Here is a 57,671-nt window from a genome sequence, read left to right on the forward strand (position 1 = left end):
CCAGAGAGAATTATAGAAATACAAGAGAAATTAAACAATAGACCAAGAAAAAGATTTAATTTTGAAACACCTAATTATATGTTTAATCAAAAAGTTGCATTTATAACTTGAATCCTGCTTAACAAAAATGAATTTCATAAAAAAATTAACTAAAAAAAACACTTTTACCGGATAAATAGTCCTTTTTGGCGATAATTTTATTTGAAATGTTAAAATTTTAATATATTTTTGCTTCCAAAATTAAAATTCTATGAAAAAAATTACTCTTATAACTTTTTTTTTTATCTCGTTATGTTACCAATTCTCTACCGCACAATCTATCAATAATTGGAAGGTTAAAAATAGTTCTGAATTATCAAAAACAGTTTCCAAACCTGACCGAAAAATTATTCCAAACAAATACAAAGTATTTTCCTTAGATTTTAAATCTTTGAAAACAAACTTTAAATCTGCATCCAAAAGAGGCCAAAATAATAAATTAGCGACAACTTTACTTTTAGATTTTCCGCTTGAAAATGGAACAACTGAAAGTTTCCTAATAGAAAAAACTAGTGTTTTACATCCAGACCTAGAAGCTAAATACCCAGAAATTCAATCCTTTTATGGTGTAAGCAAAAAAAATCCATTAAATAAAATTCATATCAGCATATCTCCTGAGGGTTTTACAGGAGTTATTACTGGTGAAAAAACTATTTACATCGATCCTTATTCAAAAAACGATGTAAACGATTACATTGTTTATGACAGAACCGATTATGAAAGAGGTCCAGATGATTCCTTTGTTTGTAATGCTATAATGGATGAAACAATAAATAATACAAAATTATCTTCTAATGCTAAAATATCTTCCGCTACAGATGGAAATCTAAGAACCTACAGACTTGCATTAGCCTGTACATCAGCATACTCTTTATATTACGGCAATACTATCGCACAGGTTTTGGCCGCAATGAACACCACAATTACTCGTGTAAATAGTATTTTTAGAAGAGATTTATCGGTTGTTTTTCAAATTGTGGCCAGTAATGACAGATTGATCTATATCAATGGTTTCAATAAAGACGCATCTCCAGATCCCGATCCTTATGATAACTACGATGGCTCTCAAATGCTTGGCTCAAACACAACAAATATTACTGGATTAATCACCGTTGGGACATACGATATTGGGCACGTTTTTAGTACAGGTGGTGGCGGAATTGCGGGAACTGGTCCATGTACAGCAGCATCAAAAGGACGTGGTGTAACAGGTATTGTAACCCCTCAATTCGACCCTTTCGATATTGATTATGTATGCCATGAAATAGGACACCAGTTTGGCGCTGGACATACATATTATAATGCTTGTTTTGCTGCCACGAAGGTTCCTGCAACTGATGAAGATTATGAACCGGGAAGTGCCTCTACTATAATGGGTTATGCTGGAATTTGCGCTCCAAATGTACAAGGGAATAGCGATGCTTACTTTCATGCCAGAAGTATTGAACAAATGACAACGGCAATTGCCGGACACACATGCGTAACTGGAACTTCTTCAGGAAATGCTGCTCCTATAGTGGCTGTACCAACAGCTCACACCATTCCAAAATCAACTCCATTTATTTTAACAGGAAGTGCAAATGATACAAATACAGTTGATGCCTTGACTTATACTTGGGAACAATACGACAAGGACGATGGTGGGATACAGCCTCCTACATCAACAAATACTTTAGGACCAGTTTTTAGATCGCTAATGCCTACTAGTGACCCTTCACGAACTTTTCCAAATTTGGCAGCAGTTATAAGCAACACAACTCCAACTTGGGAAGTATTACCGAATGTTGCCAGAACTTTAAATTTTAGATTAACTGTCAGAGATAATAGTCCGCTGGGTGGAAGAACTGATTTCAAAGCCGTAGCAATAACCGTTGGAACTGCAGGTCCATTTTTAGTAGCAACTCCAAACACTGGAAGCGAAATTTGGTATGTTGGTGAAACAAAGGCAGTAACCTGGAATGTAGCAAGTACAAATACAGCAACTTATTCAACAACTGTGAATATTAAACTGTCTACTGATGGCGGTTACACATATCCTATCACTTTAGCTTCAGCAGTGGCAAATAATGGAACCGCGAATATAATAGTTCCAAACAATATTGGAAAATTAAATAGAATTAAAGTGGAGGCTGCTGCCAATATTTTCTTCGATATATCCAATGCTAATTTTGAAATTAAATCCGGCAAGTTTGAAATGGTTTCAGCGGCAAGCACCCAATCTGTATGTAAACCTGCAAATGCCGTTTACACAATTAATTACACTCCTGCTCCTGCATTTTCAGAAACTACAACATTTAGTGCTGTTGGTGCTCCAGCAGGATCTACAATAACCTTCTCACCGACAACCAGAAGTATTTCAGGTACTTTTACGATGACTGTTTCAAATACAAGTGGAGTAGCGGCAGGAAATTATCCAATAACCATAAAAGGAATTTCGACAACTGCAAATGTTGACTTCCCTGTTTTATTAAATGTTTTTGACAATACAATTGGAAACGTAACGCTTGCAAGTCCTTCAAATGGGGCAACAAATCAACAAACATCTTCTTTATTACAATGGAATTCTTTAACAAGTGCTTCCTCCTATTTAGTTCAAATTTCTACCAGTCCAACTTTTTCAACCATTACAGAATCGGCAACCGTTACAGGAACATCATATCAAACGACATTATTAGCACAAGGAACGATAAATTACTGGCGAGTAAAACCAACAAATTCTTGTACAAGTGGTTCCTTTTCTGAGGTATATGTATTTCAAATCGCAAATGATTTATGTAAAACCTACACTAATGTAACTTTTGAACCAAATGCAGTTTGGGAAATTGGTACTACTAATGCGGTTAACGCAAAAATCACTGTTCCAGATAATATAATTATTAGCAAAGTGAGTTTTTATATGAAGGGCACACACGCCGCACTAAGTGATCTTAAAATGCAATTTAGTGGACCAACTGGAATTTTTGCCGAAATTTATAATAGAGATTGTAACGCTGCAAACTTTGACGTAACATTTGATGACAGTGGAATTGCGCTTCCTGTACCATGTTCTGTTACCCTTTCAGGTGTAAAACAAGCCAGCCAATCTTTATCAAAATTTAATGGTTCAAGTTCACTTGGAACTTGGACTTTATTAGCAACCGATAGGGTTGCAGCAACATCTGGAGGAACTTTTAGTTTATTTAATGTTATCATTTGCGGAAAACTGCAAATAATAAATAACATTACCGTTGCCAATAATGCCCTAACCCTTTCACAAGGGGCAACTGCTACACTTTCTCTTGCAAAATTAGCAGCAACACAGCCTACTGCTACAACGGCACAATTAATATATACTATAACCCAATTGCCAGTAAATGGTACTTTAAAATTAAATAACATAGTTGTGGCTGTTGGAGGTATTTTTACCCAAGCAGACATCAACAATAACTTGTTGAGCTACACTAACAATGGAATAAATTTAAATCCAGATAGTTTTAAATTTAGCGTTAACGGGGTAAATCTAGCTCTTTTGGGTGGACAAACTTACAACATTAATGTTTGTGGCGCTCCCATACCTAACATCACTACCCTAACAAATGTAATAGCACAATGCTCGGCTACTGCCTCTGTGCCCACAGCCACAAGCAATTGTTACGGATCAATTTCTGGAACTACACCTACCGTTTTCCCTATTACTGCGCAAGGCACAACTATCATTACTTGGACATATAATGATGGAAACGGAAATATAACAACTCAAGAACAAACGGTAGTTCTAGATGATACTACCGCACCAACAGTTCCTGTCCTAGCAAATATAACTGGTCAATGTGCGGTAACTCCAGTGAGCCCTACAACAACTGATGCGTGTAGAGGGACAATTACAGGAACCACCATAACAACTTTTCCTATCACTACATCTGGAACAACGGTAATAACTTGGACGTTTAGCGATGGAAACGGGCAATCTGTGACTGCCAATCAAAATGTCATTATTAGTTCTACTACTTGGAACGGCACTTTATGGAGTGATGGTTTACCGACCGCCTCTTCAGGCGTAATCATATCAGCTGATTATTCCGCCATTACTAATTTTTCTGCTTGTAGTTTGACTGTAAATAATAACGCTGTAGTACTTGTAAAAAGTGGCTTTAATTTAGATATTTATGGAGATGTAACGGTAAGTCCAGGTGCTTCTCTAACCTTTGAAAATAACACCAACTTAATTCAAATTAAAAACACAAATACTAACTCAGGAAGTATCAAAATTAATAGGCAAAGTTCTCCTTTAATGAGACAGGATTACATAATGTGGGCTTCTCCAGTAGCTACACAGCAATTACAATCTTTCTCTCCATTGACTTTGTCAACTCGTTTTTATACCTATAATCCATTAACTGACCTTTATGTAAGTGTAGCTAATCCTGCTGTAACTAACTTTGAATTAGGAAAGGGTTATTTAATTCGTTTACCAAATACGCATCCTACCACTGCAACTATATGGGAAGGGCAATTTCAAGGAGTTCCAAATAATGGGAATTATAATCTCCCTGTATCTATTAACAAGTACAATGCAATAGGAAACCCATATCCTTCAACTCTAAATGCTAATACCTTTATAACAGCAAATGGAATTACGGAAGCCTTATATTTTTGGAGAAAAACAAACAACACCTTGACTTCTTCTTACGCCACCTACACAACCGCGGGAGGAACGGCTAATGCGGGAGGATCAAGTAGTATTGTTCCCAATGGAATCATTCAGATAGGCCAAGGTTTTATTGCAAAAGCTACCTCTTCCTCCATTTCGTTTACTAATGCAATGCGGTTGGCCAATACCAACAATCAGTTTTTTAAAACCAAATCGGCAGAAAGAAATAGAATTTGGTTAAACCTTTCCAAAGAAACTATTCCTGTAAACCAGATGATGCTTGCATACATGACTGATGCCACCTCAGGGATTGATGCCGCAATCGATGGCAGATACATTAACGACAATCCAATTGCTTTAAATTCCTTAATTGAAAACGAGGAATTTGTTATCCAGGGAAAAGGCTTACCTTTTTCAGATACCGATATCGTTCCGCTTACCTTTAAAACTAACACAAGCGGAAGTTACTCCATCGCTTTAGACCAAGTTGATGGATTATTTGCAAACAATCAAAATATCTTTTTAAATGATCAATTAACAGGTATCGTTACCGATTTGAAAAAAAGCAGTTACTCTTTTTCATCAAACGAAGGCACATTTAACGATCGTTTTAGGTTGACTTACAAAACCAGTGAATCATTAGGTATTGAAATTCCGGTATTTGATGCTAACTCAATACTAATTTATAATCAAAAAGGAGTTTTACATATTAATTCCGGAACAACTGAAATGAAAACAATAAGACTATTTGATCTTCGTGGAAGATTACTTGTTGAACAAAATGAAGTGAATGCCAAATCAACTTCTATTAAAGATTTTGGAGGAGCGCACCAAACAGTGCTAGTACAGATAACATCGAATCAAAACAAAATAGTAACAAAAAAAATAGTTTATTAGGTAGTTTAACTTGTTTCAACAAACCACATCATTAGTCAATAAAATATAATCAATGAAAAATACCTTACTAAAATTTTACATTACCAGTTTTTGTTTACTAACTAACTTCATTATGTTTGCTGCGCCCGGTGATGATTCAGATAGTGGAAATTTAGAAGGTAATGACGCTCCGGCTGCACCAATAAATGGAAAATTAATCCTTCTGGCAATTGCCGGGATTGTTTATGCCTTTTACACTTTTAGAAAATACAGAAAACATCAAACAGTCTAATTAACAAGTCAAATTTTACCAGGTGTATTTTAAAAATTAAAAATAAAGGCTTTAATCAAAATCACATTTACCGTTTTGATTAGAGCCTTTTAACTTAAGGGTAAAAATAATTCAAGTTTTCGCAAGATTTATATTTTTTGAGTTCCATTTTTAAAATCATCGTTTAAATGATACATAAAATCTTACATTAACATAGAACAAAAACAGTATCTGAAACTCTTTTTCATGAGCTAATTAGCAAGTTCCTAAGCATTAATTATTTTAGCTAAAACAACGTCCCTAAAAGACAAATTTTTATCACTATTTTAATGAAATTACCTAATAATTTCAATATCATCGATAAAATGCATAAAAAATCAGATAAACTGCATAAAATAATGTAAACATTTATAGCTAAACATGTGATTTCGTAAGAAAAATTAATTAATTTTGCCGCACAAATACCACAAAAAAAATGGATAAACATTACTTTACCAAAATTACAACTTGCCTCAAATTTTCAACGAATCATAATGTCAATAATGACTCCATTATTTCAAGAAATCAGCAATCTAATAGCTGCCCAATAAGTTTATTTTTGGAATTATCCGGAATTCTTTTTTCAAATGGTAGTAAGGTAAAATCTATTTTTCATACAAAAGACAGGTTGCTTGCGCTTGCTTTTCTTTTTTTCAGCTTTTTAGCTGCGGCACAATCAACACAAACTTTTAACAATCCTGCAAATAATGGTCTTGCCGCGAACGTATTTACAGTTCCAGCCGGAGTGACAAGCATCGATATCGAAGCTTGGGGTGGTGGTGGTGCCGGTGGTGGCGCTGCAGGAACTAATTCTTCCGGAGGTGGTGGTGCTGGTGGTGGTTATGCAAAAAAAACTTCTTTTATTGTAGTTCCTGGTGCAACGTATAACGTAACCGTGGGAGCAGGAGGTATAGGCACCAGATATTCTATTGTGCCTGGCGCAGCATCATTATTATCTAGTGGAGCTACGACTCACTTATTAGCTGTTGGAGGTAACGGTGCTGCCCACGCTGCTAACAATAACACTTACACGATTGGTGCAACTGCAGGTACTAGCGGAAACACCGGATTTTCCGCTGCTTTTAGTTATTACGGAGGAAAAGGTGGAGATGGAGTAACACTTAATGGTTTTGCTGGTGGTGGTGGTGGTGGCTCGAGTGCGGGCAAAGATTCTAATGGAAACGGAGGAATTAACCAAACTGGAGGAGCTGCCGTTATCGGCGGAGGTAAAGGGGCAGATGGAACAGATGTAAGTGGAAATGGCGCAAATGGACTAACCCCCGGAGGCGGGGGAGCAGGAGCAAATGCACTAACAACGACAGACCGTACCGGAGGCAGCGGAGCAAATGGACGGGTAATCATAACATGGCCTTGCCCTATTTTTAGCTTAACTTCTACCACTATAGCGAGTCCTTCATGTTCCACTTTTCCAGCTACCGTCAATGTTAATGGTACTGCAGTAGGATTACCTGTTGGGACCTATACTGTAACTTATAACCTAAGCGGAGCTAACACAGGGACTGGAAGCAAAGCAACTATAGTTGTAAGCACCGCCGGAACTGGCTCTTTTTCTACTAATTCTTTAACAAATGTAGGATCAACTACCATAACCATTACAAACCTTGCAAAGCTTACTTGTAACAATGCCATAATCCTCAACAATACAGCGAATACGATTATTGCAGCAACGCCTTCAATAAGTTCGGCACCCGATGTTTCAAGAACGGGGAATGGAAGTGTTACTCTCGTTGCAGCATCGGCTACTGGTGGTGCAAATTTTTCTTGGTATGCCACAATGACAGGAGGAACAGCTTTGTCTACAGCGGCTAGTTACAACACGCCAACCCTCACAACGACAACAACTTATTACGTTGAGGTGTCAAAAAGTTCCTGTACTTTAAGCCCAAGATTTGAAGTTGATGCAATTATAAACAACCCTGAAATTGCAGTTTCCGGGAACGGTACTTCTATTTCTGATGATGATATAACTCCAAGCACAGCTGATTTTACTAATTTAGGAACTACAAATCTTCTAATTGAATTAACAAGAACTTACACCATAAATAATTTAGGTGCTGCTCCATTAAATTTAAGCAGCATCATTATTAGCGGAACAAATGCCTCAGAATTTGTAGTAACTAACCCCCCTACCTCTATTGCACCTCAATCTAGCGCCACTTTTACCATTACCTTTAAACCCACAGTTACAGGAATACGAAATGCAACACTAACTTTTGATACTGATGACGCAGATGAAAACCCTTTTAATTTTAGTATATTAGGTACCGCTACCCCGGGTTTAACCCCCGAAATTAATTTAAGAGCAACTAATGATATACCCGACGGAGCATCATCAGGAAAATCAGTAGACGGCACTGTTATTTATGGAACTGATTTTGGTGCTCCATTAATAAACACTGATGTTTTAAAAACATTTACTATTCAAAATACAGGAACTGGAGTATTAACACTTAGCGGAACTCCGATCGTTATGTTAAGTGGAGATACTGTATTTACCGTTACGGCTCAACCAACTTCAGGTACTATTGCCGCGGGTTCTAGTCTAACATTTCAAGTTAAATTTAACTCTGCAATCACAGGAAATTTTCTGGCAATAGTCAGTATAGCAAACAATGACAATGATGAAAGTATTTATGATTTTGTTATAACAGCAGGCGCTACTGTTGCAGGTAGAGAAATAGATATCCAAGGGAATGATGTAACCATTGTTGATGGAGATACGACCCCAAGTTCTTTAGACCAAACTAATTTTGGAATCACGGATCCAACTACAAAAATAGCAATTCCATTCCAAATCTATAATTATGGTGATGCAGCATTAGGCTTAACAACTGCTGTAAGTATAACGGGTTCAAATGCAACTTTCTTTGCCGCAAGTGCCATACCTGTAAGTTCCTTGCCTGCTGGTATTACCGGAGTAACTAGTTTCGTTATTACATTTAATCCCACTGCTGCAGTAGGAATAAAAACAGCAATAATCACCGTAACAAACACAGATAACGCAGGGGTCCCTAGCGAAACCTCTTATGATTTTGCCGTGTCGGCAGAAATTAAAAACTCAGTTGCTTTGACAGTTGCTCCAGGAGGAGTTACAACTAATCTTAAATATTGGATAAAAGCGGATAGTAATATTGGGAGTGTTGCTGATAATGTCGCCATGTCAACTTGGCAAGAAAACACTACTGGAAGTACTAAAAATGCTATCGCCAAGCTGGGAAAAGAACCTAAATTTTTGCACAACACCACTAACAATGTCAATTTTAATCCCGTTATTTATTTCAATGGAGCGAATGCTATGGCCGGTGGGCAAGGATTTAATAATCTCGATATGTTTATGGTCATTAAGCCAAAAAATACTGTAAACTATCTCTCAAGTCCTATGGATACATATTGTGGAGATGATATCACCGTTAATAAAGGAAGTCAAGATGTAACTGGTTTCGAAATGGGAAATACATCCTCTCGATATGGTGTCGGTCAAGAAGTGCTAGCCTACAACCAAGCCGCCAATACAAGTTACGGTACGGGAGAAATTAGTAACACAAAATCTTATAAAGGAGTAAATATATTTAATCCGAGGTTTAATGGTACAAGAATGAGTATCCTTAATAATGCAAATCTATTGACAACAACTGAAATCAACACAAGTACCTATAAAAATATTTTAAATTCAAGATATTGGTTGGGCGCCAGTGAGGCTTTTGGTCCCAGTTATAATGGTGATTTTCTTGAAGTAATCAATTACAGTGCTGCAAATACAGCAACAGACAAAGGAAGAATAGAATCTTACCTAGCTATTAAATACGGTATCACACTAGGCATAAACGGAACAAGTGTTGACTATTATAATTCTGGCTCAACAAATACTGCAACAGCAATCTATCCCGCAGGAATTACAGGAGCGTTTTACAATTTTAACATCGCAGGAATTGGCCGCGATGATGTATCGCAATTGTATCAAAAACAATCCAAAACAGAAAACACAGCGGATGATATCACAATAGGATTAGGAAGTATCTACGATAAAAACTCAGATAATCCAAATACTTTTGTTGGAGATAAAAATTATTTAGTTTGGGGAAATAACAATGGTACATTACTAAAAAAACCGGCTGTTGTAGTAAATATTAGTTCTGGAATCGCTGGTTTGACCTCCAATGTAGAATTTATTTCAGTAGGAAGAACTTGGAGAGTAATAGAAACAGGTGGCAATGTTCCTTCCTGCAAAGTTTCCCTGCCTTCTACGTTACTAACCTCAACAATAACTCCGCCAGGAAATTTCTTGATGTTTATATCTAATACTCCTCAATTTAATCCAACGTCAGAGTACCGAATCATGCGCGTTAACGGTTCAAAATTAGAAACAGACTATGACTTTGACGGAACAAAATACATCACTTTTGGGTATGCTCCAGAACGCACTTTTGAAAGAGCTATAGATTTTGATGGTGTAAACGACTATTTAGATTCCGGAAAAGTACTAGATATAAATAGTTCATTTACGGTTTCAGCATGGATAAAAAGCAGTGCTATTAACCATACGATCCTTTCCAAAAGAAACAATCCTTTTACAGCAGGATATGATTTAAGCATCAATGCTTCCGGAAAGGTGGAGATGAGTTGGTACAATGGAATCAAGCAATCCATTATATCTTCCGTAGTAATGCCGGTGGAAAGATGGCATAATGTATGTGTGGTTTATGACAATGCGACGTTAACCGCTAAATTATATATTGATGGCATTGAAGATGCCAGTAAAACACTAATTAATATTCCACTTAATCCATCACAATCCTTCTTGATCGCAGCTGCTGATGGTGTAACTCCTACATCGTTTTTTGATGGTTCTATAGACGAAGTACGTGTTTGGGACGTTGCTCTTTCGGAAAAACAGTTGCGTTACATAATGAACCAGGAAATTATTAGCAATGGCCTAAACACAAATGGAAGTGTTGTTCTAAACACTATTCCGAACAATGACATCAGCAGCATTCCATGGGCAAATTTAAAAGCCTATTACCCAATGTCTACTTATACCTTTACAAATGCAAAAGATATTTCTAACAACAATTTTACAGCAGCATTACGTAACCTAACAACAGTAAATTTACAAACCGCCCCTTTACCCTACACCTCAAAAGCTGATGGAGCATGGCAAACTACTTCAACTTGGAATAATAGTGTGGTACAAGACCTGCCATATAGTTTATCTATCGTCGATGATTCGCAAACTATTGACTGGAACATCGTAAAAACAACCCATAATATTATCTCCGATGGAGACAAAAAAGTATTGGGTTTATATGTAGATGTCGGAACTACAAGCACACTAAAGGCATCAAACGATTCAAAAATTGAAGTTTCCCATTACTTAAAATTAGACGGAACAATAGATTTAATCGGAAAATCACAATTGGTACAATCCGAAGGTAGCTTTTTAGATCCAACTAGTGCCGGTTCTATTGAAAGAGATCAACAAGGACAAGCTAATAAATACAATTACAACTATTGGAGTTCTCCTGTGGGTACCATTAATGCCACTACAAATAATAATAACTTTACTGTAGCTGGCGTTTTACGAGACGGAACAACTGCAACTCCACAAAGTATAAATTGGGTTTCAGGATATGATGGATCACTATCTCCTTTTAGTTTAGCACGCTATTGGATTTACAAATTTGATAACAAAGCAAATGCCTATGCCAACTGGACTCAGATAGGAGAAACAGGCTTATTAGAAGCTGGTAAAGGATTCACACTTAAAGGAGCTGGAACTTCAGGATTACAAAACCTTAACTTTGTAGGCAAACCAAATAATGGTACTATTGCCAATACCGTGTCCGCAAATCAACTGTTACTCGTAGGCAACCCATACCCTTCAGCACTAGATGCTACTGCTTTCATAACAGATAATAGTGGTTCAATAGACATCACAACACCAACTGCTACTGACGGTGCTTTGTATTTTTGGGAACATTACCCCGGAAATAACACACATAATCTAGGCGGATATCAAGGTGGCTATGGTGTTAGAAATGCAGCCGCTGGCGTTGCACCAAGTTCTGTAGGAGTAGATTTTATTAATACTTCTGGTGTTTCAAACAGAGCATTACCAAATCAATACATTCCTGTTGGTCAAGGTTTCTTTGTTATTGGAAATGCAACGGGAGGAACGGTCACTTTCAAAAACAGCCAACGAGCCTTTGTAAAAGAAGATAATGCGGCATCCCAAATAATATACCGTATTCCAACCCAACCTAAAAAATTAGACCATTGGACCGATAATAGTAATGACCCAGTAGCAAAAGACACGTATAAAAGAGTTCGTTTAGGATTTAACAATTACAATGAAATTTTTCACAGACAAGTAGTTGTTGCCTTTATGGATGAGAAAGCAAATGGAGAAATAAATGAAGGATATGACGCCGAGAATATAGACGATGTTGCTAACGACATGTATCTGGTTAATTCAGAAAAAGAGTTAATTATAGAAGGAGAAGGGTATTTTGATGAAACAAGTTCCTACCCTATTGGTGTACGATCTGACTCAATAGGAAAAATCTCTTTTGTTTTAGATGGCTTAGAAAATTTTGATGAAAATCAAAAGGTTTTCATTTATGATAAATCAGATGAAACCTATCATAACATAAAAGATACCTTGTACGAAGTAGAACTTCCAAAAGGAACTTTTAACGATCGTTTCTACCTTCGTTTCACCGACAAAACATTAGGAACGGATAGCTTTAATTTATCCAAGTCTGATGGCGTAATTGTGGTAGTAAATCAAAACGTTACCGTTCAGTCTTCAAACCAGCTGATAAAAAATATTGTCGTATACGATTTGTTGGGAAGAAAAATAGATAGTTATAAAAAAGTAAATGCTAAAAAATATACATTAAGCCATTTAAACAAAACAACAGCCGGTTTAATTGTGAAAATCACTTTAGATAATAACACTGTAGTTTCCAAAAAAATAATATTCTAAATAACAAGCATCCTTTAAAAACCACTCCTAACCGAGTGGTTTTTTTTTGAAAAAAATTTAAAAAAACTTCTGTTCATTTAACGATTTTATCCGTTCAAAAAAATAGAAAGGGATTCGTTCTAACTTCCCTTATAAAATTTCTAAATTTGTTTCGCTAAGATAATTCTGTTTTAAGGAACAGCTCAATAGTTTGAGTGAATCATATAAAATGAAATATTGAAAATAATTTTCACAAAAGAATATCCCATAACATGATTGACGAGAAGAATGCAAATAAATTAATTGAAGGTGAAGATTTCTATTTTACACCCGAAGGCTACAAATGCTTTACAGAAAAACACCATTTAAAAAGAGGGTATTGCTGTAAAAGCGGCTGTCGCCATTGTCCGTATGGTTTTGATAAAAATACAGGAACCAATAAAAAGTAAGCGGTGTTCAGTCGAAGTGTTGAGTTTCATTGAGTGAATAAAACACATTTACAGCAACACAAAATACATCCATAAAATGACTTTTCAAGAACAAATACAACAAGGAATTCCATCGGATTTACCTAAACCAAGGACATACGAAACAAAAATCAATCACGCACCAAAGCGTAAAGAAATCCTTTCGACAGAAGAAAAAAAACTGGCCTTGCGAAATGCTTTGCGCTATTTCGAACCTGAACATCATCCTGAACTAATAAAAGAATTTCGACAAGAACTGGAAACATACGGCCGTATATACATGTATCGCTTTCGTCCTGATTATGAAATGCGTGCGCGCCCAATTGATGAATATCCTGGAAAAAGCGAACAGGCCAAAGCGATTATGTTGATGATTCAAAATAATTTAGATTACGCAGTTGCACAACATCCACATGAATTGATAACCTATGGCGGCAATGGAGCGGTTTTTCAAAACTGGGCACAGTATTTATTGACGATGCAATACTTATCAGAAATGACCGATGAGCAAACATTGACGATGTATTCCGGGCATCCAATGGGATTATTTCCTTCGCATAAAGAAGCTCCGCGAGTTGTTGTGACAAACGGAATGGTAATCCCTAATTATTCGAAACCGGACGACTGGGAAAAAATGAATGCTTTAGGCGTTTCTCAATATGGGCAAATGACTGCCGGAAGTTACATGTATATTGGCCCGCAAGGAATTGTACACGGAACAACTATTACGGTTTTGAATGGTTTTCGTAAAATAAAACGCAGTCCAAAGGGCGGCTTATTTGTCACTTCTGGTTTGGGCGGAATGTCTGGCGCACAACCTAAAGCTGGAAATATTGCCGGTTGCATCACCGTTTGTGCCGAAGTAAATCCCAAAATAACGCACATTCGCCATACTCAAGGATGGATTAATGAAGTCATTGAAAATATTGATGCTTTGGTAAAAAGAGTCACTTTGGCGAAAGCCAATAAAGAAATTATTTCCATCGGGTACCTTGGAAATGTAGTTGATGTTTGGGAAAAATTTGACCAGGAAAATATTCATATCGATTTAGGATCAGATCAAACTTCGCTTCATAATCCTTGGGCCGGCGGCTATTATCCCGCTGACGTTTCTTTCGAAGAAGCTAATGAAATGATGGCTACCGATCCTGATTTATTCAAAATAAAGGTACAGGAAACATTACGCAGACACAGTGCTGCTATCAATAAACACACTGCCAAAGGAACGTATTTCTTTGATTATGGAAATGCTTTCTTATTGGAAGCTTCCCGCGCCGGTGCTGATGTCATGGCAGAGAATCATATCGATTTCAGATATCCAAGTTATGTACAGGATATCATGGGACCCATGTGTTTTGATTACGGTTTTGGTCCTTTCCGATGGGTTTGCGCCTCGGGAAAACCAGAAGATTTAGCCAAAACAGATGTCATTGCTTGCCAGGTTTTGGAAGAAATGGCAACAACGGCTCCCGAAGAAATTCAGCAACAAATGCAGGATAATATTCATTGGATAAAAGGCGCGCAGGAAAACAAATTAGTTGTAGGTTCGCAAGCCCGAATCCTTTATGCTGATGCTGAAGGACGTGTAAATATTGCGGAAGCATTTAATCAGGCCATTGCTAAAGGTGAAATAGGAACCATAATTTTAGGTCGAGATCACCACGATGTTTCTGGCACCGATTCTCCATACAGAGAAACTTCAAATATCAATGACGGTTCAAAATTTACAGCTGACATGGCGATACAGAATGTCATTGGCGACAGCTTTCGTGGCGCCACTTGGGTCTCCATTCACAATGGCGGAGGCGTGGGCTGGGGAGAGGTAATTAACGGCGGATTTGGTATGGTTCTTGATGGCTCAAAAGAAGCGTCAAGACGTTTAGCATCAATGCTTTTCTGGGATGTTAACAACGGAATTTCCCGAAGAAGCTGGGCGCGAAATGAAGGTGCATTATTTGCAATTAAAAGAGCGATGGAGACACAACCTTTGTTGAAAGTGACCATCCCTAATAGAGTAGCCGACAATTTGTTGGATTTTTAAAAATTTGAACGTATCTTTAATAAACATTTAGTAATCAAATATTTAAACCATGAAAGCAATTAAACTCCTTCTCGTACTTCTACTTTTCGTAATTGCATCATGCACTTCCGTAAAAGTATATTCCGATTATGATAATAATGTGGATTTTAGCCAATACAAAACGTATGCTTTTCATAAAAAAGGCATCGATCGAGTTGAAATTTCAGAACTGGACAAGAAAAGAATACTCAATGCCATAGACACCGAATTAAGCAGAAAAGGAATGACCAAAAGTGAAAATCCAGATTTGCTGATTAATATACTTACAAAAGAGAGAGAAAGAATTGACGTAAACCAATACAACGCCGGTTGGGGCTATGGTTGGGGTTGGGGATGGAATCCTTATTTATGGGGAGGTCGCAGCACTTATGTTACCTCATCAACGGAAGGAACATTGTATATTGATTTAATTGATGCAAAGAAAAAAGAATTGGTTTGGCAAGGCGAAGGGATCGGCTATTTGACTGAAAACCGCAACGAAAAAGAAAAACAAATCAATGAATTTGTGGCTAAAATTTTAGAGCAATTCCCGCCGAAAGCGAAATAGTTTCCCATCAGATTCAAACATAAAAGCTTACCTTTGCGTAGGCTTTTTTTATACCCAATCATGACACTACAAACCGACATTACTACGCTCGAAGATATTAAATTACTGGTTGATACTTTTTATTCCAAAGTTCAAAAAGACGAGTTTATTGGAACCATATTCAACGAAAAAATAGGCAACCGCTGGCCAGAACATTTAGAAAAAATGTATCGTTTTTGGCAAACTATTTTACTCGAAGTTCATTCTTATTCCGGAAGCCCATTTCCGCCACACAAACAATTGCCAGTTGCTAAAGAACATTTTGATCGTTGGATGGAAATTTTCACGGAAACCACTGACAGCTTATTTTCTGGTCCATTAGCTGAAGAAGCTAAACTTCGCGCAAAAAATATGGCTGAAATGTTTAATTACAAAATTGACTACTTCCGCAATCTTGAGAAAAATCAAACAAACAATTCTTAGTGTTAGAGTGGCTTTTTAATCCAAAATATGTTCCTTTTTGCAAACAGCAACACATTCTTTTATGCGCAATTTATTATTACTTGTCGTTTTACCTGCTCTTCTTTTTTCTTGTTCCAATTTAAAGCAAACGGCTGAAAACAAAACAAATCCGAGTTTAAAATTAATAAGCTCCGTTGAAATTCCTTTTGACAAAACTTTTCAAAATACTAAAGTAGGCGGTTTATCAGGAATCGATTATGATGCAAAAAATGATTTGTATTATTTGATCAGTGATGATCGATCAATGTTCAATGATTCAAGATTTTATACTGCAAAAATTCGTTTGCTCGAAAATAAAGTAAAAGGTATCGATTTCCAAAGTGTCACCACTTTAAAAAATGAAACCGAAAAAGTGTATGGCAATTGGAACACCACGCCAACTACTTCAGCAGACCCGGAAGACATCCGATTCAATCCAAAAACGAACAATTTGGTATGGAGTAGCGAAGGCGCTCGAGTGATTACAGCAGACAAGGAAGTTTTACAAAATCCTTTCGTTAATTTCATGGATTTAAAAGGTGCTTTTCTGGGAAATATAACATTGCCGGAAAATTTAACAATGCAGAAACTTGAAAAAGGCCCGAGAAATAACGGCACTTTAGAAGGAATAACTTTTGACAAAAAGTATAAAAATATCTATACCAACATTGAAGAACCTTTATTTGAAGACGGCAACCAAGCCAGCACCAGCAAAGGCGGTTTGATCAGATTGTATCAATTTAATACCAAAACAAAAAAGAACACCGCTCAATTTGGCTATCAACTCGAACCTATTGCTCGTGAACCTAATCCGAAAGGAGCTTTTGCCGTGAATGGCGTTTCGGCAATTCAGTATTACGGCAAAAATCAGTTATTGGTTGTGGAACGTTCTTATTCTACCGGTACACAAGCCTGCACGGTGAAAGTATTTTTGTGCGATTTAAAAAAAGCAACTGATGTAAAAAACTACAGCTCTTTGCAAAATCAAAAAATTGATTTGGCTTCTAAAAAATTAGTTCTAAACATGGATGATTTGGGGATCTTTATTGATAATATCGAAGGACTTACTTTTGGTCCAAAATTGTCAAATGGTACTCCATCCATTATTTTCGTTTCGGATAATAATTTTTCAGACAAACAAAAAACGCAGGTGTTGGTGTTTGAAGTGTTGGAGTAAAATAGTGTTTTTTTTAAACATTGAAATCCGTAACAGTTATATTACGGATTTTTTTTTGGTTTCATATTGATAAAATATTTTGAAAATCTTAGCTATAAAAGAATGTTTACGGTTTCCCGTAAAATTACTGAACTAAAAGTAGTTACTTTTAAAACGGACTTTAAACCAAATTTTTTTATCAGATTTTTACGTAAATAAATTGTAATTTTAGGAGATTAAAAAATGTATATTACGCTTCATTTTTATACCTAATATTTGGTAAGATTTAGAAATGATGTTTTACATGAAACTAGTTGTATCTAAACTAATTTACCTTGAATAAGAAAACTATACAAAATACTTAAGTTTTACTTTATTTGGAATAATTATTAAAAAAACTAAATGACAAGAGAAGAAAAATATCTTGGTAGAATCATATTAAAAACCAAATTTTATGAGGCTGATAAGCAATCATATGAAGATTTGTTTACTAAAATAATGCAAAATCAAGATTCTAATTTTAAACAAGTTAAGCCACAGGGAAGATTAGGTGATGGTAAGTGTGATGGTTTTAACGAAAAAACTGGAGATTATTTTCAAGTATATGCACCTGAAGATTTAAATGGAAATGAAACTGTAATGTTATCAAAAATGAACTCCTCTATTGTTGGTTTACTTGAATTTTGGAAAGAAAGAAATTTTGAAGTAAAAAAATTTAATTATGTAGTAAAAGATGATTATAAAAATGTGTATCCTCTTATTTATACAAATGCAAAAAAAATAGCTGTAAAATATAAAGTTGAATGTGAAATAATACTTTGTAAAGATATTGAAGATATTTTTATGAGTTTGGAGGAAGATAAAATGATTTACGTTTTAGGAGGAATGATTCCTATCGCTGATAATATTTCAAACTTTGAATATGACACCATGAATGATGTAGTAAACCATTTAAAGGAACGAAAGGCAAGGAATATTTTAGAAAAAATACCGTCAAATCCAAATTTTGACAACAAAATTATTTTTAATTCATTGAGCGAAGTCATTAGTGAATTTTTAAATATTGGTCAAAGACAGAATTTTGCAATAAATGATTTTTTTCAATTAAACAGCAAATTTATCAAAGAAGATTTAAGAGAGATATTCAGTACATTATATGAGGAAGGAAAAGAATTTATACCCAAAAGCGAAACTAAAAATGATGAAATTTTCCAATATATTGTTGAAAAATCAAGCCCAAATGAAAAACAAAGTACTTACGATGCTATCTTTGTACTTATCGCTTATTATTTTGAATATTGTGATATATTTGAAACACCTAATTAATAATTAATTTATGATTTTACCTTCAAAACATATTAGATTTTCAGAATCATTACTTGGTTTAGGTGGAATATTATTAAGTTTCATTGATAAACCTAAAACTGTAGATGACATTTGGTTTAAATATTCAGAAATAAATAATTCAAAAAAAGGATTTCCTGCATATCATAATTTCGACAATGTTATTTTAGCATTGAACTATCTTTATCTTGTTGGAGCAATATTAATCGACAATAACGGAAAAATTTACAATGCGGTTAATTGAATTAAGAGCAAATAAAAAATCATTTCATACCGTGTCGTTTAATCCAAATGGCATAACGGTTATTGCTGCTATAAAAGAAACTCAAGACCAAAGAAAAACATATAATAGCGTTGGAAAGTCTTTAACAATTGCATTAATACATTTTTGCTTGGGTTCAAACACTAATAGAGAATTTGAAAAATTAGAAGACTGGATATTTACACTTGATTTTAAAATTAAAAACCAAGGGTTTACTGCAACTCGTTCAACAAACAATCAAAAAGAAATCGAACTAAATGATACAAAATATTCTTTAAAAGAATTTAATAAAATTTTAGAAGAAAAACTTTTCAGAATAAAAGAAAATACTAAACATGTAACCTTTAGAAGTTTACTTCCGCGTTTTATAAGATATGGAGAAGATGGCTATATATCAAACGATAGATACATAAAAAAAGAAAATCCATTAGCTACACTCTTAAACAATGCCTTTTTGTTGGGTTTGGACACAAATTTAATAATCAAAAAAGCTGATTTAAGAGCGAAAGAGTTAAATATAGGTAAATTAAAAGCTCAATTAAACAATCCTGAATTTAAAGCAATTTTTGGAACAGAAAATAAAAAAGATTTAGAAATTAAGATTGTTGAACTTGAAACACTAATTAAACGGTATAGAAAAAGTATTGATGAATTTATCATTGCTGAAGATTATAATTCAATAAGAAAAGAAGCTGATCAAATTTCTTATGAACTTAAAAATCATAAAAATAAAGCAACAAAATTAAAAATAGCAATTTCTAATATTGAAAAGAGCTTAGAAATTCAACCTGACATATCAAAAGAGCAAATAATCAAATTGTATGAAAATGCAAAATTTGAACTTGGTGAAATGGTAATAAAAAAACTAGCTGAATTAGAACAATTCAATAATCAAATTTTAGATAATAGGAAAAGAAAATTAATTCAAGAAAAAAGAGATTTTGAAACACAATTAGTTGACCTAAATAAAATAATAACTGAACTTGGTCAACAAGAAGATAAAAAATTACAATATTTGAATTCAACTGGTGCTTTAGATGATTACACTAAATTAAATCAGGTATTAAATGATAATGAAAAAACATTGCATTCTTTACTACAATATAAAAAACTTGAGATGGATTATAAATTGTTTGTAGAGGAAAACAAAAAAGATTTTACGAATGAAAATATAATTACAAATAAATATATAGAACAAGTTGAAGATTTAATAAAAGAAAACATTATCCTTTTTAAATATTTTGTTGAAAAATTTTATTCTGAAAAAAACTCTGGAATAACCATTATAAATAATGAAGGAAAAAATGCTACAAGATTTGATATAAAAGCTAAAATTCAAGATGACGCTGGAAATGCTGTAAAAGAGGTAAAAATTTTCTGTTATGATTGGACTATATTAAAAGGCAAGCACAATCATAATATGGAATTTTTATTTCACGATAGTAAAATAACTGGCGATATGGATACGCGACAAGTTAAAACTATGTTTGAAGTAGCTGATAATGAATGCAAGCTAAATGATTTTCAATATATTATTTCATTAAATCAAAATGTTATCGAAAGTTTAAAAACTGAAATGACAGTTGAAGAGCATAAAGAATTAGTTACTGATAGAATTAAACTAACCTTAAGTGATAAATCTCCAGAAGAGAAACTACTTGGAATACAAATAGATTTAAATTACGAAAGATAATTTACTCCCAACTCACGCCCTTTTGCAACAAGTGTCTATTTTAATTAATAGGAAAATCCTAACGTTTAGTATGCGGTTTAAATGAACTATTTTTCTTTTTCGGATGATTACTTCGTTACTTACAATTAAATTAGTATTCAAAAATTGGAATTAAAAATTGAGATGAGATTCCTCCGCTGAAGGAATGACAAACTGAGTTGAGTTTCTTTGTCGAATATTTTAGTGAGATTGCTTCGTCACTAGCAATGACAGGATGCAACTGAAATCCACTTAAATCAAACCTAATTTCAAATTAAACCCGAACTCTCCTAGCCCCGAGTGAAATGAAAAGCTTTTTGCGAAAGCCGTTTTGGTTTTTCTAGTTTATAAAAAGCGACCAAAGGAAGCTCTTTTATGAACTTTAGAAAAACAAACGGGTTTACAAAAACTTGCAATGAAAAGCGGGAAATAGCTACTGAAATTTGTACTTTTGCAGTTGAACTACAAGGTTTTCGATATGAACTCAACTATAGAAAGCAATCCGCTATTAGACCGATTGCCAAAGCACTTAAAACAATTCATTAAACCTCAGGATTATAGCGATTATACGCCCATAAATCAAGCCGTTTGGCGTTATGTGATGCGCAAAAATGTAGCTTATTTATCAAAAGTGGCGCATAGCTCCTACCTAGAAGGATTAAAAAAAACGGGAATCGAGATTGACAACATTCCGAGTATGTATGGCATGAACCGTATTTTGACTGAAATAGGTTGGGCAGCGGTTGCGGTGGACGGATTTATTCCACCAAATGCTTTTATGGAATTTCAGGCGTATAATGTGCTCGTAATTGCTTCTGACATTCGTCAGCTCGAACATATAGAATACACACCCGCACCGGATATTATTCACGAAGGTGCTGGTCATGCGCCCATTATTGCCAATCCGGAATATGCGGAATACCTGCGTCGTTTTGGAGAAATAGGCTGTAAAGCGATTTCTTCTCACAAAGATTACCAAATGTATGAAGCCATCCGACTGCTTTCTATCTTGAAAGAGGCCGAAGACACCCCGCAAGCCGATATTGATTCTGCCGAAAAAGCGGTAGAAGATTTGCAGAATAACATGGGTGAATTATCGGAAATGGCGCAAATAAGAAATCTGCATTGGTGGACCGTGGAATATGGTTTGATTGGAACTATCGACAATCCAAAAATTTATGGGGCTGGACTACTTTCGTCCATTGGCGAAAGTGCCTGGTGCATGACGGATAATGTGAAGAAAATTCCTTACGACCTGTCTGCAGCGAACCAGAGTTTTGATATTACAAAACTACAACCGCAACTTTATGTCACTCCAGATTTTGCTTATTTAAGCTTGGTTTTAGAAGAGTTTGCCAATAAAATGGCGTTGCGTACCGGAGGACTATCAGGAATTAATAAATTGATTCATTCTAATGCTTTAGGAACGATTGAACTGAGTACCGGAATTCAGATTTCGGGCGTTTTTACCAATGTTATTGAAGAAGAAGGAAAACCTGTTTATATCCAAACTACAGGAAAAACAGCATTATCATACCGTGAAAAAGAATTAGTAGGTCATGGAACGGCTAAACACGCCAAGGGTTTTGGAAGTCCAATTGGAAAACTCAAAGGAATAAATCTTGCGATTGAAGACATGAGTCCAAGAGATTTAAGCGCTTATTCTATCACTGAAAGTGAAACCGTAACACTTGAATTTGAGGGAGATATTACCGTAAAAGGAGAAATTATCACCGGATCAAGAAACCTGCATGGAGAAATAATTTTAATCAGTTTAAAAAATTGTACCGTGACCCACGGAGAAACTACTTTGTTTCAGCCGGAATGGGGAATTTACGATATGGCTGTTGGTAAAAAAGTGATTTCTGCTTTTTCAGGTCCTGCTGATGTAATAAGTTTTGATATGATTTCGCATGTTCCAAGCAGTAAAACCATTAAAGCAAAACATACCGCAGAGCGTGATGATTTGGAGGTTTTATACCAAACAATTCGAAATATTAGAGAAACCAAGGATAAGCAAACCTCTTTGGCACCAGTTTTTGAAAAATTACGAGATAATCATCCAAACGATTGGTTATTAACTATTGAAATCATGGAACTATTAAAAGATAGAAATGAACCGCAATTGTTACAAGAAGTAATGGTTTATCTTGAAAATTTACAACAAAGAAGACCTGAAGTAGCGCATTTGATTGCAGGTGGTCTGGATTTGATTTTTGATAAAGAGAAAGCTTAAGTTTTTATCGTACATTATTTTTGTCACATCGAGCGCAGTCGAGATTTTTTAATAGGCTTAAACAGCTATAAAAATGGTTTCGACTGCGCATAACCTGACAGAAAAAGTATTTACAATTTTATCTGCTGTCCAAAATCTTTTTCGCTTTCGATAACTTTTCCTTCGTATTGTAATTTCCAGCCCATTGTATTGGTCAGAATTAATATTTTCGACAATTCACTTATCAATCGATTTTGAGCATTTGACTTCAAGGTCGATTTTTCGATTTTCTTAGCCAGATTCGCTTTAACCGATTTATTGATTTTATTGTAATCATCGCCCGTAAATGGATTTAATTTACTTTGTTCGACGTTGTAAAACTGAATATCAGGGCTGATTTTTATTTCTTCTTTTGGAATGCTAATAATAGTGATTGTTTTATTTTTTTCATCAATATCGTATTTCATTTTGTGTAAATCATACGCAACGGTTACATCAGCATTAACAATCACTAATGCTTTTTTCTCGAAAGAAAGCATATCCAACAAATATTTCTGTTGATTCTTATAGGTAATCACTTCCGAGAAATGACCCTCGGTAACTACCAATTTACCAACGTTTAGAATTTGTTGTTGAATGAGATTAGTATTGTAACTGATGTCTTCATCATCGTTTTTCTTAAAATCGCAGTATTTGAATAATAAAAATATTCCACCGATAACTGCTATTGCAATAAGTATTCTTCTTAACATAATTAAAATTTCATAAATAAATATTCTGATTCCAATTTAGTGATTTTTTCTCTGACTTTAGACTCAAATTTTAAATGACTTTCAGAATTCGGATTAAAAGGCCTGTGCGAAAGACTTTTTTGAATACCTTCTACTTCATCCATCACATTATAAGCAGTTTCAGAAATCGTAGTTTCCTTAAAGCGTTTCCAAATATAATCGATCGCCACTTGATTGGGATGCAACATATCTTCGGCATAAAAACGGTAATCACGAAGTTCATCCATCATGATTTCGTAGCTGGGAAAATAAGTCCCCTCCTCCCTCACGGGGGAAACTTGCAAAACAGTGTATAAAGCAGAAATTAAATTTGATTTACTTACTTGATTTTCGACAAAACCGTCTTTGATGTGACGGACCGGCGAAACGGTGAAAATAATGTTGCAATTTGGATTTACAGCATGAATTAATTTGATTGTGTTTCTGATACTTTTTTCGATTTTCTCAGCAGAAAGTAATTCTTTTTTGAACTGCTTTTGTGGCACTTTATGGCAATTCGCCACAATAAAATCGATTTCGATGTTTCGATATATCCAAGATGTTCCATACGTGATGATGAAATGTGTTGATTCTATTATTTGTTGATATGTTGATTTAATTATTGCGTTTAATGATTTTAATAATTCCTCTTTACTTAAATTACTCAAATCCGAATGCGCATCAAAACAATGCCAACGATCATTGTAAAAAAAAACATCGTTTTCTGTAAATTGTTTTCCAGAAACAGCAAAATCGATCAGTTTTTCAATTGCCAATGGATGAAATAAAATACCAAATGGATTACAGCTATTTTGAAATTTAAAATAGTCCAGTTTCTCGGCCATATTTACCGCAAAACAAGATCCCAAAGACATAATTTTAGAATTATACTCTATTGGACAATTACTTTTGGAAATGGGGATTTGGGTTCTGAATTGCATTACTTTCTATTTGCTACAAATTTCAATAATTTTAGCGAATTAAATGGGATTTAGTTCTTTTTTCATTGGCATAAAAAACCCCTTTCGAGTTTTAAACTTTGAAAGGGTTGCCATAAAATAAATGTTTCCATTAGTAGAAATATTGTGTTTTTAAATAACCAGAGTTCCCATTAGCAAAAATTGCAGTTTCTGAAACCCGTTCTTTTGGATAATTTTCCAAATCGTAAGTATAAAAGCTTTTATACATAATAGCTGATGACGATATTTGGTCATCTTTTGAAACAGTTGTAATCACTGTGCTAATTAAAGTATTATTTAGCGAAATTTTTTCGTTTTGATTTAATAATTCTCTGAACCCCGTAACATTAATCATGGGATTTTTCTCAACATCATAATCATAGCTTACGCTGTAATTCGAGATAACTCCGGCGTTAACATTGTCTAATATTCGATTGTCTTTGATCAAATTTTCATTTCCAAAATACAATATTCCGTGAAATTCTTTTACCTGCTGATTCGTTGAAATAATCGTAAATCTTTCATAAGATACCGTTTTATCGGAATTACGAATGTACTTGATTCTGTAATTACCTAAAGATTGAACTAGGGACAACTTACCTTTTAGATAACTGTATTCAATAGTTTCCAGAAGCTGATTTTTTTTATTTAGCGTTTGCATTTTTGTAATCAAACCATCGGTATAAGTAAAATCAGTACGTTTCTCAGCCCCTTCAATACTCACGATTTCATTGCCATTGTAACTGAATAAAGTTGTTTCTGAAGTCCCTTCTTCTGAAGTTTCAACAACTTTCTTCAATAATTTTACATTATCTTCCAAATCATTGGAACACGAAAATTGTGTCAATACAAAAACCAATAAGACCCAAAGTAGAACTATTTTATTTTTCATAATAAACTTATCGCTTCTACCATTTAATTTTTGGCACAAAAGATTTCAAGTTTACACAAATATAATTTCCGCTACAATGTTCATCGTTATAATCCCTACATTTCGGTTAAACTACTACTTTTGAAACTAATTCTAATGCCTCATAAGCATACTAAAACAAGGAATTGTAGTTAAAAAAATACCCTTTTAGAAAATAATTCTAAAAGGGTATTTATAATTAAAAAAAAATTTGTTCTATTTTACAAACTCAATCGCTTTCTCCAAAGCTTGCTGAATTCCAGCTACATTCTTCCCTCCTGCTGTCGCAAAGAACGGCTGACCTCCTCCTCCTCCTTGGATAAATTTACCCAATTCACGAACCACTTGTCCTGCATTTAGGTTTTTCTCCGCAACTAATTCTTTAGAAATATAACAAGTTAACATTGGTTTTTCCTCGTCGGCTGTAGCCAAAACGAGAAACAGGTTATTCCCTAAATTCCCTAGTTCATACGCTAAATCTTTGGCTCCTTCTGGATTCAAATCGACTTGCTTTGCCAAGAATTGAACACCGTTTATTTCCTGAATTTCAGCAATCAAACTCGCTTTCAAATTTTTAACTTTATCTTTTACCAAAGACTCAATTTGCTTAGCCAATTTGGCATTTTCTTCTTGCATCGAATGAACGGCTTTCAAAATATCCTGAGGATTTTTCAAGGCTGCTTTTACTTCATTCAATGTATTTTCATGCGATGCAAAATGGGCTTTTACCGCCGCACTTGTAATCGCTTCGATACGACGAATTCCCGCCGCAACTGCTCCTTCAGAAACGATTTTGAAATGCCAGATTTCAGCCGTATTTTTTACGTGAATTCCACCGCATAATTCCATGCTTTCGCCAAATTTAATCGCACGAACCTCATCTCCATATTTTTCTCCAAACAACGCCATTGCACCTTCTTGAACTGCTTGCGCAAAAGGAATGTTTCTTCTTTCGATAAGTGGTAACTGCTCTTGAATTCTTGCGTTTACAAAATCTTCCACTTGTTGCAATTCGGTTTCTGTCATTTTAGCAAAATGAGAAAAGTCAAAACGCAAGTAGTTTGGATTTACTAAAGAACCTTTTTGTTCAACATGCGTTCCCAAAATACTTCTCAATGCTTGATGCATCAAGTGTGTCGCCGAGTGATTTCTAGAAGACAAGCTTCTCAAGTCCTGATTCACTTTGGCCACAAAACCAGCGTTTACATTCTCTGGCAATTGTTTTGTAAAATGCAAAATCAGGTTATTTTCTTTTTTCGTGTCGATGATTTCGATCGTTTCATTGGCAGAAATCAAGGTTCCTTTATCTCCCACTTGTCCTCCACCTTCTGGATAAAATGGTGTGTTATCTAAAACGATTTGGTATAAAACCCCATCTTTTTTACTGTCCACTTTACGAATACGAGTGATTTTTACATCACTTTCAGATTGATCGTACCCAACAAATGTTTCTACATTTCCAGGTATTAAAACCGACCAATCTTCGGTTGAAACTTCTGATGCTGCGCGAGAACGTGTTTTTTGTTCTTGCATCGAAGCGTTAAAACCAACTTCGTCCAGTTCAAATCCTTTTTCTCTCAGAATTAATGCAGTCAAGTCAATAGGAAATCCAAAGGTATCATACAATTCAAATGCTTTTGATCCTGCTACCGTTTTTCCTTTTTCATATTCAATAACTTTATCCAGCAATTGCAAACCTTGATCTAATGTTCTTAAGAAAGAAGCTTCTTCTTCACGAATTACATTTGTAACCAATTGTTGTTGCGATTTGATTTCCGGAAAAAATTCACCCATTTGATTCGCCAAAACTGCTACCAATTGGTTGATAAACGGTTCTTTTGTATTCAAGAACGTAAATCCGTACCGAATAGCACGACGCAAAATTCGACGAATTACATAACCTGCACCTGTATTGGATGGCAATTGCCCGTCGGCAATAGCAAAAGCTACGGCACGAACGTGATCGACCACTACACGAATAGCGATATTAGTTTTGTTTTGCTCTTCACTCTCTTCGACTCCACTAAGAGTGACATCATTTGGCGTATATTTTAATCCTGTAATTTGTTCCACTTTTTCAATAAGTGGCGTAAAAACATCAGTGTCATAATTAGATGTTTTTCCTTGTAATGCCATACACAAACGCTCAAATCCCATTCCGGTATCAACGTGTTTTGCAGGTAACTTTTCCAGAGTACCATTTGCTTTACGGTTAAATTCCATAAACACATTGTTCCAGATTTCCACTACTTGCGGATGGTCATTGTTTACTAAACTCTTTCCTGATACTAAAGCTTTCTCTTCAGCAGAACGAATGTCAACATGAATTTCTGAACACGGTCCGCAAGGTCCTTGATCTCCCATTTCCCAAAAATTGTCTTTTTTGTTTCCAAGAATGATTCGGTCTTCATCAATTAATTCCTTCCAAATATCCCAAGCTTCCTGATCAAATGGTACATTTTCTTCTTTATTCCCTTCAAAAACGGAAACGTATAAATTTTCTTTAGGGATTTTATAAACTTCTGTCAAAAGTTCCCAAGCCCAGTTGATGGCTTCTTTTTTGAAATAATCACCAAAAGACCAGTTTCCCAACATTTCAAACATGGTATGATGATACGTATCAAAACCTACATCTTCCAGGTCATTATGTTTTCCTGAAACACGAAGGCATTTTTGCGTATCGGCAATTCTATTGCTTTTTGGAGTTCCGTTGCCCAAAAAATATTCTTTGAACTGCGCCATTCCTGAATTGTTGAACATCAAAGTTGGATCATCCTTTAAAACTATCGGTGCTGATGGAACGATTAAGTGTCCTTTACCTGCGAAAAAATCCAGAAATTGTTTACGTACGTCTTGTGATTTCATTTTTTTAATTTAAATATTTAAGGATTCAAAAATTTAAAGATTATTTAGAATTGAAATTTTCAATCTTAAAATCATTAAATCTTTTAATTTCTTTTGCCCCAGATAGCAGTGAAAAGCTTCGAGATTTATACCTCTATTTTTTCTTGAGGTGGCAGAGCGACCGTAGGAAGCTCCTGCTGGCTCATTAGAAAAAAAGAGGTATCAACGAGAACTTGCAACGAATAGCTGGAACAGGCACATTATTTTATTTATTCCTAAAAAAAAGGTGTAACAAATGAAACATTTCTTAAATTTGTTCGTCTAACCTTTTACAGTGTGCAAAAATAGGGTATTTTAAAATATGTCGAAAGTAAAATATTATTACGATTCCGAAAATCTAGCTTACAGAAAAATAAAGACACAAAAAAGAAGAAAATTTGGTGTTATTATCCTGTTTTTATTGGCATCGGCGTTATTTGGTTTTTTGAGTTTTGTAATTTTATTGAATACTCCTTATTTTGAAACGCCAAAAGATCGTTTGCAGGCGCGTGAAATTGAAAATTTGAGATTGAATTATGCCATTTTAAATAAAAAAATGGATCAGCTAAATGACGTTGTTGATAATATTGAAGATCGGGATAATAATTTGTATCGTGTGTATTTCAACAAATCCGCTATTCCGGATTCTGTTCGGAAAGCGGGATTCTCAGGAAAAAACAGGTATCAATTATTAGAGGGTTACGACAATTCACAGTTGGTTATCAATACCACGAAAAGGATTGATGTCCTGAGCAAAGAATTGTCGATTCAGTCCAAATCACTGGATGCGATTTTAAAATTGGCAGAAGCCAAAAGTGATTTTTTGTCAGCTATTCCTGCCATTCAGCCAGTACGAAATGAAAATTTAAAACAAATGGCCTCTGGTTTTGGATACCGAACGGATCCTTTTACAAAAGCACGAAAAATGCATGAAGGCATGGATTTTACAGCTAAAACTGGATCTCCCATTTATGCCACGGGCGACGGAGTTGTAGCAAAAGCAGACAATACAGCCTCAGGATATGGAAATCATATTGTTATTCGGCATGGATTTGGATACGAAACTTTGTACGCACATTTGAGCAAATACAAAGCGAGAGCGGGACAACGCATAAAACGAGGCGATGTTATAGGATATGTGGGAAGCACGGGAAGATCCGAAGGGCCGCACTTGCATTATGAAGTTCATAAGGATAAAAAAGTAGTAAATCCGCTTAATTTTTATTACGGAAATATTTCGGCAGTAGAGTATGTCGTCATCGCACAATTGGCGAACCAAGAGAATCAATCATTAGACTAATGCAAAAATAGTGTTCAGTATTCGGTTGGCAGTGTTCAGTGAGAAGATAAAAAACAGTATTCAGTGACTAATTCAACTGGACAAAAAAAATAAAAAAACATGCACATTGAACTTTCTAAAGACAAAAGATATCACAGCATTGGCGAAGTAGCCAAAGCATTTGACGTGAATGCATCGCTGATTCGTTTTTGGGACAATGAATTTGATATTTTGAAACCAAAAAAGAATGCTAAAGGCAATCGAATGTTTACTCCGGAAGACATCACTAATTTACAATTGATTTATCATTTAGTGAAAGAAAGAGGTTTTACGCTGGAAGGTGCCAAAACCCATTTGAAAGAAGGACAAAAGAAGACATTGGATAAGTTTGAAATTATTCGGAAACTAGAAACCATTCGTACACAATTAACAAATATTAAAAACGAACTTTAGAAATATCAATTGTTTTTCTAAAAAACAAATTAAAAATAAAAACTAAATATTAAACATTAAATTAAATAAACATGAGAAGATTTTTGCCTTGGATTATCGGAGCAGTTGTAATTTTTGTAATTTACAGCTGGGTGAAAGGAATTAACAATACTGCGGTAACGTTAAACCAAAATGTTGAACAATCTTGGGGTGATGTCCAAACTGCGTATCAAAGAAGAAATGACCTTATTGGAAACTTGGTAAATACTGTAAAAGGTGCTGCCGATTTTGAAAAAAGCACATTGACGGCAGTTATCGAAGCTCGTTCTAAAGCAACATCAGTAAATGTTGATCCTGCCAATATTACTCCGGAACAATTAGCAGAATTTAACAAAGCACAAAGTGGCGTTTCATCAGCATTATCAAGATTATTAGTAACTGTTGAAGCATATCCTGAATTGAAAGCGAACCAAAACTTTTTGAAATTACAGGATGAATTGGCGAGTACAGAAAATCAAATTCTAACCGCGAGAACGCGTTTTAATGAAGCGGTAAAACCATATAATTCTCATATTAAAACATTTCCAAACAGCTTATTTGCGGGATTGTTTGGATTTAAAGAGAAAGCATACTTTACTGCAGTTGAAGGTGCAGATAAACCCGTTGAAGTAAAATTCTAATCTAAAAAGCAATGTCAAAAGTAGAGGATTTTTTAACCAAAGAAGATGAACAAAAAATTGTTGAAGCTATTCGTATGGCTGAAAAAAATACTTCTGGCGAGATTAGAGTTCATATAGAAAAAACAACTTCCATGGATGCGTATGATCGTGCCATGGAAGTTTTTCATGAACTAAAAATGGATGAAACCGAACTTCAAAATGGTGTTTTGATTTACTTAGCTGTTGAAGACAGACATTTTGTAATTTGTGGTGACAAAGGAATTAATGATGTTGTTCAAGATGATTTTTGGAACTGTACCCGAGATATTATGGTAGCAGAGTTCAAAAAAGGAGATTTCAAACAAGGTCTTATTGACGGAATTACCAGAGCCGGAGAGCAATTGCAGAAATATTTCCCTTTTCTGGAAGGCGACACAAATGAATTATCAAACGAAATATCTAGAGGATAATGTTATTACAAAAAAAGAATACTATAATTTTCCTAAAGCTGTTTCTTTGTTTGTTATTCACACAAATTGGCTTTGCGCAGCTTACCATTCCTGAAAAACCAACTTTACAGACTTCTGTTTATGATTATGCGAATGTTTTAAGCGCAAAAGAAAAAGCGCAACTGGAAGAAAAACTGATAAAATATTCTGATTCTACCACCACTCAAATTGTGATTGTTACTATAGAAACGCTCAAAGGCGAAGATATTGGTATTCTTACACCAAAATGGGGACAAACTTGGGGTATTGGAGGAACAGCAAAAAATGACAACGGCGTTTTAATTTTATTGGCCAAAGCCGAAAGAAAAATATGGATCTCCGCAGGATATGGTCTTGAAGATCGATTAACAGCAGGTATCGGTGGAGAAATTACCCGAAATATTATTATCCCTGAATTTAAATCCGGAAGTTATTACAATGGGCTTGATAAAGGAACCGATGCATTGATCGATGTTTTTAAAGGAAAGTATAAAGGAGAGCGTGTAAAGACGACAAAAGATAAAGGATTTCCGATTTTACCAATTATTATTATTGTCATCATTGTACTAGTGCTGATTGCTCGAAACAAAGGTGGTGGTGGAAATTCCGGCAACAGAGGTGGCGGAATAGGACCTAGTTTATTGGATGTCATTATTCTGAGTAGTCTCGGTAGAAATAGTGGTGGCGGAGGTTCATCGGGTGGTGGGTTTGGCGGTGGAGGTTTCGGAGGTGGATTTGGAGGCGGAGGTTTCTCTGGTGGTGGATCTGGTGGAGACTGGTAGTTTCCAGTTCCTTTTTGATAAAACAAATACTAAAAATCAAAAAATTAAAGGATTTTTTAGATTGCAAATAATTTTTATTTTTAAATATTTGTACTATTTAAAATTCATTAAAAATTAAATCAATTATATAAAATGCTTTCACACAAAGCCAAATACGCGCTAAAAGCACTTTTATATTTAGCGCAACAGGAAGAAACCCATGTTTCTAAAACTTTCGAAATTGCTGAGTCAGCCTCAATCCCTAAAAAGTTTTTGGAACAAATTCTGTTGGATCTTAAACGTGGTCATTTTGTTGGAAGTAAACAAGGAAAATGTGGTGGTTATTATCTTTTAAAATCTAAAAACGATATTACTTTAGCCGATATTCACAGACTTTTTGATGGTGCAATTGCTTTACTCCCTTGTGCCTCATTAAATTTTTATGAACGTTGTTCAGATTGTGTCGATGAATCTAAATGCCTGTTAAGACACGGATTAATTACTATTAGAGAAGAAACGCTAAAGGCGATGGAAGGCATTACTATAGCTTCTTTAGTACGATAATAAAAAAAATATTTATAAACCCTACTAGTTTTATAGAATTAATTATATATTTGCCTCAAATTTAATTCATCATTAACAATCCAAATTTAAGCGTATGAAAACGTATCAAAGTCAGCTTGCTTTTTTGAATAAGCAATCCCGAAAAAATCTACTAATTGTAATTGAAGAAAAGAGTTCTCAAATGATGTGTATGTGTTAGTAAAAAAATTTAATTTTAATTCTACTAATTACATATAATTTATATAAATGAAAAATTCTGTAAAAAATATACTTACAATACTATCCTTTTTAACTTTCTCAATATCATTTGCACAAAACATTGAAGGTGTCATTACTACAAACCAAAACATTCCATTAGAAGCTGCAAATGTTATCATAAAAGGAACTAACTCCAACACTACTTCAGATTCTAACGGGAAATTTATAATAGACACCAAAGAAAAACTTCCTGTAACTCTTTTGGTTCAATATGTAGGATACAAAACTGCAGAAGTAGAAATTATTTCTTTACCAATACCTTCATTACAAATAACGCTTGATGAAGAAAATGCTTTGGTCGAGGTTGTAGTTTCCTCAAGGCGCCGAATAGAAAAAGTACAAGATGTACCAATCGCAATATCAGTAATTACAGGAAAACAGGCAGAACAATCTGGAGCTTTTAATGTTAATCGTATAAAAGAACTTGTTCCATCCGTTCAATTATATTCGTCAAACCCCAGAAATACCGGTATTAACATCCGAAGCTTAGGTTCTCCTTTTGGACTTACTAATGATGGAATCGATCCAGGTGTCGGTTTCTATGTTGATGGCGTTTATTATGCACGTCCAGCGGCGACCACTCTAGATTTTATCGATGTAGAACAAATTGAAGTATTGCGGGGCCCGCAAGGATCATTGTTTGGTAAAAATACAACTTCGGGAGCTTTTAACATCACTACTCGTAAACCAAGCTTTACTTCAGGTGCAACATTTGAAATCAGCTACGGAAACTACGCATTTCTCCAAGCCAAAGCATCGATAACGGGTGCATTAGGTAAAAAAATTGCAGGTCGTATCTCTTTTTCTGGTACGCAACGTGATGGCCTGATTGATAACATTGCAACAGGAAAACCTACCAACACCCTCAACAATCAAGGAATTAGAGGACAATTACTTTTTACGCCTTCTGAAAGAACTAATATCATTTTAGCTGCAGATTTTACGGCTCAACGTCCCGACGGATATGCACAGGTAGTTGCAGGTATCGCACCGACACAAAGAGCAGCTTACCGTCAATTTGATGCTATTATTGCTGATTTGAATTATAAACTGCCAAGTTTAAATGCGTTTGATCGTAAAATTGATCACGATACGCCATGGCGTTCAGGGCAAGATATGGGCGGTATATCTCTTAACATAGATACAAAAATTGGAAACGGAACACTTACGGCAACGACAGCTTGGCGTTTTTGGAATTGGGATCCATCAAACGATAGAGATTTTACAGGATTACAAGTATTAACAAAATCGCAAAACCCAACCGTACAGACACAAATAACGCAAGAAGTACGTTACGCAGGTCATCTTACCTCTAAATTAAGTGGGGTTGTTGGTGTCTTTTTTATTGACCAAACATCACAAACAGATGGTACTGAAGAATCCGGTAATGCGCAATGGAGATTTGCCCAAAGTACCACCAGTAATTTATGGAAAACACCAAATCTATTTGAAGGTTACGGCATCAAAACGGACGCACGCATTAGAGCTTCCAGTGCGGCAGTATTTGGTCAGTTGGACTGGGCTATTACAGAACGTTTACACATATTACCCGGTTTACGTTATAATTTTGATAAAAAAGATGCGGATTACAGCCGTACAACCTACGGAGGACTTCAAACGAATGAGCCAGCCTTGATTGCTTTGAAAAAATTAGTTTATACGGATCAGTCATTTTCATCTAACACAGATAATACTGACCTTTCCGGAAACGTAACCGTTTCTTTTAAAGCCACTGACAAGATTAACGCATATGCGACTTATGCAAAAAGCTACAAACCCGTTGGAGTAAACGTAGCGGGATTACCTACTCTTGCTGGACAGCCAATTCTTGAACTTGCCGTAATTAAACCGGAAGAAGTAAATCATTATGAAATTGGAATAAAAACATCACCGTTTAAAAACGCAATATTCAATTTAACCTTTTTTAATACCGATATCAAAGATTTTCAAACTAATGTACAGGCAGCAGAATTAGGTGTAAATCGTGGATATCTTGCCAATGCAGATAAAGTAAAGGTAAAAGGAGTAGAATTAGATGCCAGTTTTGTAATCAGTAAACATTTTACCATTAATGGTGCAGCGACCTATACAGATAGTAAATATGTTAAATTTACAAATGCACCTCTTCCGTTGGAAGAAACAGGAGCCTCAGTATCCTTCAAAGATGTTTCCGGAACTGCTTTGCCAGGTGCTTCAAAATGGGCAGGATCTTTAGGAGGTGAATTTTCAAGCAAAGCAAGATTTTTTGGGAATACAGGAAAAATATTCCTTGGAATTGATTCTTACGCACGTTCTGAATTCTCTTCAAGTCCATCTGCTTCAAAATATTTAGTAGTTCAGGGTTATGCCCTATTCAATGCTCGTTTGGGTTTTCGTGCAACAGATGGTTTTTCTGTACAATTCTGGGTACGTAACCTTTTAAACAAAGATTATTACGAACAACTATTACCTGCCGGCGGAAATTCAGGACAATATGTAGGAGTATTGGGCGATCAGAGAACTTATGGAATTACACTTCGCTATTCATTGTAAACACAATAACTTCGAGAAACATTTAATTTAAAACAGCATTGTTAAAACTTAGGTTTTAAAGTGCTGTTTTTACTTTTTCTAAAACATAATTAATAATTTCAACTTATTAAAATACTTAAAAAAAAAAGTAACAAAACTATAGGATTTGTAGACTTTATGTAAATTTGCAAAAATTCAAATAAAACTTCGTGAAAACCATTAGAACCATTATCTTTTTATTTGTATCGGTACTCTGTCAAGCACAAACGGGGAAAAATATAGATCATCAAAGTATCGTTTGGTCGCGCTATTACAATCAATTGCTCTTAAATAATAAATGGTCTTTGCATTCTGAATTTGACAACCGGCTTTTTATAAAACCAATACAAAGGAATTTATATGTAGTTCGCGTTCAAGGACGTTATAAAATCAATGATTATTTAGAGACCGGTGTTGGCTTTGCTTATTTCTCTGTTGACACACAAGTCCAAGAAACAAACAATGATTTTAACATACCTGAATACCGAGGACAACAAGATATTACGTTGAAAATAAACGTGAAGCAAGTAACATTGATCCAACGATTTCAAACAGAAGAGCGATTTATTCACAATTCCAATAAGGAAGAGTTGTTGCCAGGCAGCGCATTTTCGTGGAGATTTAGATACCGACTTCAAGGTGATTATACTTTTTGGAGAAAAGAAAAACAATTATTAAAAGCAGTAGTATCAGATGAAATAATGTTCAATTTTGGAAAAAAAATCATCAAAAATACGTTTGATCAAAATAGAATTTATGCCGCAATACATTATGGCATGAATACCAATTTAACATTTGAACTAGGCTATTTAAATAGCTTTCAAAGACGAGTTGGCGGAGTCGACTATTTCAACAGAGACATCATTCGATTTAGTATTTTCCACAAAATAAAAATCCAAAAAAAGGGTTAAATTGGATTGAGAATCCGTAATCGATTGTAAGAATAAAAGAATGAAAGAAATAATCAGCATTATTTTAAACATTGATTGTCAATATATTAACGTAATATTTGCAATTCATGGCGTAACTTTAGTAAAAAGATATGACCATGAAAAATTTTGCAATTAAACTCGTTTGGTTCACAACCATTTATGTTTTTGTATTTGCCGGTTTATGTCAAACTAACGTTGCTTTACCGGTAATAATGACCCTATATTGCATTGGTATTCCATTAATACTATTAATGGTATATACCGTCCTTACTGATGATTATAAAACTACAAAAACATTCAAAGATTGGTACGGTGATCATCCTATGGAGACTTTGGAAGAAGAAAAAGAAGAAAGCTAATCATTCGAATCCATTTTAACGCAAAAAATCCCGATTGCTCGGGATTTTTTATTAGCCACTATTTAAATTTATCTCACTTTGCTTTTTAAAACAAAATAATGCAACCATTTTGGGAAAAATCGTTTCAGATAAATTCCCATAATTTCTTTACCACCAATATAAATTTCAAATTTTTTAGACTCAACGGCTTTCACAAATTTCTTGGCAAAAACGCTTGTTGACATTCCATTTTGAGTTGCCGCATCGTCTATATTCTGTTTGGATCCGTCTGCCGTCATTGCGTTTTTGGCCACATTCGTTTGAACAAATCCAGGACAAACAAGCGTCACATTGATAAAGTCTTTTTGATGTTCCATTCTTAACACATCAAAAAAACCATGTAAGGCATGTTTTGCACCACAATATCCGGAACGATAGGGCGACCCGAATTTCCCCATCAAACTAGTTACAGTAACAAAATGTCCTGTCTTGTTTTTGATAAAATGAGGTAATAAAGCTTTTGTCAGCGCAACCGTACCGAGATAATCAACTTCGATTAATTTTTTATCGACCTCAAAATCGGTCTCTACAATTAGGGAACGCTGGCTAACCCCACCATTATTGATAAGTACATCCACTTTTCCAAAGGCAGCAACTGCTTTTTCTACATGATTTTTAGCATTATCAAAATCAACTAAATCAAAAGGTAAAATGATTACTTCAGCGTTTATACATTTAGATTTTACAGTTTCTAAAGCTTCTCCATTTCGTGCCGAAAGAATCAGTTTGCAATTTCTAGTAGCTAATTCATACGCTAAAGCCTCTCCTATTCCGCTGGAAGCGCCAGTAATCCAAACAACTTTATCGTTTATTGCGTTCATATTTTTTTCTTAAAAATAAAAAGTTTATCAAGTTTTTACAAACTCAATAAACTTTCTAATATAATTATGGAAATAAAGACTATTTCTCTCTGATATAAATATCGATTGGCACTCCTGAAAAGTCCCAGTTTTCTCTAATTTTATTTTCCAAATAACGCTTGTAAGGTTCTTTTACGTATTGTGGCATATTAGCAAAAAACACAAATTGTGGTGTTGGAGTTGGCAACTGCATGCAATATTTAATTTTCACATATTTACCCTTTGTTGCTGGCGGCGGATAAGCTTCAATCACTTTCAACATGAATTCATTGAATTTTGACGTAGCGATACGTTGTTGTCTGTTTTCGAAAACTTTTACAGTAGCTTCTAATGCTTTCAACAAACGTTGTTTCGTTGTAGCAGAAACAAAAAGAATAGGCACATCCGTAAACGGCATTAATTCTTCTCTAATTTTAGCTTCATAATCACGAGTTGACATCGTTTCTTTTTCTACTAAATCCCATTTATTCACCAAGATTACAACACCTTTACGGTTTTTCTCAGCCAACCAAAAAATACTTTGATCCTGGCCTTCAAATCCACGAGTGGCATCAATAATCAAGATACAAATATCAGCGTGTTCAATTGCACGAACCGAACGCATTACCGAGTAAAACTCTAAATCTTCTTTTACTTTCGCTTTACGACGAATTCCTGCGGTATCCACTAAGTTGAATTCGAAACCAAAACGGTCAAATTTAGTATCGATAGAATCACGGGTAGTTCCCGCAATATCAGTAACAATATATCGGTCTTTGCCAATTAACGCATTGATAAAGCTTGATTTTCCAGCATTGGGACGACCTACAACTGCAAAACGAGGCAATACCACTTCTTCCTGTGTTGGCTCTGGTTTTATAGGAAAAGCATCAATCAATGCATCCAATAAATCTCCTGTTCCGCTTCCAGAAATACTGGCAAACGTGTAATATTCGCCTAAACCAAGATTGTAAAATTCAATTGCATCTTTCTCACGCATCGCATTATCCACCTTATTTACAGCAAGTAAAACCGGTTTCGTCACTTTACGCAACAATCTCGCAACGGCATCATCCATTGGGGTAATCCCTTCTTCAACATCAACCACAAAAATGATAACATCAGCCTCATCAATAGCTAATTCCACTTGTTTGCGGATCTCTCCTTCAAAAACATCATCAGAACCACGCACGTATCCGCCGGTATCAATTACAGAAAACTCTTTTCCGTTCCACTCGCTTTTACCATAATTTCTATCACGGGTAACCCCCGATACTGAATCTACAATAGCTTCTCTTCTTTGTATCAGCCTATTAAAAAGGGTTGATTTCCCCACATTAGGTCTTCCTACTATCGCAACAATATTATTCATAATATAAATTCAAATATTTTGCAAAGGTAGTGTTTATAACCATCAATATCAATTTTTTTGATATATTAGCAAACCCTTATCTTTTTAATACTTACAAGTTTACTATTATGGATACTAATAATGAGCTCAGACTTCGCTTACGGTTTTACAAAGATGTTCCGCAAAACATCGATGCCTTGCGAGTTAAATTTGCCAATTATACCCGAATCAAGTCTCAGGATTACTTCGTTAAAATTCGGGGTTATCACATTTGGTTAAACATCAAAGGCCCCAAAAAAGCGTATTGGTCTCCCCATTTGCATTTAGAAATGGAATCAAAAGACCAAAACGAGACTCATATCAGAGCATTATTTGGCCCTGATCCAACCTTATGGACACTTTTTATGTTCTTCCATTTTATTATTGCGGGAATCTTTTTGATTTTTTCGGGAATTGCTTATTCTGATTATATCCTGAAAAACCCCGTAACATTCGATTTAGTAGTAATGGGATTAATGGTTTTTGCCTGGTTTTTACTATACATTGTAGCCAAACAGATCCGTAGTAACGGCCACAACCAAATGAATGATCTGGAAAACTTATTTATGGAAATTATAGAATCTTAGTTTTTATTTGGAGCAATTCCAGCTCTCCGCTCAATCTTTTATGCTGTCCCGATGTTTCGGGACTGCACAAAAGGATGCCGCTGCTATCTGGGCTAAAAAAAAATCAATATCAGAAATTGAATTCCAATATTGATTTTTGAAAAAAACGAACCAGAAAAATTACTGGTTATAACCAAATCGCTTCAACATATTCACGTTACTTCTCCAGTTTTTATTCACTTTCACATACAACTCAATATGAATTTGTTTGCCAAAGAATTTTTCTAAATCAGCTCGGGCTTCCATACCTACTTTTTTCAAAGCAGCACCTTTGTGTCCGATGACGATTCCTTTTTGAGTATCGCGCTCGACCATAATCAAAGAACGGATTCTAATGATGTTTTCATCTTCAAAAAACTCTTCGGTTACAATTTCTACTGCGTACGGGATTTCTTTGCTGTAATTTAACAATATTTTCTCGCGGATGGTTTCATTGACAAAGAAACGTTCCGGTTTGTCTGTCAATTGATCTTTTGGATAATACGCAGGCGATTCTGGTAATAATTCAATGATTCGTCCAAAAACTTCCGGTACATTAAAATTCTGTAAAGCTGATATTGGGAAAATTTCTGCATTAGGAACTTTCGCAGTCCAGAAAGCCACCTGCTCTTCGAGTTGTTCCTGATTAGAATTATCTATTTTGTTTAATAGAAGCAGAACTGGGATTGTAGCATGAATAATTTTATTAAAAAATGCTTCGTCTTTCAATTCCTGTTCTCCAATTTCCACCATATAAATCAAGATGTCAGCATCTTCAAAAGCTGACTTTACGAAATTCATCATGGACGCCTGCATTTCGTAGGCTGGTTTTATGATTCCCGGCGTATCCGATAAGATCAATTGAAAATCTTCCCCGTTTACAATTCCTAGAATTCTATGACGTGTTGTTTGTGCTTTTGAAGTAATAATTGATAATCTTTCTCCAACAAAGGCATTCATTAATGTTGATTTCCCAACATTTGGATTTCCTATGATGTTTACAAAACCTGCTTTATGTGACATTTCTATTATAATTTATTGTGCAAAGGTAGACATATCAAGTTAATAGATGAAATAAAACATTTTTAAAAATTTTTATTGGATATACGGAAATTCGTTGTACATTTGCACCCGAAACAACGCGGGATAGAGCAGTAGGCAGCTCGTCGGGCTCATAACCCGAAGGTCACAGGTTCGAGTCCTGTTCCCGCTACTAAGGATTTTATTGAAATTACAAACGCACATCGCGGGATAGAGCAGTAGGCAGCTCGTCGGGCTCATAACCCGAAGGTCACAGGTTCGAGTCCTGTTCCCGCTACTAAAAAGCTTCAGAGAAATCTGGAGCTTTTTTTGTTTTAAAACCTTTGATAAATTTGTTGTTTAGAATTTGTAAAATCTTTTAGATTTAAGTAACGTAAGAAAACGTATTACATTTAAAAGCCAAAACAGTATCAATAACACCTCTCGGAAATATAAATATGATCTTCACCTCTTCTCAGAGTCCTTTTGGAAAAAACTAGCGTAAGAAATAGCCTCCTGATTTATATTCTCGCTTTTACAACTTCAACTATCTATGCAATTTTTCATTTTCAATTATTTTCTGGAACGCCACTTTTAGAACTTCAAAAAGAGAAAATTAAAATGGATTAGATTAAGAAACTTATTTACACTTCAATTAAGTTTCGAACAATTAATTTGAAGAAATTAACCTTTAGAAACATTAATAATGAAAATGTGTCGACAGATTTAAAATTTATTCAAACAACAAAAAAATGGTATATATTAAATTGGATAACTTTTCAAATTCAGCTAAAAATTTTAAATAGCTAACACGTTAAAAAACGTTCTTATAGCCAATGAATTAATGCAAAAAAGTATAAAATAAAGTTCTCAATTCATTTGATAAAAAAAACCTGTGAAACAAGTCTCACAGGTTTTTTACCAACTACGTTTATTAAAATTAACATAACCAAAAATCAACTAAATTCTATTTTGTTAAAAGTACGTATCTGTTGTTTTTTGAAAATTAATCCTCTGAAGCAATTGCTGAATTTCTGCCGGTTGTCACATCTAATAATACGGTAACTCCCTGCTCATTTAACATTGTCATATTCAAGGTGTCTAAAACGGCTAAATCTTTAGACACAAGACCATTAAATCTGTTGTAAGAAATATTCATCTCTCTTAGATTGTCTAATTTTTCCAATTCCATTGGAACCTGTCCAATCATATTATTATCAAACAAACTAAGGTTTTCGAGAGAAGTCATATTTTCTACATCGCGACTTAATTCTCCCACAAGTTTATTGCTATTAAGAAGTAATGTTTTTATTGTTTTGATGTCATATAGCGAATTTGGAATTTCTCCCACAATCTCGTTATTAAACAATGATAACACTTCTAACTGCTTCAAGGCTCCAATTTGCATTGGTAATTCTCCTGATAGCGCATTCATATACAACTCTAATTCTTTTAAATTACTCATTTCACAAACTGAAGATGGAATTATTCCTGATAATTTATTGAAAGAAAGATTCAACACTTTCATTTCTTTTAGTTTCCCGATAGTCGAAGGAATAATTCCTGAAATTTGATTTTTGTGTAAATCCAATTCTTGAAGACTCACCAAGTTCATAATTTCAGCGGGAATGTCACCCACTAAATTATTATCAGCTAAACGAACTGAAATTACTTTTTCATCCAGTACTTTCACTCCGTACCAAGTCGAAACAGGGGACGATAAATCCCATTTTACAGTCCACTGCTTTCCATTTGTCGATTGGTACAATTTAATTAACGCATCTTTTTCTGATTGAGATACATTGGCAAACATCGAAATGGAAAACAAAAGGATGAATAATAAAGTAGCTGTTTTTTTCATAATTAAGATATTTTATACTTTTACAGGTCTAAGCTACTTTTATTATGGTTAATCCGCAAATATAATCGACAAAATACATTGTTTTGTTTTTTATATACTGTAATAACTTACAATTTTGATTTTTTTGATGTTAATTTATAATTTGTTAAATTTGTTTTAATAACCACAAAACCAAATTTATGGAAATCAATTTCTTAGCACTATTTGTTGCGGCTTTATCGACACTCGTAATCGGATTTTTTTGGTACCACCCAAAAGTTTTTGGAACTATTTGGATGAAAGAATCAAGCCTTACTGCAGAAAATCTGAAGGAAGGAAATATGCTTTTACTATTTGGCACCTCATTACTTTACGCTTTTTTTATTAGCTTTTCACTTCAAATGCTAACAATACATCAATTTGGTGCTCTAGGAATGGTTGGAGGAGATCCCAATATTGCCAAACCATCCTTCTCCGCATTTATGACCGATTATGGAACCGTATTTAGAACCTTCAAACATGGAGCTTTACACGGATTTATGAGCGGGCTCTTTTTTGCTTTGCCAATTATTGGAACAAATGCTTTATACGAAAAAAGAAGTTTCAAATACACTTTTGTAACCGGTGGATTTTGGATACTAAGCTTTACAATTATGGGTGGAATTATATGTGCCTGGAAATAAACATTTGTTTTGATTTAAAATAAATTTCGACTATCAATAAGCTAATCGAAATTTATTTTTATTGAATTTTTTCAATTGTTTTTGTCAAATCAATGTCCATATCAGTTACACCTCCAGCATCATGTGTAGTAAGGCGAATCGTAACTTTGTTGTATACATTGAATAATTCCGGGTGGTGATTGCTCTTTTCAGCTATTAATCCTACTTGAACGAAAACCAATAACTTGCGTAAAATCTAAGAATTTAAAGTCTTTCTCTATTCAGTTCTTGATAAATTTTTATTCGTTTAGCACTTTCAAATCGGTTTGAATAGATTTCTCTGAATTAGTTTTCATAATTTATTTTTTTATTTTTATATAGTTAAGTAATTTAGAGACAATCTATAATTCTTTAACTTTATTAACTAATTTTGGAAAAATATTTCTACACAATTTGAATACAGCTTATTCCTTCAAAATTTATAACTCAACTGCTCAACTTCCTGAAATATGGGATGATTTAGCTGTTTCGACAATTTTTTTATCTAAAAAATACTTACAAGTTTTAGAAAAATCTTCCCCTGAAAATATGACTTGTCACTTCATAGGAATTTTCGACAATGAGATTTTGGTAGGTATTGCACTTTCGCAATTTTTGGATTTGAATGCACTGGAATCTTTTGGGGAGCGCGACAACGGCATTAAAACCGCTGTACGAAATATTATATTCGGAAACTTTGCTTCCAACGTGCTTGTTATTGGCAACAATATGCTAACCGGCCAAAATTCATTTGCCTTATCCAATGCTGTTCATCACAAGGAAGCAATGCAAACCTTGCATGCTGCAACATCGGAATTAAAAAAAATCTTTAAATCCAAAGGCATAAAGATTCACATTACCACGTACAAAGATTTCGACAAGGAAGAAATCAAAAATTTTGACATTCCTGAGTTCCAAAATGACTATCTATTTTCGACGCAACCCAACATGGTTTTCTCGATTAATAAAAACTGGAAATCTGAGCAAGATTACATAGAATCACTTTCAAAAAAATACAGAGATCAATATAAAAGAGCCCGAAAAAAAGCAGCATTAATTGAGAAAAGAAAATTGCATTTGGAAGATATTATTGCTCTTGAAGATACTATTTATGAGTTGTATTTTCACGTAGCCAAAAATGCACCTTTTAACACTTTCTTTTTACCAAAGAATCATTTTAGGGTTTTTAAAGAAACTTTTAAAGAAAAATTTCTTTTTTACGGCTATTTTATCGACGAAAAACTCATCGGATTTAATACTTTAATAAAAAACGGAGAAGTCATGGACACTTATTTTCTGGGTTACGACGAAAGTATTCAGCGTGAAAAAATGCTGTATCTCAACATGCTGTACGACATGATTGCATACTCCATCAATAAAAATTTCAACGAAATTATCTTTGCCAGAACCGCTTTGGAAATTAAAAGTTCTGTTGGTGCTAAACCGTTAAAAATGTTCGGATTGATGCATCATAGTTCTAAGATTGTAAATGTATATCTTCCTAAAATATTTAAATATTTAGAACCTGAAACTGTCTGGCAAGAACGCAATCCGTTTAAATAATTTCAGTTATTGGATTGGGAATTGCAACTTTCATTTGTTTGGGTAAAATTTCTATATTCAACTTTGTTTCTGTTCCACAATATTCACCGTCAATTTGAAAACTAACCGGAATATTGGTAGTAACAAATGCTTTATCAGTAGAAATAATTTCAACATCATTGTTATCTACGGGCATATTTCCGGTGATAATTTTACCTAGTACTAATAAATCCATATTTTTCAGAATAACCAATTCAAACTTTCCGTCGTCCATAATTCCATTCGGGTTTATGGAAACTCCGGTGCCGTATTTTTGAGAATTCGCTATAACTATCATTCTTGCCTCACATTCTATCGTTGGAAAATTACCGGTAATTGTTGCCACAAACGGATCGTCTAAATCAATCAAAGTAGACAATGTTTGCAAAGCATATCCCCATTTACCACGAATGCTTCCGCTCTCATAGTTCTTTATCATTTCTGCATTTACACCCAAATCACTTAAATGAATGCTTTTTTTTCCATTGATAGAAATCATATCGATTTCCATATAATCATTGTGAAAAGCGATTTCTAGGTTTTCTTCAATGGTCGATGGTAAATTCAAATCTACCGCTAAACCGTTAGCAGAACCAGCTGGCAAAATACCAATAATAACATCGTGTGTTTCCATAGCTTCAGCAACCATTTTTATGGTTCCGTCACCACCGGCCACAATAATTCGTTTTGGAATGTAGGTATCATAAAGCACCTTTATGTTTTCACTATCTGAAATTCCTGAAGTATTGTAAATTACAAGATTTAAATTTTCTTTGTCAGCAAAAACAGTAGCAGCATCAATTAGTTCTGACTTATCGACAGCGCCAGAGATAGGATTTACAACTAACATGATATTCTTTTTCAAACTTTTTCTTCTTTTATTGATTAAAAACCTATAAATTGAACTTTTATCAAAAGTAATACAATATATGAAACCAATTTTAAAATTATACCGAGGCTACGCGAATGAGCAAGAATTAATTGTCATGGGCCATGTTTTCAAACCAACATCGGTAGAAGAATATAATTTTCAAAAAAAGAATCTAAAAAATGCTACTTCTGTTATTAAAATGTTTCAAATAAAAACGCAGGCTAACGCCGATGTTTATTTAAAACACAACAATTCCAAAATTCATACCAAAACACTTGTGGATGGCTATTTTAAATTTTGCGTTCCATTAGACCAAGACAAAAATTACGGCTGGATCGATTATGAAGTGAGCATTGTTTATAAAAATGGAACCATCACTACAAAAGACAGTTACATTCGGCCACACAAAGGAAATCTCGGAATTATATCTGATATTGATGATACTTTTTTAGTATCTCACACACTGAATCCATTGAAAAAATTATATGTTTTATTATTTAAAAACGTAAATAAGAGAAAAATATATGATGATGTTGTTACCCATTATCAGGCTTTAAGTACTGCTGGAAGAGAAAAAAAGGAAGAGTTTAATGCTTTTTTCTATGTTTCCAGCAGCGAGTGGAATTTATACCGTTTCATCACAAAATTCACCGAACTTCACGAACTGCCTAAAGCGGTGTTACTTTTGAAGGACATTAAAACGAGTCTCACTGACTTTTTCTTCACCGGCAGCGGAAATCACAATCATAAATTTGATAAAATAAAACACATATTGGAGTTTTACCCCAATCTAGAATATGTGCTTCTTGGCGATGATTCACAACATGATCCATATTTATACGAAGCGATTTGCAAAATTTTTCCGGTTACCGTAAAAGCCGTATATATCCGACAGACTGGCTCAACGCAAAAAGAAAAAGTAATAAATGTGATGAAAAATTTAGAAACCTTAAACGTTTCAATTTGTTACTTCAAAAATAGCAGTGAAGCAATCGCGCACTCCAAATCTATTGGAATTATTGTATAAAAAAAGAGTTCCAAAATGGAACTCTCTTTTTTATACATTTTCTATTTCTTCCTGAACAACTTCCCAATCTAAGAGTAGTTTGTCTAACTCTGATTTTTTCTTGTTGTAAGCAGTGAAAAACTTCGCATCTTCAATGTGCTTATCGTAATTAGATGCCAGCATTTTATCATCTTGTTGAATATCCTTTTCTAATTGTTTAATTTGACTTTCTACTTTACTCAATTTGTTTTGTAAAGCTTTCCCTTTCTTTTGATCTTCGTAAGAAGCTTTGTTACTTTCTTTTGGTGCAGCTGCTTTTTCAGCATCTTTTTTCTCGACTTCACGCATATTCTCCATATTGCGCTGCTCTAAGAAATAGTTGATGTCGCCTAAATATTCTTTTATTTTTTGGTCTTTAAATTCATACACCAAATTTGACATCCCCTGCAAGAAGTCCCTGTCGTGAGAAACCAACAATAAAGTTCCCCCAAATTTTTGAAGTGCGGCTTTCAAAACATTCTTAGATTTAATATCCAGGTGATTCGTAGGTTCATCCATTAACAAAACATTAATCGGCTGCAATAATAATTTACACAACGCTAGACGGTTTCTTTCGCCTCCAGAAAGGACTTTTACCTTTTTCTCCACATCATCGCCTCTAAACAAGAAAGAACCCAGCATATCACGAACTTTCATTCGGTTTGTGTCCGCTGCGGCATCCTCCATGGTTTGCAACAATGTAATTTCACCATCCAGATATTCTGCCTGATTTTGCGCAAAATAACCCAGTTGTACATTATGACCCAATTTAATATTTCCTTGGTATTCAAATTCATCAACGATAGCTTTGATAAAAGTTGATTTTCCTTGTCCGTTTTGTCCAACGAAAGCAATCTTACTTCCACGCTCCACTAACAGATTGATATCTTTCAAAATCGTAGTATCACCATAACTTTTAGTTACATTCTCAGCTTCAATCACCACTCTACCCGGTTCTTTCGAAACTGGAAAAGAAATATTCATCACTGAGTTATCATCTTCGTCAACTTCGATACGTTCAACTTTATCTAATTTTTTTATTAACGACTGCGCCATCGAAGCTTTGGAAGCTTTGGCACGGAATTTTTCAATTAATTTCTCTGTTTCTTCAATTTTTTTGGCTTGATTTTTTTGCGTTGCCAATTGCTTTTCGCGAATTTCATGACGTAATTCTAAATATTGAGAATATGGCTTGTTGAAATCATAGGCTTTACCAAGTGAAATTTCGATAGTTCTATTCGTCACATTATCCAAAAACATTTTATCATGTGAAACAATTACCACAACTCCCGGATAATTACGAAGAAAACTTTCTAACCAAATGATACTTTCAATATCCAAGTGATTCGTTGGCTCATCCAGCAGCAAAACGTCATTGGCTTGTAATAATAATTTGGCCAATTCGATACGCATTCTCCATCCTCCGGAGAAAGTCTCCGTTTGATTATCGAAAACTTCTCTTTTGAAACCCAATCCTAGAAGGATTTTTTCCGTGTCACCCACATAATTATAACCACCCAATAATTCAAAACGATGTGTAAACTCGGATAAGTCTTCTATTATCTGGCTATATTCGTCACTTTCGTAATCCGTACGCGTTACTAAAAGATGATTGATTTCTTCAAGCTTTTTTTCAACAATTTTTATCTCCGTAAAAGCTTCGTAGGCTTCCTCCAAAACTGTTCTTCCTTGTTCAAAATCAATATCCTGACGTAAGAATCCCATTCGAATATCTTTCTCCTGAGAAATAACTCCAGAATCAGGGGCAAAATCTCTCGCCAACATTTTAAGCATAGTCGATTTTCCGGCTCCATTTTTCCCTACAAGGCCCACTCTGTCCCCAGCACCCAATCGAAAAGTGACTTCTTCAAATAAATAAGAACCACCAAACGAAACGGATAAATTGTGTATATTAAGCATGTATTGTGATTTTATTCCTTTACAAATGTGTAAATTTGTGTACCGAATTTTCGGCATCAAAAAAGGAAAAATTAAATTTTTTGCAAATGTTAAAAAAAGGATCCAAATTATATAGCATTTTAACAGGAACTTGTCCTAAATGTCAGAATGAGGGTATGTATTTAGACAAAAATCCTCTACATTTCAATAAAATATTAAAAATGCATGAAAATTGCGGTCATTGTGGTTTACGTTATCAAATCGAACCCTCTTTTTTTTATGGTGCCATGTACGTTAGTTACGGATTAAATGTGGCCATAGGTATTGCCGCTTTTATAATCTCGTTTGTACTTTTTGATACCAATCTTAAAGTGGCTTTTATCGTAATCATAGCATCCTTGATACTATCTTTCCCTTTTGTTTTACGTTTGTCCAGAAACATTTACATCAATATGTTTGTTTCGTATGACCCAAACGCAAAACTTAAGTAATCTTATTTCTTTTCTTTTGTTTTAAATCGTTTAACATCAATTAATGGGTCTAAGGGAGTTTGGTTTTCTAAATGGTCAAATAATGCTTTCGCCATTGACGGACCGAGCATTACCCCCCTAGTTCCCAAACCATTCAGTATATGTATCGAATTATGATCTTTATGCGTTCCCACTAATGGTCTTCTGTCTTTTACCGTTGGACGAACACCTGCAAAATGCTCCACGATCTCAAAATCACACGTAATAATTTCTTTTATTCTTTCTATTAATTCCGTTTTTCCTTCTTCCGTAGGCAAGTCAGTTTTGTCTTTCCAATGATAAGTAGCGCCAACTTTAAATAAATCATTACCAAGAGGCAAAATAAAGACACTAGTATTTACAATTACATCTAAATCAAGATCAGGTGCTTTTATAATGAAAAGTTCTCCTTTAGTACCATTTAAAGACAAATGATTAAAATAAGGATTTGCATGCATTCCAAAACCTTCAGCAAAAATGATATGTTTCGCTTGAATATTTTTATAGCGAATACCATCTGACTCGCTTTTGAGCTCATTATAATCAAATGCTTCTTCTAAAAACAGATTATTTTGATTTAAATATTCTCTATATTTATATAACAATAAAGCTGTGTCCACGTAACCTGTTTGCAATACTTCGCCGTAACCATTCGGAGAATCAATGCCTACATATTTTTTAGAAATCAGTTTAGTTGATAAAAATGGAGCAAGTCCAACTTTATCCGAAGCAGCAAACCAATTATTCTGTTCTTCAATTGAAAAAAATTTTCTTAAAATGGGCTTTTTAAAATCTATTTTACATTTAAGTTTCTCTTCCAATAAAGAATAGAAATCATTCATCATTATTAATTGCTCTTGCGCATTCCACACTTCACTAAAACGTTTGAGAATTACTGGATTATACAATCCACCAGCGATTTTCGATGAATTTTGCGAATTATTATCCAAAACAAAAATAGATTTGTCATTGCGCAAAGCAACCTCTGCAAATGAAATACCTGCTAAACCAGAACCAATAATTAAATAATCAATCATCTAAAAATTCATTTAAAACTAAATACAAAGAAAGCATTTTAAAACAAAAAACTCTTACCATTACGGTAAGAGTTGATTAATATATTTACGAAAAAGATTTTAATAATTCCACATATCTGATTCGAAATTTCGAATCTTGTCTTTTACTCTTTCTGATTCCAACAATTGGTTTTGCGCATTATCTTTCATGTATTCATCGATATTTCTATCTCCATAAACATTTTCTTCTTTATAGATAACACTATTGAAACGTCTTGAATTTAAGATTTGATCAAAAGAAACAGGCATCGCTGAATTTTTGTCGTTAAAAGCTTTCGCATCATGCAAAACTTCTCTTGCAGCAGGGAAAAATATCCAAAATAACTCTATATAATCTTTCTCGTCGCTGTTCATTGAATAAACATCAGGAGTTACAGGACAAATTCCTAACAAACGGTATTTAAGTTCACTCTGACGTTTATCAAAATACCAGTACCCTTTTATTTTATACTGAGAAACATCTTGAGCAGATAAATCTTGTCTTAAAATGTACTCATCAGAGATTTGATTTCCAGCGTTAATTTGCTCTCTTCCTGCATCAGTAGTATCTATTCGCGTTAATGACCCCTGTATGTCTTGCAACGATTTTTTAGTATTAAAATAACTATCTGTATACACTTCAGTGATTTCACCATTTTTCATTGCCTTGGTCAAGACATCATATAATGACCTTCTTCCAGAACCAATATTTGCAGTGTCAATTGGAAAATACAAAGCAAAATTAATTTTTTCGCTCAAATCAATAATCTCCCAAGTAGTCTTACCCATTAAGACATCTCTATCATGCACATAACCGTAAGCTAATGGTTTATCATTATCTGAGTCAAGTTGCGCAGTGGTTTTAAGTCCTATTTGGTCCGGAGTTTTTGCGTTAAGCAAATTAGATTGCGCAAATGACGCAAAACTTCCCGTAATAGAGATAATAGCGATTAAAAAATTTCTTACATTCATCATGTTATCCTAATAAGAATTGAAGTCGATTTATAAAAATCTACTTATTATTGTATTTCAAAAATTACTGGAGCAGTTCTTGGCAATAAATAGCTTCCTGCACCTACAAGTTTTGTTTTTATTTCAGAGATAGTAACCTGATCACCTCGTCCTGCTTTTGAAAGAACTGCTTTACATTGTGCATTCAATCTGTTTCCAGAAACAACCACAGTAGGTTGACCAGTAACTTTTAAATTAAATCCGACAACATTCAAACCTACTTCAAAATCAAAATCAACTAATTTGGCTCCAATTGTTGCTATTTCTAGATTTGATTTAGGCCCTTTTACCACGCCCATTTCTCCTCTAATAGTTCCAGTAGGACCAGGAATACCTTTGATTCTAAAAACTTTTTTATCATTAGCAACTTTTCCATCAGACATTTTTCCTGAAACGCTTACAACAACTTCATTACCACCACCAGGATTCATCACGTATTTACCATTACCCACCTTTGATAAACCTGAAGCCGAAGCATTAACAGCATTATCAGGAATACCTGCAAATGATATCGTCATAGGATTAGATACACCTCTATAAACTACATTCATCTTATCTGCAGAAATTGTAGCAGAATTAGGTCTTGGTACAACAACATATTTTCCTGAGAATTTCAAAGGAATAGTTTTACCGTCTTCAACAAAAGTAAATTGACCGTTGATGTTTTGCTCTCCTACACCGCCCGCAGTCAAAGCAATCTTAGCTTGACCGGTAGATGGATCTAATCTGGCACCAGTAACATTTGTAGGTTTTGTATTCTCATCATAACGACCCAAGACTACTTTACCAGTAACTTGTTCTCCTTGAAAATATGCATTTTTATCTAAAACCACAATAGCTTGGTAGTTACTGTACGAAGCAGCAGCAACAGCTGCCTTACCTAATGCAGTACTATAAACATCTGATTCTGCTTTTTTAACATCATTTTGCCATGCAGATAATTTTGCTAAAGAGGCAACAGCTGGAAAGCCTTTAAAATGATAATCTAAATAAGGAACCGCTATCCCGTCTTTATTCTTAACATCTGCTAAACTAAACTTAGTTTGCACTTCAGATAAGATAGTCGCTAATTTTTTATTATCACCTAAAGCCAACTTCATGTCTGATTTGTACTTTTCAATCGTGGCAACCACTTCGTTTCCTTTAGCAGAATAACCCGCAGGGCTAAACCATATATTGTCGATGTTATCCCCTTTATCCATTGCCTCGTAAGGTAATTTACCGGTTTCAGGATCAACTTCTGTCCCTACTAAAACTTCCGACTTTATTTTTGCAATATAATCGTAAAAGTTTTTTGTAATAACTTCTACTTTGTGAGCTGTTGTAGCCGCCATTGCAAATTCTCCACCAGCTTCGGCAGCTTTTGCATCTAAACCGGCTAACATTTGAGCGTTTGACTGCTCAGCTGAAGTGTTTGAACCTTCAAATTTTTCATTCATCAATCCAAAAGCTGACAATACTTCTTTGGACATATTTAATGCTAACATTGCGATAAAAACCAAGTACATTAGGTTAATCATCTTCTGCCTAGGGGTTAGTTTTCCTCCTGCCATATTTTCTAATAATTAGTTTATTGTTTTTTTATAGTTCGAAACTAATTATCCTTTATTATTCATTGCAGAAAGCATTCCACCATATACGTTGTTTAAAGACGATAGGTTAGAAGTCAATGACAGCATTTGATCTTTTAATTTTAAGTTATTTTCAGCAACTTCCTCATTTATTTGAGCATTTCTGGAAGCACTTTGCAATTGTATTTTATACAAACTGTTCAATGATTCCATTTGTGCTGCAGCTAAACTTAATTCTTCACTGTATTTTTTTGTAGATGCAATAGAATCTACAGTAGGTGCAATTCCTTTTGCAGCTGATTCGAAATTTTTAATACTATTTCCTAAGCTTGCCATTAACTCCCCATCAATTTTAGCATCTTTTAACATAACATCTAATTTTTGAGACAATAATCCTTGTGCTTCAGAAGTTGCCTCCACTTTTTTGGTGGCTGGTTTAGCTTGACCATTAGCTAATTCTGGATAAACCAAAGTCCAATCCAAATCATTATCAACTGGTTCGAATGCTGAAAGCGCAAAAATTAGTGCTTCAACCACAAGACCTATGGTAAGCATTAAGTTACCCGTTAAGAATCCAAATTCAATATGGGTAATTTTGAATAATGCTCCAATGATTACAACCGCCGCTCCCATACCGTATGCGAAATTCATTGCTTTTTTGCTTAATAATGCCATAATAGTGATTTTAAAAATTTAATAGATTTGGTTTCTTTTTTTAATTATTTCTTTTTCCCGATTCCGGTGGTTTGAACTCCCATGTAATCCTGCACAGTTCTAAAACCAACGTAACTTCTTGCGGAATCTGCATATTCATAGTCTCTTGTGCTTACCTGTAGGAAATAAGCAACATCTTTCCATGAACCACCGCGAAGCACTTTTCGTTTATTTGAACCATCCTGAACATTTGGATTCATTGAGGAAACGTATTCATAGGCATTAGGATCATACGAAGAATCAGTCCATTCAGATACATTTCCTGCCATATTATAAAGGTTGTAGCCATTAGGCTCATACGATTTTGCCTCCACAGTATACAAAGCTTCATCAGCGGCATAGTCTCCCCTGTTTGGCTTAAAATTAGCTAAAAAACAACCTCGGTCATTTTTGGTATATGGTCCACCCCAAGGATATGTTGCTGACTCAAGACCACCTCTGGCAGAATATTCCCATTCCGCTTCAGTTGGTAATCGGAAAGAATTAATCAAATCTTGTCCTTTCTTTTTAGATTTTACGTAGCTATTTTTATTCAATGTTCTCCAAGCACAAAATGCTTTCGCTTGAGTCCATTTTACACCTACTACAGGATAATCTCCGTAGGCCTTGTGCCAGAAATAGTCATTATGCATTGGTTCGTTGTACGAATAAGCAAAATCTTTTATCCATACAGTCGTGTCTGGATAAACGTTAACTTCTTCCGTTTTGATGAAATCTTTTCTTCTTCCTACTTTTGCTTTGGCAGCAGCCTGAATATCCATCCAAGAATAACGGAATTTCAATTTATTAACATCAATAGTTCTTAACCCATTGTAGGACTCCTCTATTGGCAAGTACATTGAGTCCATCACTTCAGCATATTCCGCATCCGGATACAACTTAGTATCTTTGATTAATTTTACTTTTTTGTTCAGTTTTCTTCCCGCGTAAGGATCATCAGCAGTTCCTACACTATAATAATTATCATACATGTATTTGTCATACGCCGTCATTTTATCCGGATCAGAATCATTAAAAGCAAAATCACCAATACTTCCGCTATTTTTACCTTTAGCAGCTGTTGGATCAGCTGTTTGTCCGCTCATGTCTGCCATAATTGCTAACCGAACTCTCATAGTAGAATCTTTTACCCACTCTACAAACTGACGGTATTCACTATTTGTAATTTCTGTTTCATCCATATAAAAGGAACGAACGGTTACTGTTTTTGTAGGAGCATCTTCCACATTAGCTAAATCAGCATCTGATTTACCCATGATAAAAGAACCACCAGGAATTAATGCCATTCCATACGGTTTTTCAGGATGCCATTTGCCTCCATTAATACCAACTAATTCTCCTTTATCGCTTGATTTACCACAGCCGATCAAAAGGGCCAAAATTGACGTATATGCAATGAACTTCTTCATATAAATTTTGTTATCTATTCATTATTTTAAAGTGTGTAAACCTATTTATTATTTATTTATAAAACAATATTTTTATTGTAAAATTAATTCAAGCTCAAAAATAATGTTAAATAAAATACAAAAAAAATATTTTATCGACAAAATACCAAAATAACCGATTAAATACATCTAAATCGAATTTTTTGTGTATTTCATAAAGATAAACCTATTATAAAACACATTAATTTTCAAACCTTTTTTAAACATTGAATTGTAAACCTACTTCAAATGTTTATACAATATTTTTACGCTGTGCTTTCCACCACCTTTCAGGTAATTCTTGATTGCATGCCATTAAATATTCGTCATAAGAACATGGTAATAACGTGTTTCTTTTTAATTTATTATTAACATTTGAAATAAATGGAATTTCTATCCACCAACGATCCGTTTTGTCACTTTTATAGAAAACAAGTTCCTCTTCCTCCAATGGAACAATGTATTTTAAATAGTTTTCTTTACTTCCGAAAGGATACTCATTGGAACGATAATGAAAACCTTCAATAAAATACCAAATTACCTGTGCAATCAGTACCGATTCTTGTTTCGAATTATTGTGATTGAATATCCCAAATGAAGAAACTTTATCACTTATTCCAGCGTATCTAGACAAAGAGCAAATCTCTTTTCCATTAAAACCATTTGGTTGAAACGAAATAAAATTTCCGGAATCAGAAGATTTAACAGAAGTCAGATCGATACTAACTATATCAGCATCTCTGAAAACTGGCTCTGAAATAGCAATGTTATTAAAAACTTCTCCCAACCTATAGCTGTCAAAAAATAATTTTTCTATCAAATCTATTTCTTCCTGCGAATTAAAATAAGTCTGATAGCCTATGTTACAATAGTTAAAAAGATTATTGGGTTCGTCCACAATTATTTTTGTCAAATAAGAAGCAGCAGAAAGTTCCTCTTCATCTTTACCAAAATCAAATTTGCTGTCGATAGAAACTAAATTTACCATTTGCTCCAAATCATCATAGGCTCTATAAAGCGCATAAGTTATATCTTGAGAACCACCGATTACAATTGGTATTATTTTTTTCTTGATTAATCCTGCGACAACTTTTTTCACTGCAAAATAAGTGTCCGCAGCTGAATTTCCAGCGAGAATATCGCCCAAATCTGCGATAGAAGCATCCCAATTACCGGGAAACAAACCATACAACTCTTTTCTGAGCGGCATTAAATCAACATCCGACACCGCTTTTTTATCTCCTCGATTTTCTAAAACGCCTATTACAGCAATTTTAATTTTGTTTAAATCAGGGAATTGTTCATTGGTATGCAAAACTATTTTACTTCCCAGTTGCTGCGAAGTCAATCCGTTTATAAACTCTAGGATTTCATCGTCTACGGGTTTCAGAAAATCAAATTCCATTCTTTACTTTTTTGCTACGGGTTTCTTAACTGCTGGTTTCTTTGCTACTGCTTTTTTTGCAGGTGCTTTTTTAGCGGCTACTTTTTTGGCCGGCGTTTTCTTGGCAATCATTTCCTGAACTTCTGCCAATGACAATTTAGTAGCATCAACATCTTTGCTTAATTCGATTTTGATTTTCCCTTTGGTAATAACCGAGCGTCCCCAACGGGCTTTTTCGACTAGAATCCCTTCGTCCTCCCAGTTGTGCAAAACTTTATCAATATTCTTTTGCAATTTATCCTCAATCAATGCTTCAATATCCGATTGAGACAGATTATCAAAATTGTATTTCTTACTCACATTTATAAATAAGCCGTCCCATTTGATAAAAGGACCAAAACGACCCGTTCCTTTTTGAACGCCTTCGCCTTTGTAAACTGCTATTGGCGCATCAGCCAGAGCTTTTTCATCGATTAATTCTTGGGCTCTTTCAAAGTCTACGTCTAATGGATTTTCGCCTTTGGGCAAAGAAACGAAAGCCGCACCATGACGAATATAAGGACCATAACGTCCATTACTTACCTCAACTTCTTCTCCTTTATATTCACCCAAATTTTTTGGCAACAAAAACAAATTCAACGTTTCCTCTAAAGTGATATTTCCAATATTTTGATCCGTCATTAAACTGGCGAATTTTTTCTCTTCATCATCTGCAGCTCCAATTTGAGCCATTGGTCCAAATTTCCCCAAACGCACCGAAACTGGCTTACCGGTTTTTGGATCTGTTCCCAGAATTCGTTCACCGCTTTCTCTTTCAGCATTCGCCTCTACATCTTTCACTGTTGGGTGAAATGTATCGTAAAACTCCTGCATCATTTTTGTCCATTCAATATTTCCTTCGGCAATTTCATCGAAATCCTGTTCCACTTTTGCAGTGAAATTATAATCTAAAATGTTTCCGAAATTCTTTACCAAGAAATCAGTAACAATCGTTCCAATATCTGTAGGCACTAATTTTCCTTTATCAGAACCTGTATTTTCTTTTAGCAACTTCTCTCCTAGTTTCCCGGATTGCAATGTCAGCTGCGTATAATTACGTTCCTGACCGTCAAGATTTCCTTTCTCGACATAATTTCTGTTGATAATCGTAGAAATCGTCGGTGCGTAAGTAGAAGGACGACCAATCCCAAGTTCTTCTAATTTTTTTACCAAAGAAGCCTCCGTATATCTTGCAGCTGCACGAGAATATCTTTCTGTCGCTGTA

At 34.6% G+C, this 57,671-nt stretch carries 44 protein-coding genes, 2 tRNA genes and 1 pseudogene (1 of these 47 running past the window's edge); 29 read left to right on the top strand and 18 right to left on the bottom strand.

Translation table 11 applies throughout. The annotated features are described in order from the left end of the window. From ACP7AQ_RS15240 to ACP7AQ_RS15300, 13 genes and pseudogenes are all read left to right on the top strand, one after another. Nucleotides 1–111 (top strand): annotated as a pseudogene (locus ACP7AQ_RS15240) (IS30 family transposase); the annotation flags it as partial. 139 nt (nt 112–250) lie between these two features. Beyond that, complete coding sequence (locus tag ACP7AQ_RS15245) at nt 251–5,566, top strand: reprolysin-like metallopeptidase (RefSeq protein WP_426096068.1); 5,316 nt, start codon at nt 251–253, stop codon at nt 5,564–5,566. Between the two features lie 52 nt (nt 5,567–5,618). Next, on the top strand, nt 5,619–5,837 hold the full coding sequence (locus tag ACP7AQ_RS15250; protein ID WP_426096069.1) for a hypothetical protein: 219 nt from the start codon (nt 5,619–5,621) through the stop codon (nt 5,835–5,837). A 454-nt stretch (nt 5,838–6,291) separates the two neighbouring features. Beyond that, complete coding sequence (locus tag ACP7AQ_RS15255; RefSeq protein ID WP_426096070.1) at nt 6,292–12,861, top strand: choice-of-anchor D domain-containing protein; 6,570 nt, start codon at nt 6,292–6,294, stop codon at nt 12,859–12,861. Between the two features lie 251 nt (nt 12,862–13,112). Next, on the top strand, nt 13,113–13,289 hold the full coding sequence (locus ACP7AQ_RS15260) for a DUF5522 domain-containing protein (protein ID WP_426091034.1): 177 nt from the start codon (nt 13,113–13,115) through the stop codon (nt 13,287–13,289). A 76-nt stretch (nt 13,290–13,365) separates the two neighbouring features. Beyond that, a complete protein-coding gene (locus tag ACP7AQ_RS15265) occupies nt 13,366–15,348 on the top strand; it encodes a urocanate hydratase (RefSeq protein ID WP_426096071.1) in 1,983 nt (660 codons plus the stop codon). Between the two features lie 49 nt (nt 15,349–15,397). Next, nucleotides 15,398–15,934, top strand: a complete 537-nt coding sequence (locus ACP7AQ_RS15270) for a DUF4136 domain-containing protein (RefSeq protein WP_426096072.1) — start codon at nt 15,398–15,400, stop codon at nt 15,932–15,934. A 60-nt stretch (nt 15,935–15,994) separates the two neighbouring features. Further along, nucleotides 15,995–16,396, top strand: a complete 402-nt coding sequence (locus tag ACP7AQ_RS15275; protein WP_131477721.1) for a group III truncated hemoglobin — start codon at nt 15,995–15,997, stop codon at nt 16,394–16,396. 61 nt (nt 16,397–16,457) lie between these two features. Then, nucleotides 16,458–17,591 (top strand): esterase-like activity of phytase family protein, encoded by a 1,134-nt coding sequence (locus tag ACP7AQ_RS15280; protein ID WP_426096073.1) that lies wholly within the window; start codon nt 16,458–16,460, stop codon nt 17,589–17,591. A gap of 381 nt (nt 17,592–17,972) precedes the next feature. Continuing rightward, nucleotides 17,973–18,896, top strand: coding sequence for an ABC-three component system protein (locus tag ACP7AQ_RS15285; protein ID WP_426096074.1), 924 nt, complete (start codon nt 17,973–17,975; stop codon nt 18,894–18,896). 10 nt (nt 18,897–18,906) lie between these two features. After that, the gene (locus ACP7AQ_RS15290) at nt 18,907–19,158 is read left to right on the top strand and encodes an ABC-three component system middle component 6 (protein WP_426096075.1); all 252 of its coding nucleotides are present in this window, start codon (nt 18,907–18,909) and stop codon (nt 19,156–19,158) included. Continuing rightward, entirely contained in the window at nt 19,145–20,869 is a 1,725-nt protein-coding gene (locus tag ACP7AQ_RS15295; RefSeq protein ID WP_426096076.1) for a DUF2326 domain-containing protein, read from the top strand. Before ACP7AQ_RS15290 ends, ACP7AQ_RS15295 begins: the two co-directional genes overlap by 14 nt. Nucleotides 20,870–21,365: 496 nt before the next feature. Next, nucleotides 21,366–23,123, top strand: a complete 1,758-nt coding sequence (locus tag ACP7AQ_RS15300) for an aromatic amino acid hydroxylase (RefSeq protein ID WP_426096077.1) — start codon at nt 21,366–21,368, stop codon at nt 23,121–23,123. 110 nt (nt 23,124–23,233) lie between these two features. Here ACP7AQ_RS15300 and ACP7AQ_RS15305 read toward each other — a convergent pair whose 3' ends face one another. The 4 genes from ACP7AQ_RS15305 to alaS all read right to left on the bottom strand — a co-directional run bounded on the left by ACP7AQ_RS15305 (nt 23,234) and on the right by alaS (nt 28,606). Next, a complete protein-coding gene (locus ACP7AQ_RS15305) occupies nt 23,234–23,854 on the bottom strand; it encodes a DUF4230 domain-containing protein (protein ID WP_426096078.1) in 621 nt (206 codons plus the stop codon). A gap of 2 nt (nt 23,855–23,856) precedes the next feature. Beyond that, nucleotides 23,857–24,813 (bottom strand): GSCFA domain-containing protein, encoded by a 957-nt coding sequence (locus ACP7AQ_RS15310; RefSeq protein WP_426096079.1) that lies wholly within the window; start codon nt 24,811–24,813, stop codon nt 23,857–23,859. A gap of 130 nt (nt 24,814–24,943) precedes the next feature. Continuing rightward, nucleotides 24,944–25,723 carry a hypothetical protein gene (locus ACP7AQ_RS15315; protein ID WP_426096080.1) on the bottom strand — a complete coding sequence of 260 codons (780 nt, stop codon included), beginning with the start codon at nt 25,721–25,723 and terminating at the stop codon, nt 24,944–24,946. Nucleotides 25,724–25,957: 234 nt separating this feature from the next. Beyond that, the gene (gene alaS, locus ACP7AQ_RS15320) at nt 25,958–28,606 is read right to left on the bottom strand and encodes an alanine--tRNA ligase (protein ID WP_426096081.1); all 2,649 of its coding nucleotides are present in this window, start codon (nt 28,604–28,606) and stop codon (nt 25,958–25,960) included. Between the two features lie 340 nt (nt 28,607–28,946). Here alaS and ACP7AQ_RS15325 point away from each other — a divergent pair, with 340 nt between their 5' ends. The 9 genes from ACP7AQ_RS15325 to ACP7AQ_RS15365 all read left to right on the top strand — a co-directional run bounded on the left by ACP7AQ_RS15325 (nt 28,947) and on the right by ACP7AQ_RS15365 (nt 36,906). Beyond that, entirely contained in the window at nt 28,947–29,924 is a 978-nt protein-coding gene (locus tag ACP7AQ_RS15325) for a M23 family metallopeptidase (RefSeq protein WP_426064122.1), read from the top strand. 99 nt (nt 29,925–30,023) lie between these two features. Beyond that, nucleotides 30,024–30,356, top strand: a complete 333-nt coding sequence (locus ACP7AQ_RS15330) for a MerR family transcriptional regulator (RefSeq protein WP_091202441.1) — start codon at nt 30,024–30,026, stop codon at nt 30,354–30,356. 71 nt (nt 30,357–30,427) lie between these two features. Next, nucleotides 30,428–31,015 carry a LemA family protein gene (locus ACP7AQ_RS15335; RefSeq protein ID WP_426064123.1) on the top strand — a complete coding sequence of 196 codons (588 nt, stop codon included), beginning with the start codon at nt 30,428–30,430 and terminating at the stop codon, nt 31,013–31,015. An 11-nt stretch (nt 31,016–31,026) separates the two neighbouring features. Further along, nucleotides 31,027–31,464, top strand: a complete 438-nt coding sequence (locus ACP7AQ_RS15340; RefSeq protein ID WP_426064124.1) for a TPM domain-containing protein — start codon at nt 31,027–31,029, stop codon at nt 31,462–31,464. Further along, nucleotides 31,464–32,264, top strand: coding sequence for a TPM domain-containing protein (locus ACP7AQ_RS15345; protein ID WP_426096082.1), 801 nt, complete (start codon nt 31,464–31,466; stop codon nt 32,262–32,264). Before ACP7AQ_RS15340 ends, ACP7AQ_RS15345 begins: the two co-directional genes overlap by 1 nt. A 132-nt stretch (nt 32,265–32,396) precedes the next feature. Continuing rightward, complete coding sequence (locus ACP7AQ_RS15350) at nt 32,397–32,807, top strand: RrF2 family transcriptional regulator (protein WP_426064126.1); 411 nt, start codon at nt 32,397–32,399, stop codon at nt 32,805–32,807. A gap of 246 nt (nt 32,808–33,053) precedes the next feature. Further along, the gene (locus tag ACP7AQ_RS15355) at nt 33,054–35,597 is read left to right on the top strand and encodes a TonB-dependent receptor (protein ID WP_426096083.1); all 2,544 of its coding nucleotides are present in this window, start codon (nt 33,054–33,056) and stop codon (nt 35,595–35,597) included. Nucleotides 35,598–35,785: 188 nt separating this feature from the next. Beyond that, a complete protein-coding gene (locus ACP7AQ_RS15360; RefSeq protein WP_426096084.1) occupies nt 35,786–36,526 on the top strand; it encodes a DUF2490 domain-containing protein in 741 nt (246 codons plus the stop codon). 137 nt (nt 36,527–36,663) lie between these two features. Then, a complete protein-coding gene (locus ACP7AQ_RS15365; RefSeq protein WP_426096085.1) occupies nt 36,664–36,906 on the top strand; it encodes a hypothetical protein in 243 nt (80 codons plus the stop codon). Between the two features lie 68 nt (nt 36,907–36,974). Here ACP7AQ_RS15365 and ACP7AQ_RS15370 read toward each other — a convergent pair whose 3' ends face one another. Next, a complete protein-coding gene (locus ACP7AQ_RS15370) occupies nt 36,975–37,766 on the bottom strand; it encodes an SDR family oxidoreductase (RefSeq protein WP_426096086.1) in 792 nt (263 codons plus the stop codon). Between the two features lie 79 nt (nt 37,767–37,845). Continuing rightward, nucleotides 37,846–39,156, bottom strand: a complete 1,311-nt coding sequence (der, locus tag ACP7AQ_RS15375; protein ID WP_426096087.1) for a ribosome biogenesis GTPase Der — start codon at nt 39,154–39,156, stop codon at nt 37,846–37,848. A gap of 107 nt (nt 39,157–39,263) precedes the next feature. Between der and ACP7AQ_RS15380 the strand changes: the two genes are divergently transcribed. Further along, nucleotides 39,264–39,761: a hypothetical protein gene (locus tag ACP7AQ_RS15380; protein WP_426091018.1), complete on the top strand. Its 498-nt coding sequence runs from the start codon at nt 39,264–39,266 to the stop codon at nt 39,759–39,761. A gap of 159 nt (nt 39,762–39,920) precedes the next feature. On the opposite strand, the gene era is transcribed toward ACP7AQ_RS15380, so the two are convergent. Then, on the bottom strand, nt 39,921–40,802 hold the full coding sequence (era, locus tag ACP7AQ_RS15385) for a GTPase Era (RefSeq protein WP_426064133.1): 882 nt from the start codon (nt 40,800–40,802) through the stop codon (nt 39,921–39,923). A 117-nt stretch (nt 40,803–40,919) separates the two neighbouring features. On the opposite strand from era, the gene ACP7AQ_RS15390 reads away from it, so the two are divergent. Further along, nucleotides 40,920–40,992, top strand: a tRNA-Met gene (locus ACP7AQ_RS15390). A 32-nt stretch (nt 40,993–41,024) separates the two neighbouring features. Further along, nucleotides 41,025–41,097, top strand: a tRNA-Met gene (locus tag ACP7AQ_RS15395). Nucleotides 41,098–41,805: 708 nt separating this feature from the next. On the opposite strand, the gene ACP7AQ_RS15400 is transcribed toward ACP7AQ_RS15395, so the two are convergent. After that, a complete protein-coding gene (locus ACP7AQ_RS15400) occupies nt 41,806–42,660 on the bottom strand; it encodes a leucine-rich repeat domain-containing protein (RefSeq protein ID WP_426096088.1) in 855 nt (284 codons plus the stop codon). A gap of 179 nt (nt 42,661–42,839) precedes the next feature. Here ACP7AQ_RS15400 and ACP7AQ_RS15405 point away from each other — a divergent pair, with 179 nt between their 5' ends. After that, nucleotides 42,840–43,322, top strand: a complete 483-nt coding sequence (locus tag ACP7AQ_RS15405; RefSeq protein ID WP_426096089.1) for a DUF1761 domain-containing protein — start codon at nt 42,840–42,842, stop codon at nt 43,320–43,322. 58 nt (nt 43,323–43,380) lie between these two features. Here the strand turns inward: ACP7AQ_RS15405 and ACP7AQ_RS15410 are convergent, their stop codons facing one another. Then, nucleotides 43,381–43,542: a 4a-hydroxytetrahydrobiopterin dehydratase gene (locus tag ACP7AQ_RS15410; protein WP_426096090.1), complete on the bottom strand. Its 162-nt coding sequence runs from the start codon at nt 43,540–43,542 to the stop codon at nt 43,381–43,383. Between the two features lie 212 nt (nt 43,543–43,754). Between ACP7AQ_RS15410 and ACP7AQ_RS15415 the strand changes: the two genes are divergently transcribed. Beyond that, entirely contained in the window at nt 43,755–44,903 is a 1,149-nt protein-coding gene (locus ACP7AQ_RS15415; protein WP_426096091.1) for an 8-amino-7-oxononanoate synthase, read from the top strand. Here ACP7AQ_RS15415 and ACP7AQ_RS15420 read toward each other — a convergent pair. After that, nucleotides 44,896–45,786, bottom strand: coding sequence for a diacylglycerol/lipid kinase family protein (locus tag ACP7AQ_RS15420; RefSeq protein ID WP_426064138.1), 891 nt, complete (start codon nt 45,784–45,786; stop codon nt 44,896–44,898). The two genes, ACP7AQ_RS15415 and ACP7AQ_RS15420, sit on opposite strands and share 8 nt — an antisense overlap. Before the next feature lie 64 nt (nt 45,787–45,850). Here ACP7AQ_RS15420 and ACP7AQ_RS15425 point away from each other — a divergent pair, with 64 nt between their 5' ends. Next, nucleotides 45,851–46,819 carry an App1 family protein gene (locus ACP7AQ_RS15425; protein ID WP_426064139.1) on the top strand — a complete coding sequence of 323 codons (969 nt, stop codon included), beginning with the start codon at nt 45,851–45,853 and terminating at the stop codon, nt 46,817–46,819. Nucleotides 46,820–46,849: 30 nt separating this feature from the next. Here the strand turns inward: ACP7AQ_RS15425 and ACP7AQ_RS15430 are convergent, their stop codons facing one another. Continuing rightward, a complete protein-coding gene (locus ACP7AQ_RS15430) occupies nt 46,850–48,757 on the bottom strand; it encodes an ATP-binding cassette domain-containing protein (RefSeq protein ID WP_426096092.1) in 1,908 nt (635 codons plus the stop codon). 86 nt (nt 48,758–48,843) lie between these two features. On the opposite strand from ACP7AQ_RS15430, the gene ACP7AQ_RS15435 reads away from it, so the two are divergent. Then, complete coding sequence (locus ACP7AQ_RS15435) at nt 48,844–49,227, top strand: DUF983 domain-containing protein (RefSeq protein WP_426091012.1); 384 nt, start codon at nt 48,844–48,846, stop codon at nt 49,225–49,227. Between the two features lie 2 nt (nt 49,228–49,229). On the opposite strand, the gene ACP7AQ_RS15440 is transcribed toward ACP7AQ_RS15435, so the two are convergent. The 7 genes from ACP7AQ_RS15440 to topA all read right to left on the bottom strand — a co-directional run. Further along, nucleotides 49,230–50,282, bottom strand: a complete 1,053-nt coding sequence (locus ACP7AQ_RS15440; RefSeq protein ID WP_426096093.1) for an NAD(P)/FAD-dependent oxidoreductase — start codon at nt 50,280–50,282, stop codon at nt 49,230–49,232. Between the two features lie 99 nt (nt 50,283–50,381). Next, a complete protein-coding gene (gene gldN / locus ACP7AQ_RS15445) occupies nt 50,382–51,272 on the bottom strand; it encodes a gliding motility protein GldN (protein WP_426096104.1) in 891 nt (296 codons plus the stop codon). A gap of 47 nt (nt 51,273–51,319) precedes the next feature. After that, on the bottom strand, nt 51,320–52,864 hold the full coding sequence (gene gldM, locus ACP7AQ_RS15450; protein ID WP_426096094.1) for a gliding motility protein GldM: 1,545 nt from the start codon (nt 52,862–52,864) through the stop codon (nt 51,320–51,322). A 45-nt stretch (nt 52,865–52,909) separates the two neighbouring features. Then, entirely contained in the window at nt 52,910–53,557 is a 648-nt protein-coding gene (gldL, locus tag ACP7AQ_RS15455; RefSeq protein WP_426096095.1) for a gliding motility protein GldL, read from the bottom strand. A gap of 44 nt (nt 53,558–53,601) precedes the next feature. Further along, nucleotides 53,602–55,005, bottom strand: a complete 1,404-nt coding sequence (gene gldK / locus ACP7AQ_RS15460; protein WP_426064145.1) for a gliding motility lipoprotein GldK — start codon at nt 55,003–55,005, stop codon at nt 53,602–53,604. Between the two features lie 271 nt (nt 55,006–55,276). After that, entirely contained in the window at nt 55,277–56,428 is a 1,152-nt protein-coding gene (locus ACP7AQ_RS15465) for a formimidoylglutamase (RefSeq protein ID WP_426096096.1), read from the bottom strand. Nucleotides 56,429–56,431: 3 nt separating this feature from the next. Beyond that, nucleotides 56,432–57,671, bottom strand: partial view of a type I DNA topoisomerase gene (topA, locus tag ACP7AQ_RS15470; protein WP_426096097.1) — the final stretch only. Its footprint extends 1,289 nt past the window's final position; 1,240 of the gene's 2,529 nt are visible here — the last part of the coding sequence; its start codon lies off the right edge, out of view — the gene reads right to left on this strand; its stop codon occupies nt 56,432–56,434.

Origin of the sequence: Flavobacterium sp. DSR2-3-3 (genome assembly GCF_049896585.1) — a bacterium.
In the GTDB taxonomy this organism is placed as follows: Bacteria; Bacteroidota; Bacteroidia; order Flavobacteriales; family Flavobacteriaceae; genus Flavobacterium.

Bases quoted from the DNA above. Each gene is read 5' to 3' on its own strand.
- ACP7AQ_RS15245 (WP_426096068.1), top strand. From the start codon at position 251: ATGAAAAAAATTACTCTTATAACTTTTTTTTTTATCTCGTTATGTTAC.
- ACP7AQ_RS15250 (WP_426096069.1), top strand. From the start codon at position 5,619: ATGAAAAATACCTTACTAAAATTTTACATTACCAGTTTTTGTTTACTA.
- ACP7AQ_RS15255 (WP_426096070.1), top strand. From the start codon at position 6,292: ATGGATAAACATTACTTTACCAAAATTACAACTTGCCTCAAATTTTCA.
- ACP7AQ_RS15260 (WP_426091034.1), top strand. From the start codon at position 13,113: ATGATTGACGAGAAGAATGCAAATAAATTAATTGAAGGTGAAGATTTC.
- ACP7AQ_RS15265 (WP_426096071.1), top strand. From the start codon at position 13,366: ATGACTTTTCAAGAACAAATACAACAAGGAATTCCATCGGATTTACCT.
- ACP7AQ_RS15270 (WP_426096072.1), top strand. From the start codon at position 15,398: ATGAAAGCAATTAAACTCCTTCTCGTACTTCTACTTTTCGTAATTGCA.
- ACP7AQ_RS15275 (WP_131477721.1), top strand. From the start codon at position 15,995: ATGACACTACAAACCGACATTACTACGCTCGAAGATATTAAATTACTG.
- ACP7AQ_RS15280 (WP_426096073.1), top strand. From the start codon at position 16,458: ATGCGCAATTTATTATTACTTGTCGTTTTACCTGCTCTTCTTTTTTCT.
- ACP7AQ_RS15285 (WP_426096074.1), top strand. From the start codon at position 17,973: ATGACAAGAGAAGAAAAATATCTTGGTAGAATCATATTAAAAACCAAA.
- ACP7AQ_RS15290 (WP_426096075.1), top strand. From the start codon at position 18,907: ATGATTTTACCTTCAAAACATATTAGATTTTCAGAATCATTACTTGGT.
- ACP7AQ_RS15295 (WP_426096076.1), top strand. From the start codon at position 19,145: ATGCGGTTAATTGAATTAAGAGCAAATAAAAAATCATTTCATACCGTG.
- ACP7AQ_RS15300 (WP_426096077.1), top strand. From the start codon at position 21,366: ATGAACTCAACTATAGAAAGCAATCCGCTATTAGACCGATTGCCAAAG.
- ACP7AQ_RS15305 (WP_426096078.1), bottom strand. From the start codon at position 23,854: ATGTTAAGAAGAATACTTATTGCAATAGCAGTTATCGGTGGAATATTT.
- ACP7AQ_RS15310 (WP_426096079.1), bottom strand. From the start codon at position 24,813: ATGCAATTCAGAACCCAAATCCCCATTTCCAAAAGTAATTGTCCAATA.
- ACP7AQ_RS15315 (WP_426096080.1), bottom strand. From the start codon at position 25,723: ATGAAAAATAAAATAGTTCTACTTTGGGTCTTATTGGTTTTTGTATTG.
- alaS (WP_426096081.1), bottom strand. From the start codon at position 28,606: ATGAAATCACAAGACGTACGTAAACAATTTCTGGATTTTTTCGCAGGT.
- ACP7AQ_RS15325 (WP_426064122.1), top strand. From the start codon at position 28,947: ATGTCGAAAGTAAAATATTATTACGATTCCGAAAATCTAGCTTACAGA.
- ACP7AQ_RS15330 (WP_091202441.1), top strand. From the start codon at position 30,024: ATGCACATTGAACTTTCTAAAGACAAAAGATATCACAGCATTGGCGAA.
- ACP7AQ_RS15335 (WP_426064123.1), top strand. From the start codon at position 30,428: ATGAGAAGATTTTTGCCTTGGATTATCGGAGCAGTTGTAATTTTTGTA.
- ACP7AQ_RS15340 (WP_426064124.1), top strand. From the start codon at position 31,027: ATGTCAAAAGTAGAGGATTTTTTAACCAAAGAAGATGAACAAAAAATT.
- ACP7AQ_RS15345 (WP_426096082.1), top strand. From the start codon at position 31,464: ATGTTATTACAAAAAAAGAATACTATAATTTTCCTAAAGCTGTTTCTT.
- ACP7AQ_RS15350 (WP_426064126.1), top strand. From the start codon at position 32,397: ATGCTTTCACACAAAGCCAAATACGCGCTAAAAGCACTTTTATATTTA.
- ACP7AQ_RS15355 (WP_426096083.1), top strand. From the start codon at position 33,054: ATGAAAAATTCTGTAAAAAATATACTTACAATACTATCCTTTTTAACT.
- ACP7AQ_RS15365 (WP_426096085.1), top strand. From the start codon at position 36,664: ATGAAAAATTTTGCAATTAAACTCGTTTGGTTCACAACCATTTATGTT.
- ACP7AQ_RS15370 (WP_426096086.1), bottom strand. From the start codon at position 37,766: ATGAACGCAATAAACGATAAAGTTGTTTGGATTACTGGCGCTTCCAGC.
- der (WP_426096087.1), bottom strand. From the start codon at position 39,156: ATGAATAATATTGTTGCGATAGTAGGAAGACCTAATGTGGGGAAATCA.
- ACP7AQ_RS15380 (WP_426091018.1), top strand. From the start codon at position 39,264: ATGGATACTAATAATGAGCTCAGACTTCGCTTACGGTTTTACAAAGAT.
- era (WP_426064133.1), bottom strand. From the start codon at position 40,802: ATGTCACATAAAGCAGGTTTTGTAAACATCATAGGAAATCCAAATGTT.
- ACP7AQ_RS15400 (WP_426096088.1), bottom strand. From the start codon at position 42,660: ATGAAAAAAACAGCTACTTTATTATTCATCCTTTTGTTTTCCATTTCG.
- ACP7AQ_RS15405 (WP_426096089.1), top strand. From the start codon at position 42,840: ATGGAAATCAATTTCTTAGCACTATTTGTTGCGGCTTTATCGACACTC.
- ACP7AQ_RS15425 (WP_426064139.1), top strand. From the start codon at position 45,851: ATGAAACCAATTTTAAAATTATACCGAGGCTACGCGAATGAGCAAGAA.
- ACP7AQ_RS15430 (WP_426096092.1), bottom strand. From the start codon at position 48,757: ATGCTTAATATACACAATTTATCCGTTTCGTTTGGTGGTTCTTATTTA.
- ACP7AQ_RS15435 (WP_426091012.1), top strand. From the start codon at position 48,844: ATGTTAAAAAAAGGATCCAAATTATATAGCATTTTAACAGGAACTTGT.
- ACP7AQ_RS15440 (WP_426096093.1), bottom strand. From the start codon at position 50,282: ATGATTGATTATTTAATTATTGGTTCTGGTTTAGCAGGTATTTCATTT.
- gldN (WP_426096104.1), bottom strand. From the start codon at position 51,272: ATGAATGTAAGAAATTTTTTAATCGCTATTATCTCTATTACGGGAAGT.
- gldM (WP_426096094.1), bottom strand. From the start codon at position 52,864: ATGGCAGGAGGAAAACTAACCCCTAGGCAGAAGATGATTAACCTAATG.
- gldL (WP_426096095.1), bottom strand. From the start codon at position 53,557: ATGGCATTATTAAGCAAAAAAGCAATGAATTTCGCATACGGTATGGGA.
- gldK (WP_426064145.1), bottom strand. From the start codon at position 55,005: ATGAAGAAGTTCATTGCATATACGTCAATTTTGGCCCTTTTGATCGGC.
- ACP7AQ_RS15465 (WP_426096096.1), bottom strand. From the start codon at position 56,428: ATGGAATTTGATTTTCTGAAACCCGTAGACGATGAAATCCTAGAGTTT.